The organism is Exiguobacterium sp. s70 (assembly GCF_018618315.1).
Classification (GTDB): domain Bacteria; phylum Bacillota; class Bacilli; order Exiguobacteriales; family Exiguobacteriaceae; genus Exiguobacterium; species Exiguobacterium chiriqhucha.
In genome coordinates this window covers 1-53,582 of sequence record NZ_JACSLV010000008.1, presented here as the reverse complement: position 1 = coordinate 53,582, position 53,582 = coordinate 1, and the positions used below count along the sequence as shown (strand labels likewise).

Sequence of the window (53,582 nt, the reverse complement as noted above, 5' to 3'; positions counted from 1 at the left end):
AGCGCTTCAGCGCCGAAAGTAGTTGGGGGTCTCCCCCTGTGAGGATAGGACGTTGCCAGGCCAACGCGAAAGACGATCGAGCATCCGCTAGGTCGTCTTTTTTCTGTTTAAAGCGGTGTCGCAGTTGCGACATCGCTTTTCGTTTGCCTTTTTTTGAATCAATGATAGAATATAGTCAAAAGTCAAAGATGGTCAGAGGGTGGTGGAGATGAGAAACATATCGGATGTAATCGAACAGTATTTAAAACAAGTGCTGAAGGAGAGCCAGGCCGAAGCAATCGAGATTAAACGGCAAGATATTGCCAAGCGTTTCGAATGTGTTCCGTCTCAAATCAACTACGTCATTAATACGCGCTTTACGGTCGAGAAGGGCTATCTTGTCGAAAGTAAGCGTGGGGGCGGGGGATATATTCGCATTCGCCGCGTAATTTTACATGAAAAGCAAGACGTGTTGGTCAGCTTGATGGATATTTTACAAGACCATCCTCGTCTTTCCGAACAGCTTGTCGAGAACATCTTGATTCGCTTATTTGAAGAAGGGATGTTGAGTGAGCGGGAAGTGCGCTTGTTGTATCATTTATTGTCTGATGAAGCGCTTGGGTTACACGCTGACGATCGTCACTTGATTCGAAGACAACAGTTACTCGCATTAATGAAGTTACTTAGTTACCATTGACCGACGGAGGCATAAAGAGATGTTATGCGAACGATGCAAACGGCGACCTGCCATCAATGAGATCCAAGTAGTCGAGAACGGGATACCGGTGACGAGACGACTATGTCGTCAATGTACAGTTGAACTGATGGCAGGTTACGTACCAGCTGTGAAACGGTGCCCGGGCTGTCAATTGACACAAACTGAATTAGCTCATCTTCGAAAAGCGGGCTGTACCACTTGTTATACCGTCTTTCGCGAAGAATTGATTAAAATCACACGTCAGTATCAACAAGGCCATGATGAACATGTAGGTTCGATGCCAGATGCGTTACGGACTCCCGACGAGCGAATCGAAGAGCGACTTGCAAAGTTAGCAGGGGAGTTGGAACGAGCCGTCGAACAAGAAGATTATGAACGCGCAGCCAGGCTGAAAAAAGAGATCAATCAATTGAAAGGGCGAGGTGAGGCGTGATGGAGTCTTATCTTAAACATCCACTTGGTCCTAAAATGAGAGAGCGAGCCAAGTTAGATGATTTGGTCATCTCGACTCGCATTCGTCTAGCGCGCAATTTAAAAGACACCGTCTTTTCTCCTGTATTATCGGAGGAAGGACAGCAACAACTTTGTGAACGGATTGAAGCGTCACTTGGAGGATTGCAAGGTTTTGAGTATTTGCATATGGGTGCTTATGATCAGGTGACCCGACAAGCGCTCGTTGAAAAGCATTTGATTAGCCCTACGATTGCCGCGAAAGAACAAAGTGCCGTCTTTTTAAGTGATGATGAGACGATCAGCGTACTCATCAATGAAGAAGACCATTTACGAATTCAAACTCTACTCCCAGGTTATCAAGTAGAAGAGGCTTTCGAACTGGCAAGACGTGTCGATGCTCTCTGTGGGGAGTCCCTTCCTTACGCATTTGATGAACAGCTAGGTTATTTGACAACATGTCCGAGTAATATCGGGACGGGTCTACGAGCCTCGGTGATGCTTCATCTACCAGGACTGACGTTGACCGGACGGATAACTCCTATTCTAAAAGAACTTCGGAAGCTCGGATATACGATTCGGGGACGTTACGGGGAAGGCAGTGATGCGGCGGGACGACTGTTCCAATTATCGAACCAACGCACGTTAGGGAGCCATGAAACCCAACTGTTAACCGACTTCATGGAGATTACGGAACAAGTCATTCAGGCAGAGCGACAAGCCCGCGAAGAGTTATTGGCTCGCAACCAGGACGAGTTAGAAGATCAGTTTTATCGCTCGTATGGGATTTTACGTTATGCAAAACTGCTATCGTCAACAGAAGCTGTCGAACGCCTATCCGATCTTCACTTGGCGAGTGACCTGGGTATTTTATCGGATTGGAGTCCACCTCAGTTTCACGAATTGATTGTAAAGCTTCAATCAGGTTTCCTACAAAAGCATTTCGGGAAAACATTATCTACGAAAGAACGAGATCGCGAACGTGCGACGCTCGTTCGTCGAACGTTAGATCATGGGTTAGTTTGATCCAACTTTAAGGAGGTTTTGTCAATGATGTTTGGTCGATTTACAGAACGAGCTCAGCGCGTATTAGCTTTAGCACAAGAGGAAGCAGTACGGCTTGGCCATCATAATATCGGTACGGAGCACATTTTACTCGGACTTGTTCGCGAGGGAGAAGGGATTGCCGCTAAGGCACTGTTCGCTCTCGGACTTACGTCTGAAAAGATTCAGCAAGAAGTGGAGGCACTCATCGGACGAGGTTCAGAAAACGGATCGACGATTCACTATACGCCACGTGCGAAAAAAGTGATTGAGCTATCGATGGATGAAGCACGGAAACTTGGTCACTCTTATGTCGGGACTGAACACATTCTCCTCGGCGTCATTCGCGAAGGAGAAGGGGTAGCAGCTCGAGTCTTGAACAACCTTGGGATTAGCTTGACGAAGGCGCGTCAGCAAGTGCTCCAGCTCTTAGGAAACACTGAGTCGTCAGCTAATGCATCACAACCAGGTACAAGTGCTGCTACACCGACGCTTGACGGCTTAGCTCGTGATTTGACACAGCAAGCGCGAGAATCCCGTCTTGATCCGGTCATCGGTCGCTCAGGCGAAATTCAACGTGTCATCGAAGTGTTATCACGCCGGACGAAAAACAACCCGGTCCTCATCGGGGAACCAGGGGTCGGGAAGACGGCAGTCGTCGAAGGGCTCGCCCAACAGATCATCAACAATGAAGTACCGGAAACACTTCGGAATAAACGCGTCATGGTGCTCGATATGGGTACACTCGTCGCTGGAACGAAGTACCGCGGTGAATTTGAAGATCGTTTGAAAAAAGTGATGGATGAGATTCGCCAAGCTGGGAACGTCATTCTTTTCATTGACGAGTTGCATACGTTAATTGGTGCTGGGGGTGCAGAAGGCGCCATCGATGCATCGAATATTTTGAAACCGTCACTCGCACGTGGCGAACTTCAATGTATCGGTGCGACGACACTCGATGAGTATCGTAAATATATCGAGAAGGATGCCGCGCTCGAACGTCGCTTCCAACCAATTCAAGTCAATGAACCGACGACGGATGAGGCAGAACAAATTCTCTTCGGGTTACGTGACCGTTACGAGGCGCACCATCGCGTCACAATCACAGATGAAGCGATTCATGAGGCCGTTGTTCTCTCGGACCGCTACATCTCGGACCGCTTCCTTCCAGATAAAGCGATCGACCTCGTCGATGAGGCTGCTTCGAAAGTAAGACTTCGCTCATTCACGGCACCGCCGAACTTGAAAGAACTCGAGGCTCGTCTTGAGTCGATTCGCAAAGAAAAAGATTCGGCTGTACAGAGTCAAGAGTTCGAGAAGGCTGCCTCACTACGCGATACCGAACAGAAACTTCGAGATGAACTCGAACAGCTCAAATCGGAATGGCAGAATAAGCAAGGGAACGAAAAACTCGAAGTAACGAAAGAAGACATCGCGCAAGTCGTCGCCAACTGGACAGGAGTACCTGTGACGAAGATTGCTGAAGAAGAGACAGACCGTCTCCTCAAACTCGAATCAATTCTCCACGGCCGAGTCATCGGTCAAGATGAAGCCGTTAAATCGATTTCGCGGGCGATTCGCCGAGCACGTGCTGGATTGAAAGATCCGAAACGTCCGATTGGTTCGTTCGTCTTCCTCGGACCAACTGGTGTCGGGAAAACCGAGCTGGCTCGTGCTGTAGCTGAAGCGTTGTTCGGTGACGAAGACGCCATCATCCGAATCGACATGTCGGAGTACATGGAGAAACACGCGACGAGTCGTCTCGTTGGATCGCCTCCAGGTTACGTCGGTTATGAAGAGGGCGGTCAATTGACAGAGAAAGTTCGCCGCAAGCCATATTCGGTCATCTTGCTTGATGAGATTGAAAAGGCTCACCCTGAAGTGTTCAACATCTTGCTCCAAGTGCTCGATGACGGTCGCTTGACCGACTCGAAAGGGCGTACGGTCGACTTCCGGAACACGGTCATCATCATGACGTCAAACGTCGGTGCGGCAGCGCTCAAACGGAACAAGTACGTCGGGTTCACGGTTGAAGATGACGTGAAGCGTGAATATACGGAAATGAAAGATAAAGTTATGGAAGAGTTGAAGAAGGCGTTTCGTCCTGAGTTCTTGAACCGGATTGACGAAATCACCGTCTTCCACTCGCTCCAAAAAGAACACATCCAAGAAATCGTCAAACTTATGGCCGAGACACTTACAAAACGTCTCGGAGAACAAGGGATTGATTTCAGCTTGACGGAATCGGCGCTCGAGAAAATCGCCGAAGTCGGGTACGATCCGGAATACGGGGCTCGTCCACTCCGCCGTGCGCTCCAGCGTGAGGTTGAGGACCGACTCTCAGAAGCGATGCTCAGTGGCAGCATCACAAAAGGCAGCAAAGTGGCGCTCGATGTACAAGATGGCGAATTCGTCGTCCGTAATGAAGGTGTCGTTCAGTAACTACAAGGCTCCCTCTCTCGTGTGAGGGGGCTTTTTTAGACGGAAAGGAACATCATGGCAAAAATTAAAACGAAGTATGTATGTCAGTCATGCGGATACGAATCCGCAAAATGGATGGGACGTTGCCCAGGTTGTAACGAGTGGAACACGCTCGTCGAAGAATTTGTCGAAGAGAAAAAGGCGAAGCGGGGAGCCGCATTCGTCCATAGCTCCTCGAGACAGTTGAAGCCAGAACGTCTGTCGGACGTCGTGTCGCAAGAAGAGACGCGCGTCCATACGAACAGTCAAGAGTTTGACCGGGTGCTCGGTGGCGGTATTGTCCCAGGCTCGCTCGTCCTCGTCGGTGGGGACCCGGGAATCGGGAAGTCGACGATTCTGCTTCAAGTGAGTGCCCATTTGGCTCATAGTGGACGGAAAGTGCTCTATATTTCCGGGGAAGAATCGCTCAAACAGACGAAACTCCGAGCCGAACGGCTCGGTCTGCCGACTGAAGACTTATATGTCCTCGCAGAGACGGACATGTTGATGATTGAACGAGTCATCGATGAAGAAGAACCGGGGTTCGTCATCATCGACTCGATTCAAACCGTTTATATGGATGAAATTCAATCAGCGCCAGGTAGTGTCGCTCAAGTCCGAGAATGTACAGCGGCGCTCATGAAAATCGCTAAAACGCGAGGAGTGGCCGTCTTTATCGTCGGTCACGTGACGAAACAAGGTTCGATTGCCGGTCCTCGTCTGCTCGAGCATATGGTGGATGCGGTCCTTTACTTCGAAGGGGAGCGTCACCATACATTCCGAATTTTACGGGCCGTCAAAAATCGGTTCGGTTCGACGAACGAGATTGGCATCTTTGAAATGAAAGAAGGCGGGCTCGAAGAAGTGCTCAATCCGTCTGAAATCTTCCTGGAAGAACGAACTGCTGGCGTCTCGGGCTCCACCGTCGTCGCATCGATGGAAGGGACGCGGACCGTGCTCGTCGAGTTACAGGCGCTCATCTCGCCGACCTCGTTCGGGAATCCGCGCCGGATGGCGACCGGGATTGACCAGAACCGGGTCGCACTTCTCATGGCTGTGCTCGAGAAGCGTTCGGGTCTCTTGCTCCAAACGCAAGACGCTTATTTGAAGGCGGCCGGGGGCGTTAAATTGGACGAACCAGCCATCGACTTGGCCATCTGTATTTCGATCGCATCAAGCTTCCGGGACCGTCCGACCCGTCCGACGGATGTATGTATCGGTGAAGTCGGTTTGACCGGTGAGGTACGGCGTGTGTCACGGATTGAGCAACGTGTCGCTGAAGCGGCCAAGCTTGGTTTCACCCGGGCCATCATTCCGAAAAACAACCTCGGGGGCTGGACGGCCCCGCCTGGTATCGATGTCGTCGGTGTCAGTACTGTCGATGAAGCGCTCCAACTCGCTATCCCGTTCTGACGGGGCGCTTCCGGCAGTTTTTAACGCTTTGTAACGAACGCTTTCAAAAGAACCGTGTTACAATGAAAGTGTTAATTTCTTGAAATTTTAATTCATAATGAAGGAGGTGGAATGAGTGAAGATTGCTGTACGAATCGGATTTATATTGATCGGACTCGTCGTCGGTTGGTTTGGAATTATCGAAGCGATGTTGCTATTAGGCGACCTTGGTGTGAGTGTACCGGCTTGGTTGACGATTCCTTACGTTGCTAGTTTGATTGGTGGACTTATCTTCTTCATTCTTAGTTTGTTCTTGACCGATGGGGTCGTTAAATTTATCCGTTTTATCGAAGAACGGCTTGTCCGTTTGCCGGTCGGCGATATTTTGTTTGGCTCGATCGGATTGATTATTGGTTTGTTGATCGCCTTTTTGATCAGCGTCTCGTTAGAAGTGACGAATATCTTCTTGCTCAGCAAGATTGTACCGATTTTTGTGACCGCTCTGTTCGGTTACTTCGGCTTTGCCGTCGGTTACCGGAAGCGGAATGAATGGATTAAACTGTTCGTCAAAAGTGAACGAGAGAAGCCGGCCGCGGAACCATTGCGCCGCTCTAACGATAAAATTTTGGATACGAGCGTCATCATCGATGGTCGAATCGCTGATATCTCGAAGACCGGTTTCATCGAAGGGACACTCATCGTGCCGCAGTTCGTCATCGGTGAGCTTCAATATATTGCGGACTCGTCGGATACGCTGAAGCGTAACCGGGGCCGTCGCGGTCTTGATATTTTAAAAGAGTTACAAGACAACGATCGGATCGAAGTGGAAATCTATGATGGGGATTTTGAAGACGTCGCCGAAGTGGATATCAAATTGATCAAGTTGGCCGAATTGAAAAAAGGCATCGTCGTCACGAACGACTACAACTTGAACAAAGTGTGTGAAGTTCGGAACGTCCCAGTATTGAACATTAACGATTTGGCCAACTCGGTCAAACAGATCGTCATTCCAGGAGAAGAGATGGTCGTGACGGTCATTAAAGAAGGAAAAGAACAAAATCAAGGTGTCGCCTATCTCGAAGATGGCACGATGGTCGTCGTTGAAGGTGGGCGCAAGCTGATCTCGAAGACGTTACCCGTTGTCGTCACGAGCGTGCTTCAGACGTCGGCTGGCCGCATGATTTTTGCTCGTCCTGAATAAATAAGTGGAAAAAGAGACGCATCGGCGCTCTCTTTTTTCGCGAAAAGGGGTGAATGGAATGGTACGCTATACGGTTGTCATTCCGGCCGCAGGAAAAGGAAAGCGGATGGGAGCCGATGAGAATAAGTTGATGCTGACGCTGCAAGGAAAACCGATTATCGTGTGGACCGTGGCAGCGTTCGCGAGAGATGCATGGTGCGCGCGCATCGTGCTCGCGGTGCGTCCTGAGGAGCAAGCGTGGTTCGAGCAGCAGTTGCGTCATGTCCAAACCCCGATTACATATGTGACGGGTGGGGAAGAACGACAACAGAGCGTTCGAGCCGGATTGCAAGTCGTCAATCCCGAAGATGTCGTCTTGATTCATGACGGGGCACGGCCATTTGTGCGCCTTGACCAACTTCATGCCATCGCCGAAGCGGCCAAGACGGCAGGGGCGATTCTCGCTGTTCCGGTCAAAGATACGGTGAAACAAGTGACGGACGGACACATCACGCAGACGGTGCCGCGTGAGGCACTATGGTTGGCGCAGACGCCCCAAGCATTTCCGGCAGGCGCCATTCAAGCCGCCCATGAGCGGGCAGAAGCTGCTCGTTTTATCGGGACGGATGATGCCAGTCTATTCGAATGGACCGGGCAACGGGTGATGATTATCCCGGGGGATTACCACAACATTAAAATGACGACCCCTGAAGATTTATTATTTGGTGAAGCGATTTTAACGAAGGAGGACTATCGATGAGAATCGGACAAGGATTTGATGTACATGCGTTCGCCGAAGGGCGTCCGCTCATTTTAGGGGGAATCGAGATTCCACACGACCGCGGCCTGCTTGGCCACTCGGATGCGGACGTCTTGTTGCATACGATTGCCGATGCAGCGCTCGGAGCGATTGCGGCGGGGGATATCGGCAAGCATTTCCCGGATACGGACCCGGAATTTAAGGACGCGGACTCGAAAGTGTTGTTGCAGCACGTCTGGCAACTCGTCAAAGCGGAAGGCTATGTGCTCGGCAACGTCGATGCGACAGTGATGGCGGAGCGGCCGAAGCTTCGCACGTACATCGACGATATGCGAGCGGTCATCGCCGAGTTGCTCGAGGCAGACATCAGCCAAGTGAACGTCAAAGCGACGACGACTGAAAAGCTAGGCTTCACCGGACGTGAAGAAGGAATTGCCGCCCAGGCGGTCATCCTGCTCAACCGCGCTTGACAAAAGTGGTATACTATTTGGGCAGAAGAGAAGAAAGGTGGAAATATTATGAGTGAAGTGCGCGTACGCTATGCGCCGAGTCCGACGGGTCACCTTCATATTGGGAACGCCCGGACCGCGCTATTTAACTATTTGTATGCTCGCCATGCCGGCGGGAAGATGATTCTCCGAATCGAGGACACGGACCAAAAACGGAACGTGGAGAACGGTGTCGAGAGTCAGATGAAGTATTTGGAATGGCTCGGAATCGATTGGGATGAAGGTCCAGGTCGCGGCGGCGATCATGGTCCTTACTTCCAAATGGAACGACTCGACCTTTACAATAAATACGTGAACGAGTTGATGAGCAACGGACTCGCCTATAAATGTTATATGACGTCTGAAGAACTCGAGGCGGAACGCGAAGCGCAAATCGCGCGCGGCGAGGCACCGCGGTATTCAGGTGCACATCGTAACTTGAGCGACGAAGAGCAAGCTGCGTTCGAAGCCGAAGGACGTAAACCGTCGATTCGGATTCGTGTACCAGAGTCGGTCACATATAAGTGGACCGATGTCGTCAAAGGCGACGTCTCGTTCGAGTCGAAAGACTTCGGCGACTGGGTCATCGTCAAACAGGACGGCATCCCGACGTATAACTTCGCTGTCGTCGTCGACGATCACTTGATGAAAATCAGCCACGTGTTGCGCGGGGATGATCATATCGCCAACACACCGAAACAGATGATGGTCTATGACGCACTCGGTTGGGACTATCCGGCGTTTGGTCATATGACATTGATTTATAACGAGAACCATAAGAAGTTATCGAAGCGTGATGAGTCGATCATTCAGTTTATCGAGCAGTACGCTGATCTCGGATACCTTCCAGGGGCACTCTTTAACTTCATCTCGCTCCTCGGTTGGTCGCCGGTCGGAGAAGAGGAGATCTTCACGAAAGAAGCGTTCATCGAGATGTTTGATGCGGGTCGTTTGTCGAAGAGCCCGGCCGTCTTTGACCAACAGAAGCTTGCTTGGATCAACAGCGTCTATATGAAACAGGCTTCGCTTGACGAAGTGGTGGCACTCAGTTTACCATTCTTACAAGAAGCAGGACGTTTACCGAACGCCTTGTCGATGGAACAAGCCGATTGGGCGACAGCGTTGATCGCCCTCTATAAAGAACAAATGACACACGGTGCTGAAATCGTGACGTTGACGGACCTGTTCTTTAAAGACGAGGTCGAATACGACGAAGAGGCCAATGCGGTCCTCGCTGGAGAAACGGTACCGGCTGTCCTCGCCGAATTCAAGGCTCAACTTGAAGCAATCGAAGACTTCACACCGGAAGCCGTCAAAGCAGCGACGAAAGCGACACAAAAGGTGACTGGCCAAAAAGGAAAGAACTTGTTCATGCCGATCCGGGTCGCGACGACCGGGCAGACGCACGGACCAGAGCTTCCGAACGCCATTTCACTAATTGGCAAAGAGCGTGTCTTGGCACGTCTCACAACATTATTAGCTTAAAGGCAACGATGAGGAAAGTAAGCGGTATGACACTTAACAGAGACTAGAACCTAGGCTGGAAGTTCTAGAAGCGTCCCCCGTCGAAGTGCACCTCGGAGCCGTTCCGGCGATACGTAGTCGGGACCGCGACTCGGCGTTAACGAGACATGAGAGGGGAACTTTCCCAAACAGAGTGGAACCGCGCTTACGGCGTCTCTGTGCCTTGGCACAGGGGCGTCTTTGTTTTTGATATGGAAAAGGAGAACAATTATGGGATTTTGGAAAAGTGTGAGCGACGATATTCGGAACGTGCTTGAGCTCGATCCGGCAGCTCGCTCTAAAACAGAAGTCATCTTAACATACCCGGGGTTACACGCCCTGTGGGCACATCGAATCGCACACGGTCTGTGGACGCGTAACGTGAAGTTGGTGGCGAAATTGATTGCGCAGACGAGCCGTTGGTTGACAGGGATTGAGATTCATCCCGGTGCGGTCATCGGTGAAGGCGTGTTCATCGACCACGGGTTTGGCATCGTCATCGGTGAGACGGCGATTATCGGTAACAATGTAACGATTTATCAAGGCGTGACGCTCGGCGGAACGGGAAAAGAGAAAGGGAAACGTCACCCGACGATTGGGAACGATGTCCTCATCTCGGCCGGGGCGAAAGTGCTCGGCAATATCACGATTGGCGATTGCGTCAAAATCGGGGCAAGTTCTGTCGTTTTAAAAGACGTCCCATCCGACTCGACGGTCGTCGGGATTCCAGGGCGGGTCGTCATCCGAAACGGTGAGCGGGTCAAACAGCATGATCTCGATCACCGATTGCCAGACCCGGACCGCGAATGCCAAGAGCGGCTTGAAAATGCCGTCGCTCAGTTAGAGCGAAAACTTGCTTCATTAGAGAAACGGATGGAGGAGAACACACATGATTCAGTTTTACAACAGCCTCACGAATAAGAAAGAACCGTTCGTACCGATCGTACCCGGGAAAGTGTCGATGTATGTTTGTGGACCGACCGTCTACAATTACATTCACGTCGGCAACGCCCGTCCAGCGATTGCCTTTGATACGGTCCGCCGCTACTTGACGTACCGGGGCTATGACGTCAAATACGTCCTTAACTTCACAGATGTCGACGATAAAATCATTCGGACTGCCAATGAGCTCGGAGAAGACGTCGGTACGTTGACGAATCGGTATATCGACGCGTATTTGGCAGATACGGGTGCCTTGAACGTATTGCCGGCGGACGTCCATCCACGTGTCACGGACACGATGGAAGAGATTATCACATTCATCCGCGAACTCGAGACGCAAGACTTTGCGTATGAAGCAGGCGGGGACGTCTATTTCCGGACGCGTAAGTTTGAGACGTATGGAAAATTGAGCCAGCAGTCGATTGAAGATTTGCGCGCGGGCTCACGCGTCGACGTCGGGGAAAAGAAAGAAGACCCGCTCGATTTCGTCTTGTGGAAAGCCGCGAAACCAGGTGAGCCGGCATGGGAGAGTCCATGGGGACAAGGTCGTCCAGGCTGGCACATCGAGTGTTCAGCGATGGCGAAAAAACACCTTGGAACGACAATCGACATTCACGCCGGGGGCCATGACTTGAAGTTCCCGCACCACGAGAACGAGATTGCCCAATCGGAGGCATGCAACCATACGAAGTTCGCCAACTATTGGCTGCATAACGGATTCATCAATATCGAGAACGAGAAGATGTCCAAATCGCTCGGCAACTTCCTGCTCGTCCATGAGGCGTTGAAAGAAGTCGATGCGATGGTGCTCCGCTTCTTCATGTTGTCGGTCCATTATCGCCATCCGATCAACTACAGTCGTGAGTTGATTGAACAAGCGGCGAACGGATGGGATCGCATCAAGGAAGCGTACCAAAACGTCGCGTACCGCCTGTCGGTCACAGCCGGTCTTGAAGAACCGAGTGAAGCGATGGAACGCAAGCTCGCGACAATCAAAACCACGTTCATCGAAACGATGGATGATGATATCAATACGGCGAACGCGGTGACGGTCTTATTCGACTTGGCGCGTGAAGCCAATATCTACGCAAAGGCGGACCACGTCTCGAAAACGACGTTGGAACACGTGATCGCTCTGTTCGAAGAGTTGACGGGCGTGCTCGGTTTAACGATTGCGAACGAAGTGGAACTGCTTGACGCGGAAATCGATCAATTGATTCAAGAGCGGAACACGGCCCGGGCGGAGCGAAACTTCGCGCGTGCCGACGAGATTCGTGACCTCTTGAAAGACCAGAACATTCAACTCGAAGATACGGCCCAAGGGGTGCGGTGGAAGCGGTTATGAAGCAACAGGCTCCTCAACTGAACGCTCTCGCCCTCGCCTATATGGGGGACGCCGTCTATGAGATGGCGGTACGCAAACGACTGCTCGGACAAGGGATGACGAAGCCGAACGATCTCCACCGCGGCGCCATCCGCTACGTAAATGCGGGCGCCCAGGCTGGGGTCGTGACCCACTGGCTCGAGACAGGCGTCTTGAGCGAAGATGAAACGGCCATCGTCCGCCGCGGGAAGAACGCGAAATCTGGTTCAATCCCAAAGCGGACAGATGTTCATACGTATCGCTACTCGACCGCGTTCGAAGCATTGATTGGTTACACATATCTAATGGAAAGAAGGGATCGTCTTGAAGAACTCATCGAACAAGCGTTCACATGGCTCGAAACCGAGTCATTCGAAACGACATGACGGAGCAAGGGAGCAACGCTCATTCGACCGTCCACGCGGCGAACGGAATGACCGCCCACGTGGTGAACGGAACGACCGTCCGCAACGTCAGAAACTAGAACGGCCGGACTACCAAGAAGTCGATGTGATGGAAGAAGGAATCGACTTTTTATACGGGCGCAACCCGGTCATGGAAGCACTCCGGAGCGGACGTGACATGAACAAGGTCTTCATCATGGAAGGCCAACAGAAAGGGCCACTCGCCCAAATCATCGGGATGGCCAACGAGGCGTCGGTCCAAATCTCATTCGTCCCGAAGACGAAACTCGAGAAGATGGCCGGCAGTGAACATCACCAAGGCGTTGTCGCCGCGGTCGCCGCTTACGAATATAAGTCGGTTGAAGACATGTTCGCACTCGCTGAGTCGAAAGGGGAAACGCCGCTCTTCATCTTGCTCGATGAGCTCGAAGACCCGCACAACCTCGGTTCGATTCTTCGGACGGCGGATGCGGTCGGAGCCCACGGAATCATCATTCCGAAGCGCCGCTCGGTTGGATTGACGCAGACGGTGGCGAAAGCCTCGACGGGTGCGATTGAGTATATCCCGGTCGCACGCGTCACGAACTTGACGCGGACGCTTGAAGAGTTGAAAGAGAAAGGACTATGGGTCGTCGGGACGGACGCGAGCGAGAGCCAAGATTATCGCCGCCTCGATGGGAACATGCCGCTCGTCGTTGTCATCGGTAGTGAGGGCAAAGGGATGAGCCGCCTCGTGCGGGAGTCGTGTGACTTCCTCGTCCATATGCCGATGGTTGGTCATGTCACATCGCTGAACGCCTCGGTCGCGGCCGCGCTTCTATTGTATGAAGTGCACCGCTCACGTAACCCATTGTCATGAGTATCAAGAAACGGGAACTGCTCCTCGTGGATGGGTATAACATCATTGGCGCTTGGCCACACCTTCGCAAACTGCGCGACATCGATTTTGAGAAGGCACGTACCGACTTGATTGAAGCGATGGCCGAGTATCAGGCGGTCACAGGTCGTGAAGTGACGATTGTCTTCGATGCGCATATGCGTTATGGACGAGAGTCGAAAGCGAAACAGAGTCGGATCGCGGTCATCTACACGAAAGAGAACGAGACCGCGGACGAATGGATTGAGCGGCGGGCCCATGAACTCGTTGATGATCGTCTCGTCACGTTATTCGTCGCGACGAACGATTTCACCGAGCAATGGGTCATCTTCGGTCAAGGCGCCCTCCGCGTGCCCGCGGCCGAACTGCTCAAAGATTGGAAACAAGCGCAGCAGTTAATCGACCAAGAGCGGTCGGCGCTTGAGCAGGACCGATCCAACCGAAAAACAATCGACCTCACGCCAGATGTGCGGGCCCGATTGGAAGAAATTCGTCGTCGTAAATGAAGCGGTGACGAAACTCACGGACGAGTTCATGAAATGGACTCGTCTTTGTTTTTAATTTGACATTTTTTTGGAAAGAAATGTTGTATACTATTACATGTATGAGTTACACGAATTGTAATTGACGGAATTTTTAGAATTTTATTTGACGGTCGTTTTAAACGGCGCCTATAATGAGAGCACAAACTTACATAAGTTCATCAATCGCCGGGGGGTAGGAAACATGAACGGATGGCCATACGAGCAGTTTGAAAACATGTCCGACGAAGAGCTCGTCTTTCTTGCGCGTAACGAAGGGGATAGCGACGCTCTTGAGTTTTTGATTGAACGTTACCGATATTTCGTTCGGGCGAAGGCACGGTCTTATTTTTTAATCGGTGCCGACCACGAGGATATCGTCCAAGAAGGGATGATCGGTCTGTATAAAGGGGTTCGGGACTACCGGGACGAACGGCTCGCTTCGTTCAAAAGTTTTGCTGAGATGTGCATCACGCGTCAAATGATCACCGCCATTAAAACGGCGACGCGTCAAAAACATATTCCGCTCAACTCTTACGTCTCGCTCGATAAGCCGATTTTTGACGACGAGTCGGACCGGACGCTTCTTGATGTGATTTTGCCGCCTCATCCGACAGACCCGCAAGATTTGCTCGTCACGCGTGAAGAGCAACTGTTCATGGAAGAAAAGATGGAAGAGCTCCTGAGTGACTTGGAACGAAAAGTGTTACGTCTTTATTTGGACGGCCGTTCGTATCAAGAAATCTCAGACGACCTCGACCGTCACGTGAAGTCGATTGATAACGCGCTACAGCGCGTGAAGAAAAAGTTTGAGCGGCATGTCGACGTCAAAACGCTGACGAGCTAACCGATATTGACCGCAAGCCTCCTATGTGATACTTTTAAGGCAGCGCCTTGTCCGTAGACGCCATTTACAGGAGGCGTTTTTTTTTCGCTCTTTTTTAGTGGGAGAGCTGTCGAAAGGGGCGCTTATGAATGGCAAAGAAAGTAAGTCTCGCGTGTTCGGATTGCGGATCGAACGGTTATTCGACCGTCAAGCAAGACGACGTGACGACGCGGCTCGAACTGAAAAAGTTCTGTCGTCGTTGCAATGCACATACGACACATCGAGAATCAAAGTAACGTAGATTGGCATTCAACGTAGGAGGAAGCTATCATGAACTTTTTGCGCGATGTATGGAAAGAGTTAAAGAAAACGAGTTGGCCGACTCGTAAAGAGCTCACAAAATATACCATCACGGTCATCGCGACGGTCGTCGTGGTCGGCCTGTTCGTGTTCGGCGTAGATACTGGTGTCAGTTATCTCGTCAACCTATTGATTAACTAAGGAAAGAGGTGAAAGCCGTGGAGAAACAATGGTTTGTTGTCCAGACGTATTCTGGATTTGAAAACAACGTCAAAGAAAACCTAGAACGTCGAATCGGTTCGATGAACATGGAAGATAAAATTTTCCGCGTCCTCGTTCCGACTGAAACAACGCAAGAAGAAGTCACTCTCAAGAGTGGCGAGAAGAAGATTAAAGAAAAAGAAGTGAAAAGCTTCCCAGGTTACGTCTTCGTCGAAATGATCATGACGGATGATTCATGGTATGTCGTTCGGAACACACCGAACGTCACCGGCTTCCTCGGTTCGACGGGGGGCGGCGCTAAGCCGATCCCGCTTCAACCGGACGAAGTGACGAACGTATTGTCACAGATGGGTCTCATCGAGAAGAAAGATCGTTACAACTACGAACTCGGCGACCTCGTCCGTGTCAAAGAAGGCGCATTTGAGAACTTTGAAGGTACGATTGATGAAATCGAAACTGAGAAAGAGAAGCTCAAAGTTGTCGTTGACATGTTCGGCCGTGAAACAAAAATTGAACTTGATTTCGAACAAGTTCAGAAAATTAACTAAACCCACTTGCCATTCTCGGGAACGGATGGTACAATCGGAAATGTTTGATGTTGTGCTTTATTTCGGTACAAACTCGACCTAATAGATTGAGTGGGAGGGCGCACAACGTCCAAGAAACCACATTTTAGACTTAAGGAGGTGTGTCTCGTGGCGAAAAAAGTTACTAAACTCGTTAAACTTCAAATCCCAGCTGGTAAAGCTAACCCAGCACCACCAGTAGGACCAGCACTTGGTCAAGCAGGTGTTAACATCATGGGATTCTGTAAAGAGTTCAACGCTCGTACACAAGACCAAGCCGGATTGATTATTCCTGTAGTCATTACGGTATACGAAGATCGTTCGTTTACATTCATTACGAAAACTCCACCAGCTGCAGTTCTTTTGAAGAAAGCTGCTGGTATCGAGAGCGGTTCTGGTGAACCAAACCGTAAGAAGGTAGCAACGGTTAAGCGTGATAAAGTTCGCGAAATCGCTGAACTTAAAATGCCTGACCTTAACGCGTCGTCTGTTGAAACAGCGATGCTTATGGTTGAAGGTACTGCGCGTAGTATGGGTATTGTAATCGAAGACTAATTTATTAGTCTCTGGGATTGTCGGTGAATATTATGCTCACCTTCAATCCCTTCATTATGTGGGAGGAAATTCCGCTAACCACAAGGAGGAAAAGAATCATGGGTAAAAAACACCAAGAAGCAGCTAAGCTTGTTGATCGCATGAAGTCATACGAACTCACTGAGGCCGTTGAACTCGTTCAAAAAACAGCTACTGCTAAATTCGATGAAACAATCGAAGTTGCTGTCCGTCTCGGCGTAGATCCGAAGAAAGCGGACCAACAAATCCGCGGTGCCGTCGTACTTCCACACGGTACTGGTAAAACACAAAAAGTTCTCGTCTTCGCAAAAGGCGAAAAAGTTAAAGAAGCTGAAGCGGCTGGCGCTGACTACGTCGGTGACTCTGAGTTCATCACTAAAATCCAACAAGGATGGTTCGACTTCGATGTTATCGTTGCGACACCTGACATGATGGGCGAAGTTGGTAAACTTGGTCGCGTTCTCGGACCAAAAGGCCTCATGCCTAACCCGAAAACAGGCACAGTTACGTTCGACGTGACGAAAGCAATCGCGGACATCAAAGCTGGTAAAGTAGAGTACCGCGTTGACAAAGCCGGTAACATCCACGTACCAGTTGGTAAGAAATCGTTTGAAGCAACTAAACTTACTGAGAACATCGAGACAATCATCGAGACGCTCATGAAAGTGAAGCCTGCTACTGCAAAAGGAACTTACCTTAAAAACATCGCGCTTTCTTCGACAATGGGTCCTGGGATCCGTGTCGCGACTGCCGACTTCATCAAGTAATCTACTTGAAATAAACTGTTGACAACGTGTGATACCGCTGTTAAAGTAATACACGTTCAACCGAATATGTTGGATTACCGTAGACAGAAGGTGGACATCGGTCCGTAAACCCTTCCGAGGTGTCTTTGCTCGAACTTGAGCCTGTTGTCACAGGTTTACTTTCAAACAATTACGCCCTCGTATGTCTTCATACGAGGGATTTCTTTTTGAAGAGCAGCCTCTCGTCCGGTATAAGAATTGACTAGGAGGTGCAAACACATGGCAAGCGAAAAAATCGTATCTCAGAAATCGGCACTCGTCGATGAAATCGCTGAGAAAATGCAAGCAAGCGTTGGGACAATTGTTGTTGACTACCGTGGACTTACAGTTGAAGAAGTGACTACACTCCGTAAATCACTCCGTGACGCTGGAATCGAGTTCAAAGTATACAAAAACGGTCTTCTTCGCCGCGCAGCAGTTCAGTCGAACTTCGAAGGTCTTGACGAAGTCTTCACTGGCCCTACAGCAATCGCGTTCTCGAACGAAGACGTTGTAGCTCCAGCGAAGATCTTGAACGACTTCTCGAAAGAGCACAAAGCGCTCGAATTGAAAGGCGGAATCATCGAAGGCAAAGTTTCTTCACTTGAAGAAGTTAAAGCCCTTGCAGAACTTCCATCACGCGAAGGTCTTCTCTCGATGCTTCTCAGCGTACTTCAAGCTCCAATCCGTGGGCTCGCAGTCGCAACAAACGCAATCGCAGAACAAAAAGAAGAGCAAACTGCTTAATTTTTGTCTCGTAGCGTAACAAAAACCAATCTTTACAACATCAAAGGAGGAAAACCATAATGGCTTTCAACAAAGAGCAATTCATCGAAGACCTCAAATCAATGACGGTTCTCGAACTTAACGAACTCGTAAAAACAATCGAAGAAGAATTCGGCGTATCAGCAGCAGCTCCAGTAGCAGTTGCAGGTGCAGGCGCAGCAGTAGCTGAAGAGCAAACTGAATTCGACGTAATCCTCACAAACGCTGGCGCTGGTAAAATCAACGTCATCAAAGCGGTACGTGAACTTACAGGCCTCGGTCTTAAAGAAGCGAAAGCACTCGTTGACGGAACTCCAGCTCCAGTCAAAGAAGGCGTTTCTAAAGAAGATGCAGACGCAGTCAAAGCTAAGCTTGAAGAAGCTGGCGCAACTGTCGAAGTTAAGTAATCTAACTTTTACTTCTACAACCTATAGAAGCTCGCTATGGCGAGCTTCTTTTATTTCCTTGAAGAGTGGGTTAGGAGGTTCAATGCATGGGAGATCATTACTATACGAACGACCCTAGTTCGAAAAGTGCCCCTGAGACATGGACGTTTGAGTTGCGAGGGAAGACATATCGCTTCACCTCGGACCGCGGCGTGTTCTCGAAAGGATCGGTCGATTTTGGGTCACGTCTCTTAATCGAATCATTTGAAGTGCCTGATGTTGAAGGACGCATTTTAGATGTGGGCTGCGGCTACGGTCCGATGGGGATCTCGCTTGCCGACGCCTCTGGGCGTGAAGCACTCCTCGTCGACGTGAACGAGCGAGCGCTTGCCTTGTCAGAGCAAAACGCCGCCCAAAATGGGGTGACGATTGAGACGCGACTCAGCCACGCTTATGACGGAGTCGGTGATGAACAGTTCGCCGCAATCGTGACCAATCCGCCGATTCGGGCCGGGAAGCAAGTGGTCCACACGATTTTGCGCGATGCGTATACACACCTTGTCGTAAGTGGAGCGCTCTACGTCGTTATTCAAAAGAAACAAGGAGCGCCTTCTGCCAAGAAGTTGCTTGAAGATGTGTTCGGTCAAGTCGAGACGGTTGCGAAAGAAAAGGGCTATTTCATTTTCCGGGCAATTCGCTCTTGACAAACGGTGAAGTCTTGTTGACTCGCTATAACGTATATGCTAACATTATAAAATGCCATTGGAATGGAATTCGCTTTGAACTGCCGCGTTTGCCGCTTTTTAGACGCGGAAAAGAGGCGACATTCAATGACAATGTTCGATTATTACGCCCGAAAAATTCGATAGAGAATTGGGGGTCTGAGAGGTGAATCAGTTGACTGGTCAACTTGTTCAGTACGGTCGTCACCGTCAGAGAAGAAGCTTTGCCCGTATCAGTGAGGTATTAGAGCTTCCGAATTTGATTGAAATTCAAACTGCTTCTTACGAGTGGTTCTTGCGTGAAGGATTGAAAGAGATGTTTACGGACATTTCGCCAATCTCCGACTTCACCGGAAACCTCGTGCTCGAGTTCATCGACTATTCGCTCAGTGAGCCGAAGTATTCGATCGATGAGTCGAAGGAGCGAGACGTAACTTACTCTGCGCCATTGCGCGTAAAAGTACGTTTGCAAAACAAAGAGACAGGTGAGCTCAAAGAACAAGAAGTGTTCATGGGGGATTTCCCGCTCATGACAGAATCGGGAACGTTTATCATTAACGGTGCAGAACGCGTTATCGTTTCCCAGCTCGTTCGTTCACCAAGCGTTTATTACAACGCGAAACTCGATAAAAACGGTAAGCGTGGCTTCGGAGCGACTGTTATTCCGAACCGTGGTGCATGGCTCGAACTTGAGACAGATGCCAAAGATATCGTTTACGTTCGTATTGACCGTACCCGCAAAATCCCGGTAACGGTGTTGTTGCGTGCCCTCGGTTTCGGTACGGACCAAGAGATTATCGACCTTCTCGGGGATGACGAGTATCTTCGTAACACCCTTGAAAAAGATAATACAGAATCAACAGAAAAAGCGTTAATCGAAATTTACGAGCGTCTCCGCCCTGGTGAACCACCAACGGTTGAGAACGCGAAGTCACTTCTCGTTTCTCGTTTCTTCGACCCAAAACGTTACGACCTTGCAAACGTCGGTCGCTATAAGATGAACAAAAAACTTCATCTTAAAAACCGTCTCTTCGGTCAAAAATTGGCCGAGACGCTCGTTGACCCAGAAACAGGTGAAGTCATCGCCGAAGCTGGAACTGTCCTCGATCGTCGCAACCTTGACCGCGTTCTTCCACACTTGGAGAACGGCCTTGGTTATATGGATGCTGAGCCGACAGGCGGCGTCGCTGAAGGTGAACCGTTCGGTCTTCAATCGATCAAAGTAATCTCACCAGATGACCCAGATGGAGAGCGTATCTTGAACATTATCGGTAACGGCAATATCGACCGTAGCGTGAAACACATCACACCGGCTGATATCATCGCATCGATCAACTACTTCTTTAACTTATTACACGAAGTCGGAACAACAGATGACATTGACCACTTAGGAAACCGTCGTCTTCGTTCAGTCGGAGAACTTCTCCAAAACCAATTCCGGATCGGGCTTTCTCGTATGGAACGTGTCGTTAAAGAACGGATGTCGATTCAAGATCAAAACGCGATCACACCACAGGCGTTAATCAACATTCGCCCAGTTATCGCGTCGCTAAAAGAGTTCTTCGGTAGTTCGCAGTTGTCACAGTTCATGGACCAAACAAACCCGCTCGCAGAGCTCACGCACAAGCGTCGTCTCTCTGCACTTGGACCGGGTGGTTTGACACGTGAGCGTGCCGGTTTCGAAGTTCGAGACGTTCACTATTCGCACTACGGTCGGATGTGTCCAATCGAAACGCCGGAGGGACCAAACATCGGTCTCATCAACTCGCTTTCGTCTTATGCGAAAGTAAACGAGTACGGCTTCATTGAAGCTCCGTACCGTCGAGTCGACCCTGAAACAGGTCTCGTCACGAGCGAGATTCAATATATGACGGCGGATGAAGAAGATCTCTACGTCGTCGCTCAGGCGAACATGCCGCTCACAGAAGAAGGCGGATTCGCCAACGAACAAGTCCTTTGCCGTTTCCGCGGACAAAACTTGTCAGTTGAGCCGAACCGAGTCGATTACATGGACGTCTCGCCGAAACAGGTTGTTTCTGCCGCAACGGCATGTATCCCGTTCCTTGAGAACGATGACTCGAACCGTGCCCTCATGGGAGCGAACATGCAGCGTCAAGCTGTACCACTTCTTCAACCAGATTCACCGATTATCGGTACTGGGATGGAGTACGTGTCAGCGAAAGACTCTGGGGCCGCGATTATCGCGAAATTCCCAGGTGTCGTCGAGCGTGTCACAGCACGCGAAATCTTAGTCCGCCGCACGTCTGACGTGAACGGTTCTGAGGTATCAGGTGACCTTGACCGCTACAAACTTCAAAAGTATGTCCGTTCGAACCAAGGGACATGCTACAACCAGAAGCCGATCATCGCTGCTGGTGACCGTGTCGAAAAAGGAGAAATCCTTGCTGACGGACCGTCGATGGATATGGGTGAGCTCGCGCTCGGTCGTAACGTCGTCGTCGCCTTCATGACATGGGACGGTTACAACTATGAGGATGCGATCATCATGAGTGAACGCCTCGTGAAAGATGATGTGTACACGTCGATTCATATCGAAGAGTACGAATCAGAGTCACGCGACACGAAACTCGGACCTGAGGAAATCACACGTGATATTCCAAACGTCGGTGATGACGCACTTCGCAACTTGGACGACCGTGGGATTATCCGCATCGGTGCGGAAGTCAAGGATGGCGATATCCTCGTCGGTAAAGTTACGCCTAAAGGTGTGACTGAATTGACGGCGGAAGAGCGTCTCTTGCACGCAATCTTCGGTGAGAAGGCACGTGAAGTCCGTGATACGTCACTCCGTGTACCAAACGGCGGCGACGGCATCATCTTGGACGTCAAAGTGTTCGATCGTGAAAACGGTGACGAACTCTCACCAGGCGTGAACCAAATGGTTCGTGTCTACATCGTTCAAAAACGTAAGATTCACGAAGGGGATAAGATGGCGGGACGTCACGGTAACAAAGGTGTTATCTCGCGCATTCTCCCTGAAGAAGACATGCCATACATGCCGGACGGCACACCGATTGACATCATGCTTAACCCACTAGGTGTACCATCACGGATGAACATCGGTCAGGTACTCGAACTCCACCTTGGAATGGCGGCTAAAAAGCTCGGCATCAAAGTGGCGACACCTGTATTCGATGGTGCACGTGAGGAAGACGTATGGGCAACGATTGAAGAAGCTGGAATGGACAAAGACGCCAAGACTCGTCTCTATGACGGTCGTACTGGTGAACCGTTCGATAACCGCGTCTCGGTCGGTGTCATGTATATGATCAAACTCGCGCACATGGTTGACGATAAACTTCACGCTCGTTCGACAGGACCATACTCGCTCGTCACGCAACAACCGCTCGGTGGTAAAGCACAGTTCGGTGGACAGCGTTTCGGTGAGATGGAAGTATGGGCACTTGAAGCGTACGGCGCAGCCTACACGCTCCAAGAGATCCTTACAATCAAGTCGGATGACACGGTTGGTCGTGTGAAAGCATACGAGGCCATCGTGAAAGGTGAGAGCGTTCCGAAAGCGGGCGTTCCTGAGTCGTTCCGCGTCTTGATTAAAGAGCTCCAAGCGCTCGGTATGGAAGTCAAGATGATGTCTGCGGACGATGAAGAAGTTGAAATGAAAGATGAAGATGACGACAACATCCCGAACGCAACATCGGCGTTAGAACAAGTCGTTCAACCGACTGTTACGGAAGAGGAATAAGGCGAAAAGGGAGGTCGGCCCCTTGGTAGATGTTAATCGATTTGAATATATGAAAATCGGCTTGGCTTCACCCGAGAAGATCCGTTCGTGGTCTTACGGGGAAGTCAAAAAGCCGGAAACGATCAACTATCGTACACTTAAACCAGAGAAGGACGGATTGTTCTGTGAACGAATCTTCGGTCCTACGAAAGACTGGGAATGTTACTGCGGGAAATACAAACGAATCCGTTATAAAGGAGTCATTTGTGACCGTTGTGGCGTTGAAGTGACGAAAGCGAAAGTGCGTCGCGAGCGTATGGGCCATATCGAGCTCGCGGCACCAGTTTCGCACATCTGGTACTTCAAAGGGATTCCAAGCCGAATGGGGCTTGTTCTCGATATGTCACCACGTGCGCTCGAAGAAGTAATCTACTTCGCGTCGTACGTTGTGACGGAGCCAGGTGACACTCCGCTTGAGAAGAAACAACTTCTCTCGGAAAAAGAATACCGTCTCTACCGTGAAAAATACGGCAGTGACTTCAGAGCAGACATGGGTGCAGAAGCAATCCGCACACTCCTTCAAGACGTTCAACTCGAGAAGGAAGTCGGAGAACTCCGCGAAGAATTGAAGACGGTTCAAGGCCAACGTCGTACACGTGCGATTAAACGTCTTGAAGTGCTCGATGCGTTCTTCACGTCAGGTAATGATCCAGATTGGATGATTCTTGAAGTACTTCCTGTCATTCCGCCAGAGCTTCGCCCGATGGTGCAGCTCGACGGTGGACGCTTTGCGACATCTGACTTGAACGATTTGTATCGTCGAGTCATCAACCGAAACAACCGTCTTAAACGTTTGCTCGATCTCGGCGCGCCGAACATCATCGTGCAAAACGAGAAGCGTATGCTTCAAGAAGCGGTTGACGCCCTCATCGACAACGGTCGTCGTGGTCGTCCGGTCACAGGACCAGGTAACCGTCCCCTTAAATCACTTTCACACATGTTGAAAGGGAAACAAGGTCGTTTCCGTCAAAACCTTCTTGGTAAACGGGTCGACTATTCAGGACGTTCGGTTATCGTCGTTGGTCCAAACTTGAAGATGTACCAATGTGGTCTCCCGAAAGAGATGGCCCTTGAACTCTTCAAACCGTTCGTGATGAAAGAACTTGTCGGTCGCGGCATCGCGTCGAACATCAAGAACGCCAAACGTAAGATTGAGAAGATGCAACCAGAAATCTGGGGCGTCCTCGAAGAAGTCATTCGTGAGCATCCGGTTCTCTTGAACCGTGCCCCAACGCTTCACCGCCTAGGGATTCAAGCTTTCGAACCGATTCTCGTCGAAGGTCGCGCGATTCGCCTTCACCCGCTCGTATGTACGGCTTATAACGCCGACTTTGATGGTGACCAAATGGCGGTTCACGTACCACTTTCTGCTGAAGCACAAGCTGAAGCTCGTCTTCTCATGCTCGCAGCGCAAAACATCTTGAACCCGAAAGACGGAAAACCAGTTGTTACACCATCGCAGGATATGGTCCTCGGTAACTACTACATCTCGCTTGAACGCGACGATGCCGTCGGACAAGGGAAAATTTTGTCGAACGTGAACGAAGCGCTCATCGCGTATCAAAATGGCTATGTCCACTTGCATACACGTGTCGCTCTTCCAGCACGTACGCTCAACAACCCGACGTTCACAGATGAGCAAAACGAGAAAATGTTGATCACAACGGTCGGTAAGATGATCTTTAACGAGATCTTGCCGAACACGTTCCCATACTTGAACGAGCCGACGATGGAAAACTTACAGGAAGCAACGCCTGACAAGTACTTCATCGACAAAGGTGCCAACGTGGCAGAAGAAATCGCCTCACGTCCTTTGGTCGAGCCGTTCAAAAAAGGATTCCTTGGAAAAGTCATCGCGGAAGTGTTCCAGAAGTTCGAAACGACTGAAACAAGCCGCATGCTTGACCGGATGAAAGATCTCGGCTTCAAACACTCGACGAAAGCCGGTGTGACGGTCGGAATCGCTGATATCATCGTTCTTCCGGACAAACAAGAAATCCTTGATGAAGCGCAAACTCAAGTCGATCAAATCATGAAGTCATTCCGTCGCGGTCTCATCACTGAAGATGAGCGTTACGAGCGCGTTGTACGCTCTTGGAACGAAGCGAAGGATGAGATTCAATCACGATTGATGAAATCCCTCAATCGCTTGAACCCAATCTTCATGATGTCTGACTCAGGTGCCCGTGGTAACGCGTCCAACTTCACGCAGCTCGCAGGGATGCGTGGTTTGATGGCCGCTCCATCTGGCCGCATCATCGAACTTCCGATCAAATCTTCATTCCGTGAAGGTCTGACGGTACAAGAGTACTTCATCTCGACGCACGGTGCGCGTAAAGGTCTTGCCGATACAGCCCTTAAGACGGCTGACTCAGGTTACTTGACGCGTCGTCTTGTTGACGTAGCCCAAGATGTCATCATCCGTGAAGAAGATTGTGGAACGGACCGCGGAATCCGCGTTGCCGCTCTCCGCGAAGGCACGGAAGAAATCGAAAACTTGTATGACCGCCTCGTCGGCCGTACAGCGTTCGAGACAGTGGCACATCCGGAAACGGGTGAAGTCATGGTCGAGAAGAACCAATTGATTACCGAAGATCTCGCTCGCGACATCGTCGACGCTGGAATCGAACGAGTTGAAATCCGTACAGCCTTTACATGTAACACGTCACACGGCGTATGTAAGAAATGTTACGGCCGCAACTTGGCGACTGGCTCGAACGTTGAAGTCGGCGAAGCTGTCGGAATCATCGCCGCGCAATCAATCGGTGAGCCAGGAACGCAGCTTACAATGCGTACCTTCCACACAGGTGGGGTAGCCGGAGATGATATCACACAAGGTCTTCCACGTATCCAAGAGGTATTCGAGGCTCGTAACCCGAAAGGGCAAGCGGTCATCTCGGAAATCCCTGGTACGGTCATCGACTTCACAGAATCGCGTGACAAGCGTGAACTCACCGTCGAAGGACTCAGTGAGACACGTACGTACACGATTCCGTTCGGAGCACGTCTTCGTGTTCAAATCGGAGATACAGTAGAAGCTGGAGAAGTCTTCACGGAAGGTTCGATCGATCCGAAAGAATTGCTCGCCGTCCGTGGTGTATCTGGTGTTCAAAACTACTTGCTCCAAGAAGTACAAAAAGTTTACCGCATGCAAGGGGTAGAAATCGGCGACAAACACGTCGAAGTCATGGTTCGCCAAATGCTTCGCCGCGTCAAAGTCATCGAGTCTGGTGACACGCCACTTCTCCCTGGTTCGCTCGTCGATATCAGCGTCTTCAAAGAAGCGTGTAAAGATACGCTTCGCGAAGGCAAGAGCCCGGCAACAGCGAAACCGGTCCTTCTCGGAATCACAAAAGCGTCGCTTGAGACAGATTCGTTCCTCTCGGCCGCTTCGTTCCAAGAAACGACTCGTGTATTGACAGACGCTGCCATCAAAGGCAAGCGCGACTATCTCCTCGGACTCAAAGAGAACGTCATCATCGGGAAACTCGTTCCAGCTGGTACTGGGATGCCGGTTTACCGTGATGTTAAACTCAAAGAAGAAGAGACGAAAGCCGTTCTCGAAGACACGACAGTAGAATAAAAACGTCTTGACAGCATGGGTTGGCGGTGCTACTATGATTTAGTGCCGCCAATCGGTTGTTGTCGATGACAACGGTGTCCAGCAGTCGGCAAGCTACTTGGACGTCACCCGATCTTTCTCCGGAAAGGTTTGGCTGCTATTATTGCCACTTTCAAGGTATAACTCACGTTTTTGCGAGGTCATGGAATGCCTACGCCTCGTAAAAGCGTTTCGTTATGACCTTAAATGAACCACCCGGGTCGGTGGGTCTAGAAAATAGCATAATTCAGGAAGGGAGGATCTTCAAAGATGCCTACTATCAACCAGTTAGTCCGTAAAGGACGTAAATCGAAAGTCGTTAAATCTGACTCTCCAGCACTTAACAAAGGTTACAACAGTTTCATCAAGTCACAAACTAACGTGAGCTCGCCACAGAAACGTGGTGTTTGTACACGTGTTGGTACAATGACTCCGAAGAAACCGAACTCGGCATTACGTAAGTATGCTCGTGTTCGTTTGACTAACCAAATCGAAGTGACTGCGTACATTCCAGGTATTGGCCACAACCTTCAAGAGCACAGCGTTGTTCTTATCCGTGGAGGACGTGTAAAAGACTTACCAGGGGTACGTTACCACATCGTTCGTGGTGCGCTTGACACTGCAGGTGTTGACGGACGTATGCAAGGCCGTTCTAAATACGGTACGAAACGTCCGAAAGCTGCGAAGAAGTAATTCTCGCAAAACTAAAAACTACTGAAATTTTGAAAGGAGGGTACTCGGATGCGTAAAAACCGTGCAGAACGTCGTGACGTTATCGCAGATCCGATCTACAACTCGAAATTGGTAACTCGCCTCATTAACCGTGTCATGTTAGACGGTAAAAAAGGTACAGCTCAAACTATCATTTACAACGCATTTGGCCTCATCGCTGAACGCTCAGGCAAAGAGCCTATGGAAGTGTTCGAAGAAGCAATGAACAACATCATGCCTGTACTTGAAGTTAAAGCTCGCCGTGTTGGTGGAGCAAACTACCAAGTTCCTGTTGAAGTTCGTCCAGAGCGCCGTACGACACTTGGTCTTCGTTACCTCGTGAACTACGCTCGTCTCCGCAACGAGAAAACGATGGAGCAACGTATCGCGAATGAAATCATGGATGCAGCCAATAACACTGGTGCGTCTGTTAAGAAACGCGAAGACATGCATAAGATGGCAGAAGCGAACAAAGCGTTTGCTCACTATCGTTGGTAAGTTAAACGTAAAGACCACTCCACGTCACCAAGCGGTGGCTTAATGGAGTGGCTTTCGGGTATAATCATATCGTGTGCCAGCACACGAAAAACACATGCGGAAGGAGAATACCCAGTATGGCAAGAGAATTCTCCCTAAAGAATACTCGTAACATCGGGATCATGGCTCACATCGATGCCGGTAAGACGACAACAACTGAACGTATTCTTTATTACACAGGTCGTATCCACAAGATTGGTGAAACTCATGAAGGAGCTTCACAAATGGACTGGATGGAGCAGGAGCAAGAGCGTGGAATCACGATCACTTCTGCAGCGACAACTGCACAGTGGAATGGCCACCGTGTAAACATCATCGATACACCTGGACACGTAGACTTCACAGTTGAAGTTGAACGTTCACTCCGTGTACTTGATGGCGCTGTTGCGGTACTTGACGCTCAGTCAGGTGTTGAACCACAAACAGAAACTGTATGGCGTCAAGCGACGACTTACGGTGTTCCACGTGTCGTATTCGTCAACAAGATGGATAAGATCGGTGCGGACTTCTTGTACTCGGTGAAAACACTTCACGAACGTTTACACGCAAACGCACATCCAATCCAACTTCCAATCGGTGCGGAAGATGAATTCAAAGGAATCATCGACCTCGTTGAGAAGAAGACATACATGTACACGAACGACCTCGGTACTGACATCGAAGTAACGGATGGCTACCCAGCTGACATGGCTGACGAAGCTGAAGAACTTCGCGGTCAATTGATCGAAGCGGTTGCTGACTACAACGAAGAGTTGATGATGAAATACCTCGAAGGCGAAGAGATCTCAATCGAAGAACTCAAAGCTGGTATCCGTCAAGCAACACTCAGCGTAGAATTCTACCCTGTACTCGTTGGTTCTGCCTTCAAAAACAAAGGTGTTCAATTGATGTTGGACGCTGTTGTTGATTACCTCCCATCACCAGTTGATGTTGAGTCAATCAAAGGTGTTAACCTCGACACAGAAGAAGAAATCACGCGTGAGCCTTCTGACGAAGCTCCGTTCTCGGCACTTGCGTTCAAAGTCATGACGGATCCTTACGTCGGTAAATTGACGTTCTTCCGCGTGTACTCTGGTACAGCACAAGCTGGTTCGTATGTGAAGAACTCGACTAAAGGTAAGCGTGAGCGCCTCGGTCGTATCCTTCAAATGCACGCGAACAGCCGTGAAGAAATCCCAATGGTATTCGCTGGTGACATCGCCGCAGCCGTTGGTCTTAAAGATACTACGACTGGTGATACGCTTTGCTCAGAGAAAGACAACGTCGTTCTCGAGTCAATGACATTCCCAGAACCGGTTATCTCGGTCGCTATCGAGCCTAAATCGAAAGCTGACCAAGACAAGATGGGTCAAGCCCTCGCGAAACTCGCAGAAGAGGATCCAACTTTCCGCACTGAAACAAACCAAGAGACTGGTCAAACGATCATCTCTGGTATGGGTGAGCTTCACCTTGATATCCTCGTTGACCGTATGCGTCGCGAATTCAAAGTAGAAGCTAACGTTGGTGCACCACAAGTTGCTTACCGTGAGACAATCCGTGGCGCTGCGAAGATCGATTCGAAATTCGTACGTCAATCAGGTGGACGCGGTCAGTACGGTCACGTTGTCGTAGAATTCGAGCCGAACGAAGAAGGCGCTGGATTCGCATTCGAGAACAAGATCGTCGGTGGTGTTGTACCACGTGAATACGTCCCAGCTGTTCAGAACGGGATTGAAGAAGCTCTCGAAAACGGTATCCTCGCTGGTTACCCAGTAGTTGACGTTAAAGCTGCCCTCGTCTTCGGATCGTACCACGATGTCGACTCGAACGAGATGGCGTTTAAAGTTGCTGCTTCGATGGCGGTTAAACAACTTAAGGAACAAGCGAAAGCTGTAATCCTTGAGCCAATGATGCGTGTCGAAGTTGTTATCCCAGAAGAATACTTGGGAGACATCATGGGTGACGTCACGTCACGCCGTGGACGCGTAGAAGGTATGGAAGCACGCGGTAACGCTCAAGTCGTTAAAGCAATGGTTCCACTTTCAGAAATGTTTGGATATGCGACATCGCTTCGTTCACGTACGCAAGGACGCGGAACGTACTCGATGCACTTCGATCACTACGAAGAAGTACCGAAGTCAATCGCAGAAGAAATCATCAAAAAAGCGAACGGCTAATAACGGTTGTAACGCTTAATTGATTGTTGTAAGCTAAGGAGGACGTATGTTAAAAGTAGCCTACGTCTTCCTAGTTAAATAAAAAACTAATTGTCTAATAGAGGAGGAATCTAGAATGGGTAAAGAAAAATTCGACCGTTCTAAACCGCACGTTAACGTTGGTACAATCGGCCACGTCGACCACGGTAAAACAACTTTGACTGCAGCGATCTCAGCTGTACTTTCAAAAGCACAAGGTAAAACAGCTACAAAGTTTGACGCAATCGATGGTGCTCCTGAAGAGCGTGAGCGCGGTATCACAATCGCAACAGCTCACATCGAGTACGAAACTGACAAACGCCACTATGCACACGTTGACTGCCCAGGTCACGCTGACTATGTTAAAAACATGATCACTGGTGCTGCACAAATGGACGGCGCGATCCTCGTTGTTTCGGCAACTGATGGCCCAATGCCACAAACACGTGAGCACATCCTTCTTTCACGTCAAGTAGGTGTTCCTTTCATCGTCGTATTCATGAACAAAGTTGACATGGTTGACGACGAAGAACTCCTTGAGCTCGTTGAAATGGAAATCCGTGAACTTCTTTCTGAGTACGACTTCCCAGGCGACGACCTCCCTGTAATCAAAGGTTCTGCACTTGGCGCGCTTAACGGCGAACCACAGTGGGAAGAAAAAATCATGGAACTCATGAACGCAGTTGATGAGTACATCCCTGAGCCAGTTCGTGACACGGACAAAGAATTCATGATGCCAGTTGAGGACGTATTCTCAATCACTGGTCGCGGTACTGTAGCGACTGGTCGTGTTGAGCGTGGTGTTCTCCGCGTCAACGACGAAGTTGAAATCGTTGGTCTTACAGAAGAAACTAAGAAAACTGTATGTACTGGTGTAGAGATGTTCCGTAAGCTTCTCGACTACGCTGAAGCTGGCGACAACATCGGTGCTCTTCTCCGTGGTGTATCACGTGAAGACATCGAGCGTGGACAAGTACTTGCTAAGCCAGGTTCAATCACGCCGCACTCAAAGTTCAAAGCTTCAATCTACGTTCTTTCTAAAGAAGAGGGTGGCCGTCACACGCCATTCTTCGCGAACTACCGTCCGCAGTTCTACTTCCGTACAACTGACGTAACAGGTATCGTTCACCTTCCAGAAGGTACTGAAATGGTAATGCCAGGAGACAACATCGAGTTGACGATCGAATTGATTTCTACAATCGCGATCGAAGACGGAACACGTTTCTCAATCCGTGAGGGTGGCCGTACAGTAGGCGCTGGTTCAGTAACTGAAATCATCGAGTAATCGATTGATACACTGACCTTTCAAGCAGTCCGCATTTTGCGGGCTGCTTTTTTGTTTTATGGCGAGACGTGGTAAGATGGGACATATGTTGCAGGAAGGGGTGACGAGGATGGAAAAACAAGTCGAGACGTTATGCCGCTTGAATGGGATTGCGTGTCGGTTCGGTGGGTCGACGTTATTGAAGCATCATGGACTCATCGAAACGACGAATGACTTGGATGTATTCGTGGAGCCGGATCAATTCGAACGATTGGATCAAGTGTTGAGCCGAGTCGGCGTCAAAGTCGAAACGAAACCGCATGCCGACTACATGACGACATACTTTAGTGAATATGTGTTTGAAGGGGGCGACATCGATGTGATGGCCAGTTTCCGGATGAAGTGCACCGATGGGATTTATACGCATCCCTACATTGAACCGGTCGGCAGCTGGATGCGACTCGAAGAGTGGGTCGTGCTGTATACGGTCATCGGTCGGGAAGATCGGCTTAATCGACTGGCGGATTATTTTGAGACGCATGAGCTCAATGAAGGGATCGTCCAAGCATGCCTCAAACGAGCCCCCGCCTCGGTCATTGAAGCCGTCACCGAACGCTTCGGAACCTATATGAAACGCTAGGTCGAGTTGGCACGGCGGTTCTCGAAAGAAATAGTTCAACAAAAGAAGGAAAATAGCTTGCAAATGGGTTCGAATCTTGTTACATTAGTGAACGTTGAACAACTCATCAGACATCCGGCACAATTAAAAAATCAAATCTTGCATTTCATATGTAGATTCGATATAATGATTAAGTGTTTGTGCGAGTGGTGAGAGACTTTACAGCAGAAATCGGGTCCAATCGTTGATTTGCAATGATCGGATACCTCTGCTGACACAAGCACGCTGCGATGAAGCGGGAGGTTATGACACGCCAGGCAGCTTTGCCATGGCCGGTGTGGAAATTTCCGCGGAGAACTGTCTATTTTTAAAAATAGGCGACAAAGGAGGGAAACTTACATGGCAAATGAAAAAATCCGTATTCGTTTAAAAGCATACGACCATCGCGTACTCGATCAATCAGCTGAGAAAATCGTTGATACTGCGAAGCGTTCAGGTGCAAAGGTTTCGGGACCAATCCCGCTTCCAACTGACAAATCGATCTACACGATCCTTCGTGCCGTTCACAAGTACAAAGATGCTCGTGAACAGTTCGAAATGCGTACACACAAACGCTTAATCGACATCGTTAACCCAACACCAAAAACGGTTGATGCGCTTATGCGTCTCGAATTACCATCAGGTGTGGACATCGAAATCAAACTTTAATTCTTCATATAGTAGATACTAGCCAGAAGAGACAATAATTATTAAACAGGAGGTGTATCTCATGGCTAAAGGAATCTTAGGAACAAAACTCGGTATGACTCAAATCTTCAACGAAGCAGGCGAAGTCGTACCAGTAACAGTAGTTGCTGTCGAAGGAAACGTCGTTCTTCAACTTAAAACGGTTGAAACAGACGGTTACGAGGCACTTCAACTCGGTTTCGGAGACATCAAAGAATCACGTCAAAACAAACCAGCAAAAGGTCACGCTGCGAAAGCAAGTGCGACACCTAAGCGCTTCATCAAAGAGATTCGTACTTCAGTAGAAGGATACGAAATCGGTCAAGAGATCAAGGCGGACATTTTCGCTGCAGGTGAATTAGTAGACGTAACAGGTACATCGAAAGGTAAAGGATTCCAAGGTGCGATCAAGCGTCACGGACAATCACGTGGACCAATGGCTCACGGTTCGCGCTACCACCGTCGTCCTGGTTCGATGGGTCCTGTAGCTCCTAACCGCGTATTTAAAGGGAAGCTTCTTCCTGGTCAAATGGGTGGCGAGCGTAAAACGATTCAAAACCTTGAAGTTGTCAAAGTTGACGTGGAACGCGGCCTTGTACTCGTTAAAGGCGCAATCCCAGGCGCTCGCAAGTCGAACGTCATCATCAAAACAGCGGTAAAGGGTAACTAATTAACTGCACGGAAAGGAGGAATTACGAATGCCTAAAGTAGCTTTGCTTAACCAAACAGGTTCACAAGTTGGCGAAATCGAATTGGCAGAAGCCATCTTCGGTATCGAGCCAAATGACTCAGTACTTTATGACGCGATCGTTATGCAACAAGCATCACGCCGTCAAGGTACTCACGATACGAAAGGTCGCTCGGAAGTACGCGGTGGCGGCCGTAAACCATGGAAACAAAAGGGAACTGGTCGTGCGCGCCAAGGTTCTATCCGCTCACCACAATGGGTTGGTGGTGGTACAGTCTTCGGTCCAACACCACGTTCATACTCTTACAAGCTTCCTAAAAAAGTTCGTCGTCTTGCACTTCTCTCGGCTTTGTCGTCAAAAGTGAAAAACAACGAAATGATCGTCCTCGAAGGCCTTGCTTTCGATGCACCAAAAACAAAAGATATGGTCGCTGTACTTCTTGGCCTATCAGTAGAACGTAAGGCTCTTGTAGTCACAGCGGACTACAATGAGACTATCGCTCTCGCAGCTCGTAACATCCCAGGAGTGACTGTGATCGAAGCAGCCGGCGTTAACGTTCTTGACCTCGTTGCTAACGACAAAGTCATCTTCACTAAAGATGCGGTTGCGAAGGTAGAGGAGGTGCTTGCATAATGGCTCAAGCATACGATATCATCAAACGTCCTATCATCACTGAGCGTTCTGTTAGCCTCATGGAAGCTAACAAATACGTTTTCGAGATCGACGTTAAAGCGACTAAATCACAAGTGAAGCACGCTATCGAAACAATCTTCAACGTGAAAGTTGCTTCGGTAAACACAATGAACATGAAACCGAAAGCGAAACGTGTCGGTCGTCACTCTGGTTACACATCGCGTCGTAAAAAAGCGATCGTAACTCTTGCTGAAGGCAACACAATCGACTTCCTCGGTTAATTTACTACCTTAGAAGAAAAGGAGGGAATCCTCGATGGCAATTAAAAAGTTTAAGCCGACCACTAACGGTCGCCGTAACATGACATCTCTCGACTTTGCAGAGATCACAACGAATCGCCCTGAAAAATCGTTAACTGAAAAGCTTTCGAAAAAAGGCGGTCGTAACAACCAAGGTCGTTTGACAGTACGTCACCAAGGTGGCGGACACAAACGTAAATACCGTATCATCGATTTCAAACGTAACAAAGATGGCATCGTCGGACGCGTTGCTACGATCGAATACGATCCAAACCGTTCAGCAAACATCGCCCTCATCAACTATGCAGATGGTGAGAAACGTTACATCCTCGCTCCTAAGGGCATCAAAGTAGGCATGGAAATCATGGCTGGCCCAGAAGCGGATATCAAAGTGGGGAACGCTCTTCCACTTATGAACATCCCTGTCGGTACTACTATCCACAACATCGAGCTTAAGCCTGGTAAGGGCGGTCAGCTTGTTCGTGCGGCTGGTGCATCGGCACAAATCCAAGGACGTGACGGCAAGTACGTTATCGTTCGTCTTCAATCAGGTGAATCACGTTTGTTCCTCGGCACTTGCCGCGCGACAGTCGGTTCAGTTGGTAACGAAGAACACGAACTCGTAAACATCGGTAAAGCAGGACGTTCACGTTGGTTAGGCAAACGCCCAACAGTACGTGGTTCTGTAATGAACCCGGTTGATCACCCACACGGTGGTGGTGAAGGTCGTGCGCCAATCGGTCGTTCGGGCCCACTTACTCCTTGGGGTAAACCAGCTCTTGGTCTTAAAACACGTAAGAAAAACAAATCGAGCGACATGTACATCCTTCGTCGCCGTAAGAAATAATTACTACATGATTCTCGGGCGGTTCGAAAGGGCCGTTCCCGAATCATTCCAAAGGGAGGTTCTATCATGGGTCGCAGCTTGAAAAAAGGTCCATTCGCAGATCACCATTTGCTCGCTAAAGTTGACAAACTTAACGAATCTGGTGAGAAGCAAGTCATCAAAACTTGGTCACGTCGCTCGACAATCTTCCCAGAATTCATGGGTCACACGTTCGGTGTACACGATGGTCGTAAACACGTACCAGTATTCGTGACAGAAGACATGGTCGGTCACAAACTTGGTGAATTCGCTCCAACACGTACGTACAAAGGTCACGGATCAGACAAGAAAACGAAACGGTAATTTGAGGGGAGGTCAAATCCATGCAAGCTAAAGCATCAGCTAATATGGTCCGTCTTGCTCCTCGCAAAGCACGTCTCGTTGTAGACTTAATTCGCGGGAAACAAGTCGGCGAAGCGCTCTCTGTCCTTGCTCACACGAACAAGGCAGCGTCGCCAATCGTTGAAAAAGTATTGAAGTCAGCGATTGCAAACGCAGAGCACAACTACGATATGAATATTGAGAACCTTGTAGTGTCGGAAATCTTCGTCAACGAAGGTCCAACACTCAAACGCTTCCGCCCACGTGCGATGGGTCGCGCAAGCCGCATTAACAAACGCACAAGCCACATCCACATCGTGGTAACTGAGAAATAAGGAGGGATATGTAGTGGGTCAAAAGGTAAATCCGCACGGTCTTCGCGTTGGTATTATCAAAGACTGGGATTCGCGTTGGTACGCTGAGAAAGACTACGCAGATCTCCTTCATGAAGACTTCGTTATTCGTGAATACATCGAAAACAAAATGAAGGATGCTAGTGTTTCTAAAGTAGAAATCGAACGCGCTGCAAATCGCGTAAACATTTCACTTCACACTGCGAAACCAGGTATGGTTATCGGTAAAGGTGGTTCGGAAATCGAATCACTCCGTAAAAACATCATCAAGCTTGCTGAAGGCAAACGTGTTCACATCAACGTTGTTGAAGTGAAAAACGCGGACGCTGTCGCTAAACTTGTTGCTGAAAACATCGCTCGTCAATTGGAAGGCCGTGTGTCATTCCGTCGTGCAATGAAACAATCAATCCAACGTTCGATGCGCACTGGCATCAAAGGGATCAAAACAGAAGTTTCTGGTCGTCTTGGTGGCGCTGATATCGCTCGTTCAGAGAAGTACTCGGAAGGAACAGTTCCACTTCACACGCTCCGTGCCGACATCGACTACGGAACAGCTGAAGCTGACACAACTTATGGTAAAATCGGAATTAAAGTCTGGTTGTACCATGGTGAAGTTCTTCCAACAAAAAACAACACAGCTAAAAACGCTGAATAATAAACACTCTTTCAGGAAGGAGGCAACACACTATGTTGTTACCTAAACGCGTGAAATATCGTCGTGTACACCGTGGTAAAATGCGCGGAAATGCAAAACGCGGCACAACAGTTCATTTCGGTGAATTCGGTCTCCAATCGCTCGAAGCGAGCTGGATCACAAACCGTCAAATCGAATCAGCACGTATCGCAATGACACGTTATATGAAACGTGGTGGTAAAGTGTGGATCAAGATCTTCCCACACAAGCCATACACGAAAAAGCCTCTCGAAGTCCGAATGGGTTCGGGTAAAGGTGCTCCAGAAGGCTGGGTAGCTGTAGTTAAGCCTGGCAAAGTTATGTTTGAAATCGCGGGTGTATCTGAGGAAGTAGCACGTGAGGCGCTTCGTCTTGCTGCACACAAACTTCCAGTTAAATGTAAGTTCGTGAAACGTGAAGAAAATGGTGGTGATACGAATGAAAGCAACTGATCTCCGTCAATCAACAACTGAAGAGCTCAACGGTAAAGTAGGCGAGTGGAAAGAAGAACTCTTTAACCTTCGTTTCCAATTGGCTACAGGTCAGCTTGAGAATCCTGCTCGTATCCGTGAAGTACGCAAGTCGATTGCGCGTGCTAAAACGATTCTTCGTGAACGCGAACTCGGCATCAACAACGGCTAATCTAATCGGATTCTTTAAGAGGAGGTAACACTCATGGAACGCAATAAGCGTAAAGTACTCACTGGACGCGTCGTGTCTGACAAAATGGACAAAACGATCGTCGTTGCAGTTGAAACAAAAGTACGTCATAAGCTTTATGGCAAACGTGTAAACTACACGAAGAAATTTAAAGCACACGATGAGAACAATGTCGCTAAAATCGGCGATGTGGTACGCATCGCGGAAACACGTCCGCTTTCTAAAGACAAACGTTTCCGTCTCGTAACAGTAGTAGAAGAGTCAGTAATCATCTAATAACAGTTCGGATCTATAAACATCCGGAGGGAGGTACACTCGCATGATTCAACAAGAATCTCGCTTGAAAGTAGCAGACAACTCTGGCGCGCGTGAACTGTTGACAATTAAAGTCCTCGGTGGTTCAGGTCGTAAGACTGCCAACATCGGTGACATTATCGTCGCAACGGTAAAACAAGCAACACCAGGTGGCGTTGTTAAAAAAGGTGACGTTGTCAGAGCAGTTGTCGTTCGTACAAAACGCGGCGCTCGTCGTAAAGATGGTTCGTACATCCGTTTCGATGAGAACGCAGCAGTCATCATCAAAGATGACAAGAGCCCACGCGGCACTCGGATCTTCGGGCCAGTTGCACGTGAACTTCGTGAAAAAGAATTCATGAAGATCGTTTCGTTGGCACCGGAAGTACTTTAATTTCCAATTTCAATCCTATAAGGAGGTGCGCAAAACGATGCATGTTAAAAAAGGCGATACAGTCCAGGTAATGTCTGGTAAAGATAAAGGCAAGCAAGGGGTTATCCTCAAAGCTATGCCAAGCAAGAACCGCGTAGTCGTAGAAGGTATCAACGTGATTAAAAAACACTCGAAACCATCACAAGCGAATCCACAAGGCGGTATCCTTGAAATCGAAGCACCAATTCACGTCTCGAACGTCATGCCACTCGACCCTAAAACGGGCAAACCAACTCGCGTTGGTTTCAAAGTAGTCGATGGTAAAAAAGTTCGTGTCGCGAAATCGGGCGAAGTACTCGATAAATAAGAAGAACGTGACGAAAGGAGGTCCATTCGACTATGAACCGTTTGCAAGAGAAGTATAAAAGCGACATCGTGAAAGCGATGATGGATAAATTCAACTATGACTCAGTTATGCAAGTCCCACAGGTCGACAAGATCGTCATCAACATGGGTGTAGGTGACGCTGTTTCGAACTCGAAGGCTCTTGACATGGCAGTGGAAGAATTATCAATTCTTTCTGGTCAAAAACCACTCGTAACGAAGGCTAAGAAATCAATCGCTGGTTTCAAACTTCGTGAAGGCATGCCAATCGGTGCGAAGGTTACTCTTCGTGGCGAGCGTATGTACGATTTCCTCGACAAATTGGTAACTGTTTCACTTCCACGTGTACGCGACTTCCGCGGTGTATCGAAGAAAGCATTCGACGGACGCGGTAACTACACGCTTGGTGTGAAAGAGCAACTTATTTTCCCTGAGATCGATTACGATAAAGTAACAAAAGTACGCGGTATGGATATCGTTGTTGTTACAACAGCGAACACAGACGAAGAAGCTCGTGAATTGCTCACACTTCTCGGAATGCCATTCCAAAAATAATCTAAAGGGAGGTCGACAACATGGCTAAAAAGTCAATGGTGAATCGCGAACAAAAACGCGAGAAACTCGTTGCCCAGTACGCTGAGAAACGTGCACAATTGAAAGCTGAAGGCGACTACATCGGACTCAGCAAATTGCCACGTAACTCTTCACCTGTGCGTCTTCATAACCGTTGCCGCATCACAGGTCGTCCACATGGTTACATGGGTAAATTCGGGATCAGCCGTATCAAGTTCCGTGATCTTGCATACAAAGGTCAAATCCCTGGTGTTAAAAAAGCAAGTTGGTAATCCACTAACAGTGTGAAAGGAGGTACATCGCATGGTAATGACAGACCCAATTGCAGATATGCTTACACGTATCCGTAACGCTAACATGGTTCGCCATGAAAAATTAGAGCTTCCAGCTTCTAATATCAAACGTGAGGTTGCAGAGATCCTCAAGCGTGAAGGTTTCATTCGCGATGTTGAATATATCGAGGACGCTAAGCAAGGTACACTTCGTTTGTTCCTTAAGTACGGAGCAAGCAACGAACGTGTTATCACTGGTCTCAAACGCATTTCGAAACCAGGTCTTCGTGTATACGCAAAAGCAGATGAAGTACCAAAAGTACTCGGAGGACTCGGTATCGCAGTTCTTTCGACATCAAAAGGTCTTATGACTGATAAAGAAGCTCGCCAACAACAAGTCGGCGGCGAAGTGCTCGCCTACATCTGGTAAGTCACTTTTCTAACAAGAACGGAGGTGTAATCAATGTCACGTATTGGTAAAAAACCAGTTACGATTCCAGCTGGCGTTACTGTATCGGTTGCAGAAGACAACACGGTCACAGTAAAAGGTGCTAAAGGTGAACTTTCGCTTTCAGCTAACCCAGCCTTGGAAATCAAAGTTGAAGAAAACGAATTGACTGTTGTTCGTCCGGATGACTCGAAAGAGAACCGTACGATCCACGGTACGACACGTGCCCTTATCGCCAACATGGTGGAAGGTGTGTCTAACGGATTCCAGAAAACACTTGAGATCTCAGGGGTTGGTTACCGTGCAGCTAAGCAAGGTAACAAACTCGTCCTCAGCCTCGGTTACTCGCACCCAATCGAGTACGTTGCTGAAGAAGGTATCGAGATTGAAGTTCCTTCAAACACGCAAATCATCGTTAAAGGGATTAACAAAGAGCGCGTCGGTCACGTTGCAGCTCAAATCCGCTCGTACCGTGCTCCAGAACCTTACAAAGGTAAAGGTGTTCGTTACTCTGATGAACGTATTCGCCGTAAAGAAGGTAAGACTGGTAAGTAATTCGTCACGAAATGAACGGAAAGGAGTGGCATAAATGATCACAAAAGCAGACAAAAATGCAGTTCGTAAGAAACGTCATGCTCGTGTACGTCGTACGATCACGGGGACAGCAGCTCGTCCACGTTTGAACGTATTCCGCTCGAGCAAGCACATCTACGTTCAACTCATCGATGATGCAGCACAAACAACGCTTGTGTCAGCATCTTCGAAAGATAAAGCTCTCGATCTTACAAACGGCGGCAACGTTGAAGCAGCGAAAGCTGTTGGTAAACTTGCAGCTGAACGTGCACTCGAGAAAGGTATCGACACTGTTGTGTTCGACCGTGGTGGATACCTCTATCATGGCCGCGTCAAAGCTGTTGCTGAAGCAGCTCGTGAAGCAGGTCTTAAATTCTAACAAAAAGGAGGGGACACTCGATGCGCCAGTTAGACGTTAACATGGAACAACTTGAAGAACGCGTTGTTACCGTAAACCGCGTCGCGAAAGTCGTGAAAGGTGGCCGTCGCTTCCGTTTCGCCGCTCTCGTCGTCGTAGGTGACAAGAATGGTCACGTCGGTTTCGGTACAGGTAAGGCACAAGAGGTGCCAGAAGCGATCCGCAAGGCTATTGAAGCCGCTAAGAAAAACATGGTTCAAGTACCGATGGTTGGTACAACAATTCCACACGAAATCACAGGAGTATTCGGAGCAGGTCGTGTATTCATGAAACCAGCTTCTGAAGGTACTGGGGTTATCGCAGGTGGACCGGTTCGTGCAGTGCTCGAACTTGCAGGTGTAGGTGACATCCTTTCGAAATCGCTTGGATCTAACACACCAATCAACATCGTCCGTGCGACGGTTAAAGGCTTGACAGAGCTTAAAAAAGCAGAGGAAGTTGCTAAACTACGCGGTAAAAGCGTAGAAGAACTTCTTAAATAAGGGAGGGAATTAGACATGGCGAAACTCGCAATCACCCTCACACGCAGCACTATTGGTCGTCCTGAGGATCAGCGTGTAACAGTACGTACACTCGGTCTTCGTAAAATGCATCAGACTGTCGTTGTCCCTGACAACGTAGCGATGCGTGGTATGATCAAAAAGGTGTCGCACCTTGTGACTGTAAACGAAATCAACGAATAATAAAGATCTTACTAAATAAGGAGGTGCCACTATGAAACTCCATGAATTGAAGCCAACTCCAGGTTCGCGTCACGAACGCAACCGTGTCGGTCGCGGTATGGCGACTGGTAACGGTAAAACTTCTGGCCGTGGACATAAAGGTCAAAAAGCTCGTTCGGGCGGTGGCGTTCGTCCAGGATTTGAAGGTGGGCAAAACCCACTTTACCGTCGTCTTCCAAAACGCGGTTTCAACAACCCTACTCGTAAAGAGTATGCAGTTGTTTCCCTAGACACGCTTAACCGTTTCGAAGCAGGTACTGAAGTTACTCCAGAACTCTTAATCGAGACTGGTGTTGTCAGCTCTGCTAAAGACGGAATCAAAGTACTTGCTAACGGCAAGCTTGAAACAAAATTGACTGTAAAAGCCAACAAATTCTCGGGTGCAGCGAAAGAAGCGATCGAAGCAGCTGGCGGTTCAGTTGAGGTGATCTGATGTTTCAGACGATCTCCAATATGTGGCGCGTGAAAGATATTCGACAGCGTATTCTCTTCACACTCGCAATCATCATCATTTTCCGCATCGGGGCCCATATCCCGGTGCCGATGGTGAATACGGATGTGTTGCGTTTTGACTCAGGAGGTCTACTCGACTTCTTGAACTTGTTTGGAGGAAATGCTTTACAGAACTTCTCCCTGTTCGCAATGGGGATCATGCCGTATATTACGGCATCGATCGTTGTGCAGCTCTTACAAATGGACGTCGTTCCGAAGTTTGCCGAATGGGCAAAACAAGGCGAGTCTGGACGTAAAAAGCTAGCGACGGTCACGCGCTATGGGACGATCATCTTAGGGTTTATTCAAGCGACTTCATTGTCGTTTGGATTTAACCGCCTCTATCCAGGTCTCGTCAATGAGACGTGGGGCACGGCAACCTATTTCGTGATCGCGATCGTACTGACTGCCGGTACGGCGTTCTTGATGTTCCTTGGTGAGATGACGACGGAGAAAGGTGTTGGGAATGGTATTTCCATCATTATCTTCGCCGGTATCGTCGCTGGGTTCCCAAGAATCTTCACGCAGATTTATGAGACGAAGCTCCAAAATGCTGGAGATGCGTTATTCATTAACATCGTTTACTTGGTTGTGCTATTGCTCGTTATCCTTGCGGTGACCATGGGGATCATTTATGTTCAACAGGCCGCTCGCAAAATTCCGATTCAATACGCAAAACGCACGGCGAACCGTACCCCTGTGGGCGGACAGTCGACGCACTTGCCAATCAAACTAAACGCTGCCGGTGTCATCCCGGTTATCTTCGCGATTTCCTTCATGGTGACACCACCAACTGTTGCAAGCTTCATTGCTTCTCCGGAAACGACGCAGAAGTTGCAGACCTACTTCGATACGACAGCTCCAATCGGAATGTCAATCTACGTAGCGCTCATCATCGCGTTCGCTTACTTCTATACATTCATTCAGGTCAATCCTGAACAGATGGCAGAAAACCTGCAGAAGCAAGGTGGCTATATTCCTGGGATTCGTCCTGGGGCGCAAACAGAACAGTACATCACGAAGTTGCTCTATCGTTTGACATTCTTCGGAGCGATTTTCCTATCGCTCGTTGCGATCATGCCGACAATCTTCATTAAGCTTGCCGGTCTCCCAACTTCGGTGCAAATCGGAGGAACGAGCTTGTTGATCGTGATCGGGGTAGCCCTCGAAACGATGAAACAAATCGAAAGTCAACTTGTAAAACGACACTACAAAGGCTTTATCCGTTAAAGCGGAAGGAAGGGTACACCCTTCCTTCCTGTCGTGTTTACGACGTGTTGTGAAAATCAAAACTGGAGGCTAACTGAGATGAATCTAGTACTCATGGGCTTACCGGGTGCAGGGAAAGGGACTCAAGCGGCTAAAATCGTCGAAGAGTACCAAATCCCACACATTTCGACAGGCGACATGTTTCGTGCGGCAATCAAAGGCGGAACGCCACTCGGCAAAGAAGCAAAATCGTTCATGGATAAAGGCGAACTCGTACCGGATGAGGTAACAATCGGAATCGTACGTGAGCGTTTGAGTCAAGATGATACGAAAAACGGCTTCCTACTCGATGGATTCCCGCGTACTGTTGCTCAAGCAGAGGCACTCGAAAGTTTGCTTAAAGATTTGGGAAAACAGATTGACCATGTCGTGAATATCGATGTGGATGCGGAAATTCTCGTCCCGCGTTTGACAGGTCGTTGGATCTGCCCGACGTGCGGTGCGACATATCATGTGATCTTCAACCCACCTAAAGTGGAAGGCATCTGTGATGTGGATGGGTCGGCTCTCATGCAACGTGAAGACGATAAAGAGGAAACGGTCCGCCGTCGCCTTGACGTCAACATCGAGCAATCGAAACCACTCATTGACTTTTACGCTGAAAAAGGGTATCTTCGTACATTGGATGGAGATCGTCCAATCGATGTCGTATACGCCGATGTCAAAGCGTTACTCGGTGGTACTGAATGATCATCACGAAGACGCCTCGTGAAATAGCGATTATGCGTGAGGCTGGGCAAATTGTTGCTCGAACACACCAGGTGCTCAAAGAGCACATCAAACCAGGTATTACGACGCTTGAGCTCGACCGGATCGCGGAAGAATACATTCGCAGCCAAGGTGCGACACCGTCGTTCAAAGGCTACAACGGGTTTACCGGTAGCGTTTGTGCTTCAGTGAACGAAGAGCTTGTTCATGGGATTCCCGGAAAGCGGGTATTGAACGATGGAGATATTATCTCAATCGACATCGGTGCCTACTATAACGGATACCATGGAGATTCCGCTTGGACGTATCCAGTGGGAACAATCTCAGCAGAGACGCAGCAGTTACTTGACGTAACTGAAGAAAGTCTGTATAAAGGATTGGAGCACGCTAAGGCTGGGCAGCGTCTGACAGACATTTCGCATGCGATTCAAGCGTATGTGGAATCTCATGATTTCTCTGTCGTCCGCGAATACGTCGGTCATGGTGTCGGACAAAATTTGCATGAAGAACCGCAAATTCCGCACTATGGTCCACCGGGGAAAGGGCCGCGCCTGAAGACTGGAATGACGTTAGCCATTGAACCAATGGTCAATGCTGGTCAACGCTATGTTCGAACACTGGCTGACAACTGGACAGTTGTGACAGTGGACGGTAGCATGTGCGCCCACTTTGAGCACACCATCGCCATCACAGACGATGGATACGAGATTTTAACGAAACTCGATTCCGGTGAATGAGGCTCTATTGCTTCGTGCTGATCCGTAACGGATCCTTCTCTCACAGTACAATGCGATAGATCGTCTGTGCTCCTAAATATCTTCATATAGAAAGGGGAATAAATGATGGCGAAACAAGATGTCATTGAAGTGGAAGGCACTGTTGTCGAACCACTTCCAAACGCAATGTTTAAAGTGGAGTTAGAAAACGGCCACACGGTGCTCGCGCACGTCTCAGGGAAAATTCGGATGCACTATATTCGAATCCTTCCAGGTGACCGCGTAACTGTCGAGTTGTCTCCGTACGACTTGACTCGCGGGCGGATTACGTACCGTTACAAGTAACTCCGATTTTTCCAGGAGGAGGGTATAATCATGAAAGTAAGACCGTCGGTAAAACCGATCTGCGAAAAATGTAAAGTTATTCGTCGTAAGGGTAAAGTAATGGTAATTTGCGAAAACCCGAAACACAAACAAAAACAAGGTTAATCTAAGAGGAGGTGCACACATGGCACGTATTGCTGGTGTAGATATTCCACGCGAAAAACGTATCGTTATTTCGCTCACATACATCTTTGGTATTGGTAAAACAAGAGCACAAGAAATTTTGAAGACTGCAAACGTATCTGAAGATTCACGCACACGTGATTTGACAGAAGACGAAATCAACCGTATCCGTGAAGCAATTGACGGAATCAAAGTTGAAGGTGACCTTCGTCGTGAAGTTTCACTCAACATTAAACGTTTGATCGAGATCGGCGCTTATCGCGGTGTTCGTCACCGTCGTAGTCTCCCTGTTCGCGGACAAAACACGAAGAACAACTCGCGTACTCGTAAAGGCCCACGCCGTACAGTAGCGAACAAGAAGAAGTAAAGGAGGGAATTGAACAATGGCGAAACGTAAGCAAAATGTACGTTCAAAACGTAAAGTCAAAAAACATGTTGAAGTCGGTGTGGTACACATCCGTTCTACTTTCAACAACACAATCATTACAATCACTGACACGCAAGGTAACGCGATCTCATGGGCTACTTCTGGTAACCTTGGATTTAAAGGATCACGTAAATCGACTCCGTTCGCAGCACAATTGGCTGCTGAAACTGCAGCGAAAGTTGCAATGGACAACGGTATGCGTACAGTAGAAGTTAACGTTAAAGGTCCTGGTGCTGGACGTGAAGCGGCTATCCGTGCCCTCCAAGCTACTGGTCTTGAAGTAACTGCAATCCGTGACGTAACACCAGTTCCGCACAACGGTTGCCGCCCTCCAAAACGTCGCCGCGTATAATCGCTTGTGCGTGTGAAGGGCTTACCTAGCACAAACAGCATATACAATGCAGCTCGCGCTGCATGGCAGGATACACTCAAGGAGGGGTTCAGATGATCGAGATTGAAAAACCAAAGATCGAAACGGTCGAAATCAGCGAGGATGCTACGTTTGGTAAATTCGTGGTGGAACCGCTTGAACGTGGATATGGCACTACTCTCGGCAACTCACTACGTCGAATTCTTTTGTCATCGCTCCCTGGTGCAGCGGTAACAGCGGTTCAAATCGATGGCGTACTTCATGAGTTCTCTACGATTGACGGAGTCGTCGAAGACGTCACGCAAATCGTACTTAACCTCAAGAAGTTAGCACTCAAAGTGTACTCGGACGAAGAGAAAACGCTTGAGATTAACGTTTCAAGTGCCGGTGCTGTCACTGCGGCAGACATTACCCATGATAGCGACGTTGAAATCTTGAATCCTGAGCTCCACATCGCGACTCTCGCTGACAACGCGACGCTTCGCATGCGTTTGACTGCTCGCCGTGGTCGTGGTTACGTCCAGGCAGAAGATAACAAACGTGATGATATGCCGATTGGCGTAATTCCAATCGATTCGATCTACACACCGATTCAACGCGTGAACTACGAAGTAGATAAAACACGTGTCGGTCAAGATGCTAGCTTCGATAAGCTTCTATTAGACGTGTGGACAGATGGTTCAATCCGTCCGGAAGAAGCGGTATCGCTCGGGGCGAAAATTTTGACAGAACACTTGAACATCTTTGTTGGCTTGACTGACGAAGCTCTCAATGCAGAAATTATGGTCGAGAAAGAAGAAGACCAAAAAGAAAAAGTACTCGAAATGACGATTGAAGAACTCGATCTCTCAGTTCGTTCGTACAACTGCTTGAAGCGCGCTGGCATCAACACGGTTCAAGAACTCGCAAACAAATCAGAGGAAGAGATGATGAAAGTTCGTAACCTCGGACGTAAATCACTCGAAGAAGTTCAACTCAAGTTGGACGAACTCGGTTTGGGCTTGCGTAAAGAAGACTAAGTTCAAACGAAGGAGGGAAATGTAATGGCTTATTCGAAACTCGGCCGTACAAGCTCGCAACGTAAGGCACTTTTACGTGATCTTGCAACTGACCTTATTATCAACGAGCGCATTCAAACAACTGAACAAAAAGCGAAAGAACTTCGCCCAGTCGTTGAAAAATTGATCACTCTTGGGAAACGTGGCGATCTTCATGCCCGTCGTCAAGTAGCTTCATTCGTTCGCAAAGAGAACGCTGGAGAAAAAGACGCAATCCAAAAATTGTTCGAAGACGTGGCACCACGCTACGCTGAACGTCAAGGTGGATACACACGCATCATGAAAGTCGGCCCACGCCGCGGTGACGGTGCGGAAGTCGTAATCATCGAACTCGTCTAATTCATTAGGCAGTCAACAGGGCATGCGGTGACGTATTGCCCTGTTTCCACATCGGAAAGGAGTCGGCAGATGGAATCTCAAATTATGGTACGCGATATCGTGTTTCGTTACCCGGGACAGACCGAGCCAGCCCTCAATGGGTTGTCACTCGACGTATACAAAGGGGAATGGCTCGCAATCGTTGGCCATAACGGTTCTGGTAAGTCGACTTTGACGAAGTTGTGGAATGGGCTTTTGCTTCCTCAAGAAGGAGAAGTCCGGGTTGAGGCACTCGATCCAACGGACGCCACAGACGTGTGGGACGTTCGGAAACGGATCGGTGTCGTCTTCCAAAATCCTGACAACCAGTTTGTCGGGGCGACCGTGCGCGATGATGTGGCATTCTCTCTCGAAAACATGGGACTTCCACGTCAAGAAATGGTTCGTCGAATTGATGACAGTCTAGCGCGCGTTGGATTATCGGAACTAGCGGACCGTGAACCGCATCAGTTATCCGGTGGACAAAAGCAGCGTGTTGCGATTGCTTCGGCTCTCGCAATGCGCCCGCATGTCCTCGTGCTCGATGAAGCTACCTCGATGCTCGACCCGATTGGGCGCAAAGAGGTGATTGAAACGGTGCAACAGCTCGTCTCAGAAGGGATGACCGTTGTCGCCATTACCCACGAGCTCGACGAAGTGTTGTTTGCTGACCGTATCATTGCGTTGTCGAAAGGCAAGATTGCGATGACCGGCACACCCGAAGACGTGTTTCAAAATCCGGAGGCGTTACGAGCCATTCAGCTCGACGTACCGTTTATTGTCCGGATGCAACTCGAACTGAAGGAACGGGGCATACCACTCGATCGTCTGATGCTACAACATTCGGAGTTGGTGAACCATCTATGCCGATTAGCATTGAAGAAGTGACTTACCAATATCAATTGAATACTCCGTTTGAACGAACCGCGCTGCGCGATGTGAATGTGATGATTCCGTCGGGGGCGCTTGTTGCGTTTCTTGGCCACACCGGCTCTGGGAAATCAACGCTCGTTCAACACATGAACGGCCTGTTGCGGCCGACAAAAGGTCGTGTCGTCGTCGATGACATCGAAGTCCGTGCAATCACGAAGCGTCGCGATAAAAAGCAAAGCTTGCTCCCGCTTCGGCGCCGCGTTGGGCTCGTCTTTCAATATCCGGAACATCAATTATTTGAAGAGACGGTCGAACGCGACGTCATGTTCGGCCCACGTAACTTCGGGGCGTCTGAAGACGAAGCGAAAGAACGGGCCCATGTCGCCTTACGCCTTGTCGGGCTCGATGAAGCGCTTTGGAGCCGTTCGCCGTTCGATCTCTCAGGCGGACAGATGCGCCGTGTCGCCATCGCCGGAGTACTCGCGAGCCGTCCGGATGTTCTTGTCGTGGATGAACCGACGGCAGGGCTCGACCCGCTCGGCCGTCGCGAGATGCTGGCGTTATTCAAACGATTAAAACAAGAACTTGATTTGACACTCATACTCGTCTCGCACGATATGGATGATGTGTTGGCCTATGCGGAACGTGTCGTCGTCATGGAACGCGGACAGGTCGCCTTTGACGGAGATCCGTTCGACTTATTCAAAGACGAGGCGCTCGTCGAGTCACTCCAGCTCGAGATTCCACACGTGCTCCGTTTCGCCAATGAACTCGCCCCTGTGTTTGGGGTCGCCACACCGTCTCTCCGAACAGAGACCGAATTGGCGGACTGGATTGCGCTCGAGTTAGGAAGGGGGAGAGCGACTTGATTATCGGACAGTACATTCCCGGACACTCGTGGCTCCACACACTCGACGCGCGAGCCAAGACGTTGTTTATCCTCGCCTTCATTCCCATCGTCTTTTTGGCGGATAACTTATGGACGAACGTATTTTTGCTCGGTTTCACGTTGTTCGCCGTGCGATTGTCTCAACTGTCGTGGCGGTATTTATGGAACGGACTGAAGATGATTCTATTCCTGATCCTATTTACGCTGTTGTTGCAGTTGTTCTTTAATCGCGAGGGAACCGAGTTGATTTCATTCGGACCGTTCGCCATTTATTCGGAAGGTGTCCGCATGGGCTTAATCGTCTCGCTCCGTTTCTTCTATCTCGTCATGTTGACGACGCTCGTGACGCTGACGACGACGCCGATGGAACTGACCGACTCGATTGAGGCCGGGCTCCGTCCGTTAGAGCGGTTCCGGGTACCGGCCCATGAGATCGCCCTCATGTTGTCCATCTCGCTCCGGTTCTTGCCGACGTTGGCCGACGAGACGGATCGGATCATGAAGGCCCAACAGGCACGAGGAGTCGATTTGAAGAGCGGTCCAATCATGGATCGCCTCAAGGCGGTCGTCCCGCTCATGATCCCTTTATTCGTATCTGCGTTTAAACGTGCTGAGGACCTCGCTACGGCGATGGAAGCTCGAGGGTACCGTGGGGGTGAAGGGCGGACGCGGTTGCGTGAGATGACGTGGCATCGCCGTGATACGGCGTTACTCCTCATCTTCGTCATCGTGACACTCATTCTAATCGGATTGCGAGGGATTGGATGAAGCGAATCAAACTGACGGTAGCGTATGACGGGACGAACTATGCAGGCTATCAGGTACAACCGAACGGAAACACGATTCAAGCCGAAGTGGAGGCCGTCTTGGCGCGGATGCATAGCCGAGCCGTGAAAGTCGTGGCCTCGGGGCGTACGGATGCTCGGGTCCACGCGAGAGGGCAAGTCTTGCACTTCGATACGCACCTCTCGATGCCGGTCGATCGGTTCGTCAAAGCGTTGAATGCGATGTTACCGGATGATATCCTCGTCCAAGCGGCTGAAGAAGTCGATGCTTCGTTTCACGCACGGTACGGGGCGAAACGGAAAGAGTATCGCTATTTCTTCCGAAGCGACGCCGATCCGTTCCGACGCCACCATGCCGTGACGGTTACGTATACGCTCGATCATGAGCGGATGCGCCAGGCGCTTCGTCTATTAGTCGGGACCCACGACTTCACGTCCTTCTCGGTGACGAAGGCGGAAGTGGAGGACCGCGTCAGAACAATTTATGAAGCGGAGCTCGTTGGAGCAGGCGATGAGATGTACTTCCGATTCGTCGGCTCGGGCTTTCTCTATAACCAAGTTCGGATTATGGTTGGTACGTTGCTTGAGGTCGGGCGAGGGAAATATGAACCGGCAGATGTGAGTCGAATGCTCGCTTCTAAAGACCGGCGTAGCGCTGGGATTACAGCCCCACCGCACGGTCTATATTTGTGGAATGTGAATTATGAAAAAGTAGATTGACATTCCCCCTATAAAATCGTATTATATTCATTGGCATTTCATTTTCACATTGAGAGATGAACCACAATCTTAGCCCCGTAAACTAGGATTATGATAAAGCATCAAACAAGCACTAAAAAAATTAAGTAAACAGACATTTTAGGAGGTATTCCACATGCGCACGACATTCATGGCAAAAGCATCTGAAGTAGAACGCAAATGGCTCCTTATCGACGCAGAAGGCAAAACACTTGGTCGTTTGACTAGTGAAGTAGCATCACTTCTTCGCGGTAAGCACAAGCCGACTTTCACACCACACGTTGATTGCGGAGACCACGTCATCATCATCAACGCTGAGAAAATCCACTTGACTGGTAACAAATTGAACGACAAGATTTACTACCGTCATTCAGGTCATCCAGGCGGTTTGAAATCACAAACTGCAAAAGAGCTTCTCGCAAAACGTCCAGAGCGTATGCTTGAACTCGCAATCAAAGGGATGCTTCCAAAAGGATCACTTGGTCGTCAATCATTCAACAAACTCCACGTTTACGCTGGAGCTGAGCACAACCACGCAGCACAAAAACCAGAAGTTTACGAACTTCGCGGTTAATCGGGACACAGGGAGGAACTAAACGATGGCAGATGTACGTTACTACGGAACAGGCCGCCGCAAACACTCGGTGGCTCGCGTTCACCTCGTTGCAGGTGACGGCAAAGTTGTTGTAAATGGCCGTGATATTTCAGAATACTTCGGTCATGAGACTTTGATCATGATGGCAAAATCACCACTCGTATTGACTGAAACAGAAGGTAAATACGATGTAATCGTTAACGTTAACGGTGGTGGATTCACAGGACAAGCTGGAGCGATTCGCCACGGCGTATCACGTGCGCTTCTTCAAGCGGACCCAGAATTCCGTCCAAGCCTCAAAGAAAAAGGCTTCTTGACTCGTGACGCTCGTATGAAAGAACGTAAAAAATACGGTCTTAAAGCTGCACGTCGCGCACCACAATTCTCGAAGCGTTAATCTTCGAACAATTTGGTTCAAACTCTCTGTCCATTGGGGCGGAGAGTTTTTTTGTTGCTCATGAAATTGTTGCATTCCGTTCCCTCAAGAAAACGCTTTTTTTGATATACTGTTAGCGAGACAGAAATTAGGGGGAAACCACATGCTTACAGTAGAACAAGTTCGTGAAGAATTGGCGGGGTTGATCGATCCAACAATCAACCGTACGCTTGGAGATACAGCTGGCGTGAAGGATATTCGCATTAAAGAAGATTATGTCAGTGTTAAAGTCGCGCTCGGTCAAACCGGGAGCGGGGAACAGCTTCAACTTCAACAAGAGATTGTCACGTTGCTCAAAGGAAAAGGTTTCAAGACGGTCGGCCTCCGCTTCGAGGCGCTCAATGACGAGAGCTTGAAAGAAGCGACAAAGCCGGCGATTCTTCGTGAGAACGCCGGTACGACGTTCATCGCAATCGCATCAGGGAAAGGCGGCGTCGGGAAATCGACGGTCTCCGTCAACTTAGCCGTCGCGCTCGCGCGGGCCGGGAAAAAAGTCGGATTGATTGATGCGGACATTTATGGCTTTAGTGTGCCGGATATGCTCGGAATCGAAGAACGACCAGTCGTGCGTGGAGAAAAAATCATCCCGGTCGAGCGGTTCGGTGTGAAAGTCATTTCAATGGGCTTCTTTGTCGAAGATAACGCGCCGGTCATCTGGCGTGGACCGATGCTCGGGAAGATGCTAAATAATTTCTTTAACGACGTCGAATGGGGCGACCTAGATTACTTGCTCCTCGATTTACCGCCAGGGACGGGTGATGTCGCGCTCGATATTCATTCGATGCTCCCGGCATGCCAAGAGTTGATTGTCACGACACCGCATGCGACGGCTGCGTTCGTCGCTGCACGGGCTGGGGCGATGGCGATTAAGACGAACCACAAAGTGCTTGGCATCATCGAGAACATGGCGTACTTCGAAAGCAAAGTGACTGGAGAGAAAGAGTATGTCTTCGGTTACGGCGGAGGCGAAAAGTTGTCCGAGGCATTGAAGAGCAAGTTGCTCGCTCAAATTCCGCTCGGTCAGCCGTACGAAAACGAAGAAGACTTTGCCCCATCGGTTTATCGGGACGGGCATCCGTTTGAGAAAACATACGATGGATTGGCACAAGCGGTCATTCAACAGATAGAAGGGTAATGGTTCACAAATGAAGGTACAAGGATTTTTAAGGTTGTTTTGGACGACGCTCGTCTTCGGGACGTTATTTGGGTTTGTGATGAACTTACTGGCCAATCCAGGTTATTTAGTGAGTCAATCTTGGGAAGCGATCGTCACGGCGCTTAGCTACTCGAGCACGTGGACGGGAATTAGCATGATGGGATTCTTTGCTTATTTGATTGTCCACCGGGTTGGATTGGACTTGTTCCGAGGACCAAGGTTATGGAATCGCGTGCAAGTGCTATTGATCGCCTTTGCGTTATTTGATGCGGTATATCTTCGCATGCTCGCGTTCGGCAACGATCATATGTGGCGCTATATCGGTGAAATGGTCGTGTTGGTGATGGTATCTTGGATTATCGCGACGAGTAAGGCGAAGCAGACGAACGCGAGTGCGTTCATCCCGACGCTCTTCTTGATGATCGTCATCACGTTGATCGAATGGATTCCAGCCCTACAGGCGACGGATGAAATCGCCCTCTTGTGGCCGGCGTTAGCGACGCTCGTGTTTGCCAATGCGTATCAAGTCTTGATGCTGCATCGCTTCCAAGCGCCTGCTCAGGCAGAGAGCGTCAAACCGTCGACAGCGGGAAAGGCCAAAACGAAGAAACGTGTGTCATCTAAATCATCGTGACAGCGTACTAGTACAAGCTCAGACATTCGTCTGGGCTTGTTTGTTTGAAACGTTCTTCGTTCAGTTACAGAGTGTAAAACAAAAAATAAAGTTTTTTTAGAAAAACAGTTGACGAAAATGGGGAGCGTTGATATATTAATAAACGTCGCTGCTGTTCACACACGAACAACAGAAAGCGAATTAAAAAATAATAAAAAACGGTTGACTTTAAAAAGTCAAATCGCTATTATTAAAAAGTCGCTAACACGACAACATTTGGTCTTTGAAAACTGAACGATGAGGCAAAAATGATTTACAATTTTTGAATGAAGCGCAAGCTTCGTCATTTTTAAAGAGCTATATCAAATTCTTTGGAGAGTTTGATCCTGGCTCAGGACGAA

At 49.2% G+C, this 53,582-nt stretch carries 68 protein-coding genes and 2 other annotated features; all 68 genes read left to right on the top strand.

The genetic code is table 11. The features are described from left to right. Positions 1-208 precede the first annotated feature (208 nt). Positions 209-676, top strand: coding sequence for a CtsR family transcriptional regulator (locus tag KNP84_RS14545; RefSeq protein WP_021066575.1), 468 nt, complete (start codon positions 209-211; stop codon positions 674-676). Positions 677-695: 19 nt separating this feature from the next. Further along, a complete protein-coding gene (locus KNP84_RS14540; protein ID WP_029594416.1) occupies positions 696-1,130 on the top strand; it encodes a UvrB/UvrC motif-containing protein in 435 nt (144 codons plus the stop codon). Further along, positions 1,130-2,173, top strand: a complete 1,044-nt coding sequence (locus KNP84_RS14535; RefSeq protein WP_021066577.1) for a protein arginine kinase — start codon at positions 1,130-1,132, stop codon at positions 2,171-2,173. The genes KNP84_RS14540 and KNP84_RS14535 overlap by 1 nt, the downstream gene beginning before the upstream one ends. A gap of 24 nt (positions 2,174-2,197) precedes the next feature. Further along, positions 2,198-4,633: an ATP-dependent protease ATP-binding subunit ClpC gene (gene clpC, locus KNP84_RS14530; RefSeq protein ID WP_029594418.1), complete on the top strand. Its 2,436-nt coding sequence runs from the start codon at positions 2,198-2,200 to the stop codon at positions 4,631-4,633. 54 nt (positions 4,634-4,687) lie between these two features. After that, the gene (radA, locus tag KNP84_RS14525; RefSeq protein ID WP_021066579.1) at positions 4,688-6,064 is read left to right on the top strand and encodes a DNA repair protein RadA; all 1,377 of its coding nucleotides are present in this window, start codon (positions 4,688-4,690) and stop codon (positions 6,062-6,064) included. Positions 6,065-6,179: 115 nt separating this feature from the next. Continuing rightward, complete coding sequence (locus tag KNP84_RS14520; protein WP_021066580.1) at positions 6,180-7,244, top strand: PIN/TRAM domain-containing protein; 1,065 nt, start codon at positions 6,180-6,182, stop codon at positions 7,242-7,244. Between the two features lie 58 nt (positions 7,245-7,302). Then, positions 7,303-7,983: a 2-C-methyl-D-erythritol 4-phosphate cytidylyltransferase gene (gene ispD / locus KNP84_RS14515; protein ID WP_215115044.1), complete on the top strand. Its 681-nt coding sequence runs from the start codon at positions 7,303-7,305 to the stop codon at positions 7,981-7,983. Next, positions 7,980-8,453, top strand: coding sequence for a 2-C-methyl-D-erythritol 2,4-cyclodiphosphate synthase (ispF, locus tag KNP84_RS14510; protein ID WP_021066582.1), 474 nt, complete (start codon positions 7,980-7,982; stop codon positions 8,451-8,453). The genes ispD and ispF overlap by 4 nt, the downstream gene beginning before the upstream one ends. 45 nt (positions 8,454-8,498) lie before the next feature. Next, entirely contained in the window at positions 8,499-9,956 is a 1,458-nt protein-coding gene (gene gltX, locus KNP84_RS14505; RefSeq protein WP_215115045.1) for a glutamate--tRNA ligase, read from the top strand. Beyond that, positions 9,953-10,156, top strand: a binding site (T-box leader). (Overlaps the previous gene by 4 nt.) A 49-nt stretch (positions 10,157-10,205) precedes the next feature. After that, positions 10,206-10,895, top strand: coding sequence for a serine O-acetyltransferase (cysE, locus tag KNP84_RS14500; protein ID WP_215115043.1), 690 nt, complete (start codon positions 10,206-10,208; stop codon positions 10,893-10,895). Then, positions 10,864-12,261 carry a cysteine--tRNA ligase gene (gene cysS, locus KNP84_RS14495; protein WP_215115042.1) on the top strand — a complete coding sequence of 466 codons (1,398 nt, stop codon included), beginning with the start codon at positions 10,864-10,866 and terminating at the stop codon, positions 12,259-12,261. Before cysE ends, cysS begins: the two co-directional genes overlap by 32 nt. After that, positions 12,258-12,665: a Mini-ribonuclease 3 gene (locus KNP84_RS14490; RefSeq protein WP_128124039.1), complete on the top strand. Its 408-nt coding sequence runs from the start codon at positions 12,258-12,260 to the stop codon at positions 12,663-12,665. Before cysS ends, KNP84_RS14490 begins: the two co-directional genes overlap by 4 nt. A gap of 127 nt (positions 12,666-12,792) precedes the next feature. Then, positions 12,793-13,542, top strand: a complete 750-nt coding sequence (gene rlmB, locus KNP84_RS14485) for a 23S rRNA (guanosine(2251)-2'-O)-methyltransferase RlmB (protein ID WP_029594424.1) — start codon at positions 12,793-12,795, stop codon at positions 13,540-13,542. Then, positions 13,539-14,066, top strand: coding sequence for an NYN domain-containing protein (locus KNP84_RS14480; RefSeq protein ID WP_214720357.1), 528 nt, complete (start codon positions 13,539-13,541; stop codon positions 14,064-14,066). Before rlmB ends, KNP84_RS14480 begins: the two co-directional genes overlap by 4 nt. A 220-nt stretch (positions 14,067-14,286) precedes the next feature. Further along, the gene (gene sigH, locus KNP84_RS14475) at positions 14,287-14,928 is read left to right on the top strand and encodes an RNA polymerase sporulation sigma factor SigH (RefSeq protein ID WP_021066589.1); all 642 of its coding nucleotides are present in this window, start codon (positions 14,287-14,289) and stop codon (positions 14,926-14,928) included. A 128-nt stretch (positions 14,929-15,056) separates the two neighbouring features. Then, on the top strand, positions 15,057-15,203 hold the full coding sequence (rpmG, locus tag KNP84_RS14470) for a 50S ribosomal protein L33 (RefSeq protein ID WP_021066590.1): 147 nt from the start codon (positions 15,057-15,059) through the stop codon (positions 15,201-15,203). Between the two features lie 34 nt (positions 15,204-15,237). Then, positions 15,238-15,408, top strand: a complete 171-nt coding sequence (gene secE / locus KNP84_RS14465) for a preprotein translocase subunit SecE (protein ID WP_021066591.1) — start codon at positions 15,238-15,240, stop codon at positions 15,406-15,408. Positions 15,409-15,425: 17 nt separating this feature from the next. Further along, the gene (gene nusG, locus KNP84_RS14460; protein ID WP_021066592.1) at positions 15,426-15,977 is read left to right on the top strand and encodes a transcription termination/antitermination protein NusG; all 552 of its coding nucleotides are present in this window, start codon (positions 15,426-15,428) and stop codon (positions 15,975-15,977) included. Positions 15,978-16,124: 147 nt separating this feature from the next. Further along, positions 16,125-16,550: a 50S ribosomal protein L11 gene (gene rplK / locus KNP84_RS14455; protein WP_021066593.1), complete on the top strand. Its 426-nt coding sequence runs from the start codon at positions 16,125-16,127 to the stop codon at positions 16,548-16,550. Positions 16,551-16,648: 98 nt separating this feature from the next. Beyond that, the gene (gene rplA / locus KNP84_RS14450; protein WP_021066594.1) at positions 16,649-17,335 is read left to right on the top strand and encodes a 50S ribosomal protein L1; all 687 of its coding nucleotides are present in this window, start codon (positions 16,649-16,651) and stop codon (positions 17,333-17,335) included. Between the two features lie 59 nt (positions 17,336-17,394). Then, positions 17,395-17,548: a sequence feature (ribosomal protein L10 leader region), on the top strand. A 45-nt stretch (positions 17,549-17,593) separates the two neighbouring features. Then, positions 17,594-18,100: a 50S ribosomal protein L10 gene (rplJ, locus tag KNP84_RS14445; RefSeq protein WP_021066595.1), complete on the top strand. Its 507-nt coding sequence runs from the start codon at positions 17,594-17,596 to the stop codon at positions 18,098-18,100. 59 nt (positions 18,101-18,159) lie between these two features. Continuing rightward, entirely contained in the window at positions 18,160-18,525 is a 366-nt protein-coding gene (rplL, locus tag KNP84_RS14440; protein ID WP_021066596.1) for a 50S ribosomal protein L7/L12, read from the top strand. 86 nt (positions 18,526-18,611) lie between these two features. Next, entirely contained in the window at positions 18,612-19,208 is a 597-nt protein-coding gene (locus KNP84_RS14435) for a class I SAM-dependent methyltransferase (RefSeq protein ID WP_215115041.1), read from the top strand. Positions 19,209-19,401: 193 nt separating this feature from the next. Beyond that, positions 19,402-22,950 carry a DNA-directed RNA polymerase subunit beta gene (gene rpoB / locus KNP84_RS14430; protein ID WP_058765118.1) on the top strand — a complete coding sequence of 1,183 codons (3,549 nt, stop codon included), beginning with the start codon at positions 19,402-19,404 and terminating at the stop codon, positions 22,948-22,950. A gap of 22 nt (positions 22,951-22,972) precedes the next feature. Continuing rightward, positions 22,973-26,572, top strand: coding sequence for a DNA-directed RNA polymerase subunit beta' (gene rpoC, locus KNP84_RS14425; protein WP_021066599.1), 3,600 nt, complete (start codon positions 22,973-22,975; stop codon positions 26,570-26,572). 288 nt (positions 26,573-26,860) lie between these two features. Beyond that, positions 26,861-27,283, top strand: coding sequence for a 30S ribosomal protein S12 (gene rpsL, locus KNP84_RS14420; RefSeq protein ID WP_012727683.1), 423 nt, complete (start codon positions 26,861-26,863; stop codon positions 27,281-27,283). Between the two features lie 48 nt (positions 27,284-27,331). Beyond that, a complete protein-coding gene (rpsG, locus tag KNP84_RS14415; protein ID WP_021066600.1) occupies positions 27,332-27,799 on the top strand; it encodes a 30S ribosomal protein S7 in 468 nt (155 codons plus the stop codon). Positions 27,800-27,915: 116 nt separating this feature from the next. Next, positions 27,916-29,994, top strand: coding sequence for an elongation factor G (gene fusA / locus KNP84_RS14410; RefSeq protein ID WP_029594429.1), 2,079 nt, complete (start codon positions 27,916-27,918; stop codon positions 29,992-29,994). Positions 29,995-30,109: 115 nt separating this feature from the next. Next, a complete protein-coding gene (tuf, locus tag KNP84_RS14405; protein ID WP_021066602.1) occupies positions 30,110-31,297 on the top strand; it encodes an elongation factor Tu in 1,188 nt (395 codons plus the stop codon). A gap of 109 nt (positions 31,298-31,406) precedes the next feature. Next, positions 31,407-31,916 (top strand): hypothetical protein, encoded by a 510-nt coding sequence (locus tag KNP84_RS14400; protein WP_021066603.1) that lies wholly within the window; start codon positions 31,407-31,409, stop codon positions 31,914-31,916. 378 nt (positions 31,917-32,294) lie between these two features. Further along, positions 32,295-32,603: a 30S ribosomal protein S10 gene (gene rpsJ, locus KNP84_RS14395; RefSeq protein WP_021066604.1), complete on the top strand. Its 309-nt coding sequence runs from the start codon at positions 32,295-32,297 to the stop codon at positions 32,601-32,603. A gap of 61 nt (positions 32,604-32,664) precedes the next feature. Further along, positions 32,665-33,291, top strand: coding sequence for a 50S ribosomal protein L3 (gene rplC, locus KNP84_RS14390; RefSeq protein WP_021066605.1), 627 nt, complete (start codon positions 32,665-32,667; stop codon positions 33,289-33,291). A gap of 28 nt (positions 33,292-33,319) precedes the next feature. After that, complete coding sequence (gene rplD, locus KNP84_RS14385) at positions 33,320-33,943, top strand: 50S ribosomal protein L4 (protein ID WP_021066606.1); 624 nt, start codon at positions 33,320-33,322, stop codon at positions 33,941-33,943. Continuing rightward, positions 33,943-34,224, top strand: coding sequence for a 50S ribosomal protein L23 (gene rplW, locus KNP84_RS14380; protein ID WP_021066607.1), 282 nt, complete (start codon positions 33,943-33,945; stop codon positions 34,222-34,224). The genes rplD and rplW overlap by 1 nt, the downstream gene beginning before the upstream one ends. Positions 34,225-34,258: 34 nt before the next feature. Beyond that, positions 34,259-35,089, top strand: a complete 831-nt coding sequence (rplB, locus tag KNP84_RS14375) for a 50S ribosomal protein L2 (RefSeq protein WP_021066608.1) — start codon at positions 34,259-34,261, stop codon at positions 35,087-35,089. 66 nt (positions 35,090-35,155) lie between these two features. Then, positions 35,156-35,431: a 30S ribosomal protein S19 gene (rpsS, locus tag KNP84_RS14370; protein ID WP_012727673.1), complete on the top strand. Its 276-nt coding sequence runs from the start codon at positions 35,156-35,158 to the stop codon at positions 35,429-35,431. 20 nt (positions 35,432-35,451) lie between these two features. Next, positions 35,452-35,784, top strand: a complete 333-nt coding sequence (rplV, locus tag KNP84_RS14365) for a 50S ribosomal protein L22 (protein WP_021066609.1) — start codon at positions 35,452-35,454, stop codon at positions 35,782-35,784. A gap of 13 nt (positions 35,785-35,797) precedes the next feature. Beyond that, positions 35,798-36,457, top strand: a complete 660-nt coding sequence (gene rpsC, locus KNP84_RS14360) for a 30S ribosomal protein S3 (RefSeq protein ID WP_021066610.1) — start codon at positions 35,798-35,800, stop codon at positions 36,455-36,457. Between the two features lie 32 nt (positions 36,458-36,489). Then, on the top strand, positions 36,490-36,927 hold the full coding sequence (rplP, locus tag KNP84_RS14355; protein ID WP_016508922.1) for a 50S ribosomal protein L16: 438 nt from the start codon (positions 36,490-36,492) through the stop codon (positions 36,925-36,927). Then, a complete protein-coding gene (gene rpmC, locus KNP84_RS14350; RefSeq protein ID WP_012727669.1) occupies positions 36,914-37,117 on the top strand; it encodes a 50S ribosomal protein L29 in 204 nt (67 codons plus the stop codon). Before rplP ends, rpmC begins: the two co-directional genes overlap by 14 nt. A gap of 33 nt (positions 37,118-37,150) precedes the next feature. After that, positions 37,151-37,411, top strand: a complete 261-nt coding sequence (rpsQ, locus tag KNP84_RS14345) for a 30S ribosomal protein S17 (RefSeq protein ID WP_021066611.1) — start codon at positions 37,151-37,153, stop codon at positions 37,409-37,411. Positions 37,412-37,454: 43 nt separating this feature from the next. Then, complete coding sequence (rplN, locus tag KNP84_RS14340; RefSeq protein ID WP_012727667.1) at positions 37,455-37,823, top strand: 50S ribosomal protein L14; 369 nt, start codon at positions 37,455-37,457, stop codon at positions 37,821-37,823. 37 nt (positions 37,824-37,860) lie between these two features. Further along, on the top strand, positions 37,861-38,169 hold the full coding sequence (gene rplX / locus KNP84_RS14335; protein ID WP_021066612.1) for a 50S ribosomal protein L24: 309 nt from the start codon (positions 37,861-37,863) through the stop codon (positions 38,167-38,169). Between the two features lie 32 nt (positions 38,170-38,201). After that, on the top strand, positions 38,202-38,741 hold the full coding sequence (rplE, locus tag KNP84_RS14330) for a 50S ribosomal protein L5 (RefSeq protein ID WP_016508927.1): 540 nt from the start codon (positions 38,202-38,204) through the stop codon (positions 38,739-38,741). A 20-nt stretch (positions 38,742-38,761) separates the two neighbouring features. After that, complete coding sequence (gene rpsN / locus KNP84_RS14325) at positions 38,762-39,031, top strand: 30S ribosomal protein S14 (protein WP_021066613.1); 270 nt, start codon at positions 38,762-38,764, stop codon at positions 39,029-39,031. Positions 39,032-39,062: 31 nt separating this feature from the next. Next, on the top strand, positions 39,063-39,461 hold the full coding sequence (gene rpsH / locus KNP84_RS14320) for a 30S ribosomal protein S8 (protein ID WP_021066614.1): 399 nt from the start codon (positions 39,063-39,065) through the stop codon (positions 39,459-39,461). A gap of 33 nt (positions 39,462-39,494) precedes the next feature. Continuing rightward, the gene (rplF, locus tag KNP84_RS14315; protein ID WP_021066615.1) at positions 39,495-40,034 is read left to right on the top strand and encodes a 50S ribosomal protein L6; all 540 of its coding nucleotides are present in this window, start codon (positions 39,495-39,497) and stop codon (positions 40,032-40,034) included. Between the two features lie 34 nt (positions 40,035-40,068). After that, on the top strand, positions 40,069-40,431 hold the full coding sequence (rplR, locus tag KNP84_RS14310) for a 50S ribosomal protein L18 (RefSeq protein ID WP_012727661.1): 363 nt from the start codon (positions 40,069-40,071) through the stop codon (positions 40,429-40,431). Positions 40,432-40,451: 20 nt separating this feature from the next. Further along, entirely contained in the window at positions 40,452-40,952 is a 501-nt protein-coding gene (rpsE, locus tag KNP84_RS14305; RefSeq protein WP_021066616.1) for a 30S ribosomal protein S5, read from the top strand. Positions 40,953-40,967: 15 nt separating this feature from the next. Beyond that, positions 40,968-41,153 carry a 50S ribosomal protein L30 gene (gene rpmD / locus KNP84_RS14300; RefSeq protein ID WP_021066617.1) on the top strand — a complete coding sequence of 62 codons (186 nt, stop codon included), beginning with the start codon at positions 40,968-40,970 and terminating at the stop codon, positions 41,151-41,153. Between the two features lie 31 nt (positions 41,154-41,184). Continuing rightward, a complete protein-coding gene (gene rplO / locus KNP84_RS14295; protein WP_021066618.1) occupies positions 41,185-41,625 on the top strand; it encodes a 50S ribosomal protein L15 in 441 nt (146 codons plus the stop codon). Then, positions 41,625-42,914 (top strand): preprotein translocase subunit SecY, encoded by a 1,290-nt coding sequence (secY, locus tag KNP84_RS14290; RefSeq protein ID WP_021066619.1) that lies wholly within the window; start codon positions 41,625-41,627, stop codon positions 42,912-42,914. The genes rplO and secY overlap by 1 nt, the downstream gene beginning before the upstream one ends. A gap of 78 nt (positions 42,915-42,992) precedes the next feature. After that, positions 42,993-43,643 (top strand): adenylate kinase, encoded by a 651-nt coding sequence (locus KNP84_RS14285; RefSeq protein ID WP_029594431.1) that lies wholly within the window; start codon positions 42,993-42,995, stop codon positions 43,641-43,643. Continuing rightward, positions 43,640-44,398, top strand: coding sequence for a type I methionyl aminopeptidase (gene map, locus KNP84_RS14280; protein ID WP_021066621.1), 759 nt, complete (start codon positions 43,640-43,642; stop codon positions 44,396-44,398). Before KNP84_RS14285 ends, map begins: the two co-directional genes overlap by 4 nt. Before the next feature lie 105 nt (positions 44,399-44,503). Further along, complete coding sequence (gene infA, locus KNP84_RS14275) at positions 44,504-44,722, top strand: translation initiation factor IF-1 (protein ID WP_021066622.1); 219 nt, start codon at positions 44,504-44,506, stop codon at positions 44,720-44,722. A 30-nt stretch (positions 44,723-44,752) separates the two neighbouring features. Further along, complete coding sequence (gene rpmJ / locus KNP84_RS14270) at positions 44,753-44,866, top strand: 50S ribosomal protein L36 (RefSeq protein WP_003156543.1); 114 nt, start codon at positions 44,753-44,755, stop codon at positions 44,864-44,866. A gap of 19 nt (positions 44,867-44,885) precedes the next feature. Next, on the top strand, positions 44,886-45,251 hold the full coding sequence (rpsM, locus tag KNP84_RS14265; RefSeq protein ID WP_021066623.1) for a 30S ribosomal protein S13: 366 nt from the start codon (positions 44,886-44,888) through the stop codon (positions 45,249-45,251). Positions 45,252-45,267: 16 nt separating this feature from the next. Beyond that, the gene (gene rpsK / locus KNP84_RS14260) at positions 45,268-45,663 is read left to right on the top strand and encodes a 30S ribosomal protein S11 (protein WP_021066624.1); all 396 of its coding nucleotides are present in this window, start codon (positions 45,268-45,270) and stop codon (positions 45,661-45,663) included. A 92-nt stretch (positions 45,664-45,755) separates the two neighbouring features. Then, positions 45,756-46,700, top strand: coding sequence for a DNA-directed RNA polymerase subunit alpha (locus tag KNP84_RS14255; RefSeq protein WP_021066625.1), 945 nt, complete (start codon positions 45,756-45,758; stop codon positions 46,698-46,700). A gap of 24 nt (positions 46,701-46,724) precedes the next feature. Then, entirely contained in the window at positions 46,725-47,078 is a 354-nt protein-coding gene (gene rplQ / locus KNP84_RS14250) for a 50S ribosomal protein L17 (protein ID WP_012727650.1), read from the top strand. 69 nt (positions 47,079-47,147) lie between these two features. Then, positions 47,148-47,984 (top strand): energy-coupling factor transporter ATPase, encoded by an 837-nt coding sequence (locus KNP84_RS14245; protein ID WP_029594432.1) that lies wholly within the window; start codon positions 47,148-47,150, stop codon positions 47,982-47,984. Continuing rightward, positions 47,960-48,838: an energy-coupling factor transporter ATPase gene (locus tag KNP84_RS14240; RefSeq protein ID WP_215115040.1), complete on the top strand. Its 879-nt coding sequence runs from the start codon at positions 47,960-47,962 to the stop codon at positions 48,836-48,838. The genes KNP84_RS14245 and KNP84_RS14240 overlap by 25 nt, the downstream gene beginning before the upstream one ends. Then, a complete protein-coding gene (locus KNP84_RS14235) occupies positions 48,835-49,626 on the top strand; it encodes an energy-coupling factor transporter transmembrane component T family protein (protein WP_214838142.1) in 792 nt (263 codons plus the stop codon). Before KNP84_RS14240 ends, KNP84_RS14235 begins: the two co-directional genes overlap by 4 nt. Next, positions 49,623-50,363, top strand: coding sequence for a tRNA pseudouridine(38-40) synthase TruA (gene truA, locus KNP84_RS14230; RefSeq protein WP_214838140.1), 741 nt, complete (start codon positions 49,623-49,625; stop codon positions 50,361-50,363). The genes KNP84_RS14235 and truA overlap by 4 nt, the downstream gene beginning before the upstream one ends. A gap of 154 nt (positions 50,364-50,517) precedes the next feature. Then, positions 50,518-50,955, top strand: coding sequence for a 50S ribosomal protein L13 (gene rplM, locus KNP84_RS14225; protein ID WP_021066630.1), 438 nt, complete (start codon positions 50,518-50,520; stop codon positions 50,953-50,955). A gap of 25 nt (positions 50,956-50,980) precedes the next feature. Continuing rightward, positions 50,981-51,373 (top strand): 30S ribosomal protein S9, encoded by a 393-nt coding sequence (rpsI, locus tag KNP84_RS14220; RefSeq protein WP_021066631.1) that lies wholly within the window; start codon positions 50,981-50,983, stop codon positions 51,371-51,373. A gap of 142 nt (positions 51,374-51,515) precedes the next feature. Beyond that, entirely contained in the window at positions 51,516-52,547 is a 1,032-nt protein-coding gene (locus KNP84_RS14215) for an Mrp/NBP35 family ATP-binding protein (RefSeq protein ID WP_021066632.1), read from the top strand. Positions 52,548-52,557: 10 nt separating this feature from the next. Next, entirely contained in the window at positions 52,558-53,202 is a 645-nt protein-coding gene (locus KNP84_RS14210) for a KinB-signaling pathway activation protein (protein ID WP_029594433.1), read from the top strand. Positions 53,203-53,582: the final 380 nt, after the last annotated feature.

Coding starts and splice junctions, on each gene's coding strand:
- KNP84_RS14545 (WP_021066575.1), top strand. CDS start 209: ATGAGAAACATATCGGATGTAATCGAACAGTATTTAAAACAAGTGCTG.
- KNP84_RS14540 (WP_029594416.1), top strand. CDS start 696: ATGTTATGCGAACGATGCAAACGGCGACCTGCCATCAATGAGATCCAA.
- KNP84_RS14535 (WP_021066577.1), top strand. CDS start 1,130: ATGGAGTCTTATCTTAAACATCCACTTGGTCCTAAAATGAGAGAGCGA.
- clpC (WP_029594418.1), top strand. CDS start 2,198: ATGATGTTTGGTCGATTTACAGAACGAGCTCAGCGCGTATTAGCTTTA.
- radA (WP_021066579.1), top strand. CDS start 4,688: ATGGCAAAAATTAAAACGAAGTATGTATGTCAGTCATGCGGATACGAA.
- ispD (WP_215115044.1), top strand. CDS start 7,303: ATGGTACGCTATACGGTTGTCATTCCGGCCGCAGGAAAAGGAAAGCGG.
- ispF (WP_021066582.1), top strand. CDS start 7,980: ATGAGAATCGGACAAGGATTTGATGTACATGCGTTCGCCGAAGGGCGT.
- cysE (WP_215115043.1), top strand. CDS start 10,206: ATGGGATTTTGGAAAAGTGTGAGCGACGATATTCGGAACGTGCTTGAG.
- cysS (WP_215115042.1), top strand. CDS start 10,864: ATGATTCAGTTTTACAACAGCCTCACGAATAAGAAAGAACCGTTCGTA.
- KNP84_RS14490 (WP_128124039.1), top strand. CDS start 12,258: ATGAAGCAACAGGCTCCTCAACTGAACGCTCTCGCCCTCGCCTATATG.
- rlmB (WP_029594424.1), top strand. CDS start 12,793: ATGGAAGAAGGAATCGACTTTTTATACGGGCGCAACCCGGTCATGGAA.
- KNP84_RS14480 (WP_214720357.1), top strand. CDS start 13,539: ATGAGTATCAAGAAACGGGAACTGCTCCTCGTGGATGGGTATAACATC.
- sigH (WP_021066589.1), top strand. CDS start 14,287: ATGAACGGATGGCCATACGAGCAGTTTGAAAACATGTCCGACGAAGAG.
- rpmG (WP_021066590.1), top strand. CDS start 15,057: ATGGCAAAGAAAGTAAGTCTCGCGTGTTCGGATTGCGGATCGAACGGT.
- secE (WP_021066591.1), top strand. CDS start 15,238: ATGAACTTTTTGCGCGATGTATGGAAAGAGTTAAAGAAAACGAGTTGG.
- rplA (WP_021066594.1), top strand. CDS start 16,649: ATGGGTAAAAAACACCAAGAAGCAGCTAAGCTTGTTGATCGCATGAAG.
- rplJ (WP_021066595.1), top strand. CDS start 17,594: ATGGCAAGCGAAAAAATCGTATCTCAGAAATCGGCACTCGTCGATGAA.
- rplL (WP_021066596.1), top strand. CDS start 18,160: ATGGCTTTCAACAAAGAGCAATTCATCGAAGACCTCAAATCAATGACG.
- KNP84_RS14435 (WP_215115041.1), top strand. CDS start 18,612: ATGGGAGATCATTACTATACGAACGACCCTAGTTCGAAAAGTGCCCCT.
- rpsL (WP_012727683.1), top strand. CDS start 26,861: ATGCCTACTATCAACCAGTTAGTCCGTAAAGGACGTAAATCGAAAGTC.
- rpsG (WP_021066600.1), top strand. CDS start 27,332: ATGCGTAAAAACCGTGCAGAACGTCGTGACGTTATCGCAGATCCGATC.
- fusA (WP_029594429.1), top strand. CDS start 27,916: ATGGCAAGAGAATTCTCCCTAAAGAATACTCGTAACATCGGGATCATG.
- tuf (WP_021066602.1), top strand. CDS start 30,110: ATGGGTAAAGAAAAATTCGACCGTTCTAAACCGCACGTTAACGTTGGT.
- KNP84_RS14400 (WP_021066603.1), top strand. CDS start 31,407: ATGGAAAAACAAGTCGAGACGTTATGCCGCTTGAATGGGATTGCGTGT.
- rpsJ (WP_021066604.1), top strand. CDS start 32,295: ATGGCAAATGAAAAAATCCGTATTCGTTTAAAAGCATACGACCATCGC.
- rplC (WP_021066605.1), top strand. CDS start 32,665: ATGGCTAAAGGAATCTTAGGAACAAAACTCGGTATGACTCAAATCTTC.
- rplD (WP_021066606.1), top strand. CDS start 33,320: ATGCCTAAAGTAGCTTTGCTTAACCAAACAGGTTCACAAGTTGGCGAA.
- rplW (WP_021066607.1), top strand. CDS start 33,943: ATGGCTCAAGCATACGATATCATCAAACGTCCTATCATCACTGAGCGT.
- rplB (WP_021066608.1), top strand. CDS start 34,259: ATGGCAATTAAAAAGTTTAAGCCGACCACTAACGGTCGCCGTAACATG.
- rpsS (WP_012727673.1), top strand. CDS start 35,156: ATGGGTCGCAGCTTGAAAAAAGGTCCATTCGCAGATCACCATTTGCTC.
- rplV (WP_021066609.1), top strand. CDS start 35,452: ATGCAAGCTAAAGCATCAGCTAATATGGTCCGTCTTGCTCCTCGCAAA.
- rplP (WP_016508922.1), top strand. CDS start 36,490: ATGTTGTTACCTAAACGCGTGAAATATCGTCGTGTACACCGTGGTAAA.
- rpmC (WP_012727669.1), top strand. CDS start 36,914: ATGAAAGCAACTGATCTCCGTCAATCAACAACTGAAGAGCTCAACGGT.
- rpsQ (WP_021066611.1), top strand. CDS start 37,151: ATGGAACGCAATAAGCGTAAAGTACTCACTGGACGCGTCGTGTCTGAC.
- rplN (WP_012727667.1), top strand. CDS start 37,455: ATGATTCAACAAGAATCTCGCTTGAAAGTAGCAGACAACTCTGGCGCG.
- rplX (WP_021066612.1), top strand. CDS start 37,861: ATGCATGTTAAAAAAGGCGATACAGTCCAGGTAATGTCTGGTAAAGAT.
- rplE (WP_016508927.1), top strand. CDS start 38,202: ATGAACCGTTTGCAAGAGAAGTATAAAAGCGACATCGTGAAAGCGATG.
- rpsN (WP_021066613.1), top strand. CDS start 38,762: ATGGCTAAAAAGTCAATGGTGAATCGCGAACAAAAACGCGAGAAACTC.
- rpsH (WP_021066614.1), top strand. CDS start 39,063: ATGGTAATGACAGACCCAATTGCAGATATGCTTACACGTATCCGTAAC.
- rplF (WP_021066615.1), top strand. CDS start 39,495: ATGTCACGTATTGGTAAAAAACCAGTTACGATTCCAGCTGGCGTTACT.
- rplR (WP_012727661.1), top strand. CDS start 40,069: ATGATCACAAAAGCAGACAAAAATGCAGTTCGTAAGAAACGTCATGCT.
- rpsE (WP_021066616.1), top strand. CDS start 40,452: ATGCGCCAGTTAGACGTTAACATGGAACAACTTGAAGAACGCGTTGTT.
- rpmD (WP_021066617.1), top strand. CDS start 40,968: ATGGCGAAACTCGCAATCACCCTCACACGCAGCACTATTGGTCGTCCT.
- rplO (WP_021066618.1), top strand. CDS start 41,185: ATGAAACTCCATGAATTGAAGCCAACTCCAGGTTCGCGTCACGAACGC.
- secY (WP_021066619.1), top strand. CDS start 41,625: ATGTTTCAGACGATCTCCAATATGTGGCGCGTGAAAGATATTCGACAG.
- KNP84_RS14285 (WP_029594431.1), top strand. CDS start 42,993: ATGAATCTAGTACTCATGGGCTTACCGGGTGCAGGGAAAGGGACTCAA.
- map (WP_021066621.1), top strand. CDS start 43,640: ATGATCATCACGAAGACGCCTCGTGAAATAGCGATTATGCGTGAGGCT.
- infA (WP_021066622.1), top strand. CDS start 44,504: ATGGCGAAACAAGATGTCATTGAAGTGGAAGGCACTGTTGTCGAACCA.
- rpmJ (WP_003156543.1), top strand. CDS start 44,753: ATGAAAGTAAGACCGTCGGTAAAACCGATCTGCGAAAAATGTAAAGTT.
- rpsM (WP_021066623.1), top strand. CDS start 44,886: ATGGCACGTATTGCTGGTGTAGATATTCCACGCGAAAAACGTATCGTT.
- rpsK (WP_021066624.1), top strand. CDS start 45,268: ATGGCGAAACGTAAGCAAAATGTACGTTCAAAACGTAAAGTCAAAAAA.
- KNP84_RS14255 (WP_021066625.1), top strand. CDS start 45,756: ATGATCGAGATTGAAAAACCAAAGATCGAAACGGTCGAAATCAGCGAG.
- rplQ (WP_012727650.1), top strand. CDS start 46,725: ATGGCTTATTCGAAACTCGGCCGTACAAGCTCGCAACGTAAGGCACTT.
- KNP84_RS14245 (WP_029594432.1), top strand. CDS start 47,148: ATGGAATCTCAAATTATGGTACGCGATATCGTGTTTCGTTACCCGGGA.
- KNP84_RS14240 (WP_215115040.1), top strand. CDS start 47,960: ATGCCGATTAGCATTGAAGAAGTGACTTACCAATATCAATTGAATACT.
- truA (WP_214838140.1), top strand. CDS start 49,623: ATGAAGCGAATCAAACTGACGGTAGCGTATGACGGGACGAACTATGCA.
- rplM (WP_021066630.1), top strand. CDS start 50,518: ATGCGCACGACATTCATGGCAAAAGCATCTGAAGTAGAACGCAAATGG.
- rpsI (WP_021066631.1), top strand. CDS start 50,981: ATGGCAGATGTACGTTACTACGGAACAGGCCGCCGCAAACACTCGGTG.
- KNP84_RS14215 (WP_021066632.1), top strand. CDS start 51,516: ATGCTTACAGTAGAACAAGTTCGTGAAGAATTGGCGGGGTTGATCGAT.
- KNP84_RS14210 (WP_029594433.1), top strand. CDS start 52,558: ATGAAGGTACAAGGATTTTTAAGGTTGTTTTGGACGACGCTCGTCTTC.